The sequence below is a fragment of the Paenibacillus sp. FW126-R14 genome (assembly GCF_058789495.1).
In genome coordinates, this window is the sequence record NZ_JBYTBS010000031.1 from 1 (window position 1) to 57,671 (window position 57,671).

45 protein-coding genes, 1 rRNA gene and 1 pseudogene (1 of these 47 running past the window's edge) are annotated in these 57,671 nt (G+C 48.9%); 3 read left to right on the top strand and 44 right to left on the bottom strand.

The genetic code is table 11. From position 1 onward, the window contains the following. The 42 genes and pseudogenes from AC3WRW_RS19105 to isdC all read right to left on the bottom strand — a co-directional run. Positions 1-71, bottom strand: a 16S ribosomal RNA gene (locus AC3WRW_RS19105); the annotation flags it as partial. A gap of 352 nt (positions 72-423) precedes the next feature. Beyond that, on the bottom strand, positions 424-636 hold the full coding sequence (locus tag AC3WRW_RS19110) for a hypothetical protein (RefSeq protein ID WP_492547896.1): 213 nt from the start codon (positions 634-636) through the stop codon (positions 424-426). 20 nt (positions 637-656) lie between these two features. Next, entirely contained in the window at positions 657-1,409 is a 753-nt protein-coding gene (locus AC3WRW_RS19115; protein ID WP_492547897.1) for a YwmB family TATA-box binding protein, read from the bottom strand. A gap of 87 nt (positions 1,410-1,496) precedes the next feature. Beyond that, complete coding sequence (locus tag AC3WRW_RS19120) at positions 1,497-3,020, bottom strand: amino acid permease (protein ID WP_492547898.1); 1,524 nt, start codon at positions 3,018-3,020, stop codon at positions 1,497-1,499. Positions 3,021-3,065: 45 nt separating this feature from the next. Next, positions 3,066-3,194: a hypothetical protein gene (locus tag AC3WRW_RS19125; RefSeq protein ID WP_281364241.1), complete on the bottom strand. Its 129-nt coding sequence runs from the start codon at positions 3,192-3,194 to the stop codon at positions 3,066-3,068. A 35-nt stretch (positions 3,195-3,229) separates the two neighbouring features. After that, positions 3,230-4,090 (bottom strand): ethanolamine ammonia-lyase subunit EutC, encoded by an 861-nt coding sequence (gene eutC / locus AC3WRW_RS19130; RefSeq protein ID WP_492547899.1) that lies wholly within the window; start codon positions 4,088-4,090, stop codon positions 3,230-3,232. Between the two features lie 13 nt (positions 4,091-4,103). Further along, on the bottom strand, positions 4,104-5,465 hold the full coding sequence (locus tag AC3WRW_RS19135; protein WP_492547900.1) for an ethanolamine ammonia-lyase subunit EutB: 1,362 nt from the start codon (positions 5,463-5,465) through the stop codon (positions 4,104-4,106). Then, positions 5,462-6,946, bottom strand: coding sequence for an ethanolamine ammonia-lyase reactivating factor EutA (locus AC3WRW_RS19140; RefSeq protein WP_492547901.1), 1,485 nt, complete (start codon positions 6,944-6,946; stop codon positions 5,462-5,464). Before AC3WRW_RS19140 ends, AC3WRW_RS19135 begins: the two co-directional genes overlap by 4 nt. A 7-nt stretch (positions 6,947-6,953) precedes the next feature. Then, the gene (locus AC3WRW_RS19145) at positions 6,954-7,547 is read right to left on the bottom strand and encodes an ANTAR domain-containing response regulator (protein WP_492547902.1); all 594 of its coding nucleotides are present in this window, start codon (positions 7,545-7,547) and stop codon (positions 6,954-6,956) included. Then, a complete protein-coding gene (locus AC3WRW_RS19150; RefSeq protein WP_492547903.1) occupies positions 7,544-8,989 on the bottom strand; it encodes a sensor histidine kinase in 1,446 nt (481 codons plus the stop codon). The genes AC3WRW_RS19145 and AC3WRW_RS19150 overlap by 4 nt, the downstream gene beginning before the upstream one ends. Positions 8,990-9,015: 26 nt before the next feature. Continuing rightward, complete coding sequence (locus tag AC3WRW_RS19155) at positions 9,016-9,456, bottom strand: EutP/PduV family microcompartment system protein (RefSeq protein ID WP_492547904.1); 441 nt, start codon at positions 9,454-9,456, stop codon at positions 9,016-9,018. Between the two features lie 4 nt (positions 9,457-9,460). Next, complete coding sequence (locus tag AC3WRW_RS19160) at positions 9,461-9,802, bottom strand: BMC domain-containing protein (protein WP_492547905.1); 342 nt, start codon at positions 9,800-9,802, stop codon at positions 9,461-9,463. Beyond that, a complete protein-coding gene (locus AC3WRW_RS19165) occupies positions 9,778-10,086 on the bottom strand; it encodes a EutN/CcmL family microcompartment protein (RefSeq protein WP_492547906.1) in 309 nt (102 codons plus the stop codon). The genes AC3WRW_RS19160 and AC3WRW_RS19165 overlap by 25 nt, the downstream gene beginning before the upstream one ends. A 6-nt stretch (positions 10,087-10,092) precedes the next feature. Then, positions 10,093-10,905 (bottom strand): hypothetical protein, encoded by an 813-nt coding sequence (locus AC3WRW_RS19170; RefSeq protein ID WP_492547907.1) that lies wholly within the window; start codon positions 10,903-10,905, stop codon positions 10,093-10,095. Beyond that, complete coding sequence (gene pduL, locus AC3WRW_RS19175) at positions 10,906-11,526, bottom strand: phosphate propanoyltransferase (protein WP_492547908.1); 621 nt, start codon at positions 11,524-11,526, stop codon at positions 10,906-10,908. It abuts the gene before it with no gap. Positions 11,527-11,697: 171 nt separating this feature from the next. Continuing rightward, positions 11,698-11,985, bottom strand: coding sequence for a BMC domain-containing protein (locus tag AC3WRW_RS19180; RefSeq protein WP_127455654.1), 288 nt, complete (start codon positions 11,983-11,985; stop codon positions 11,698-11,700). Positions 11,986-12,003: 18 nt separating this feature from the next. Further along, positions 12,004-13,530, bottom strand: a complete 1,527-nt coding sequence (locus tag AC3WRW_RS19185) for an acetaldehyde dehydrogenase (acetylating) (protein ID WP_492547909.1) — start codon at positions 13,528-13,530, stop codon at positions 12,004-12,006. After that, positions 13,527-14,042, bottom strand: a complete 516-nt coding sequence (locus tag AC3WRW_RS19190; RefSeq protein ID WP_492547910.1) for a BMC domain-containing protein — start codon at positions 14,040-14,042, stop codon at positions 13,527-13,529. Before AC3WRW_RS19190 ends, AC3WRW_RS19185 begins: the two co-directional genes overlap by 4 nt. A 17-nt stretch (positions 14,043-14,059) precedes the next feature. After that, entirely contained in the window at positions 14,060-14,743 is a 684-nt protein-coding gene (gene eutL, locus AC3WRW_RS19195; protein WP_492547955.1) for an ethanolamine utilization microcompartment protein EutL, read from the bottom strand. 144 nt (positions 14,744-14,887) lie between these two features. After that, entirely contained in the window at positions 14,888-19,054 is a 4,167-nt protein-coding gene (locus AC3WRW_RS19200; RefSeq protein WP_492547911.1) for an S-layer homology domain-containing protein, read from the bottom strand. 80 nt (positions 19,055-19,134) lie between these two features. After that, positions 19,135-20,256, bottom strand: a complete 1,122-nt coding sequence (locus tag AC3WRW_RS19205) for an O-antigen ligase family protein (protein WP_492547912.1) — start codon at positions 20,254-20,256, stop codon at positions 19,135-19,137. A 418-nt stretch (positions 20,257-20,674) separates the two neighbouring features. Next, the gene (locus AC3WRW_RS19210; RefSeq protein ID WP_492547913.1) at positions 20,675-21,232 is read right to left on the bottom strand and encodes a DUF6155 family protein; all 558 of its coding nucleotides are present in this window, start codon (positions 21,230-21,232) and stop codon (positions 20,675-20,677) included. A gap of 42 nt (positions 21,233-21,274) precedes the next feature. After that, the gene (locus tag AC3WRW_RS19215) at positions 21,275-23,707 is read right to left on the bottom strand and encodes a TOTE conflict system archaeo-eukaryotic primase domain-containing protein (protein WP_492547914.1); all 2,433 of its coding nucleotides are present in this window, start codon (positions 23,705-23,707) and stop codon (positions 21,275-21,277) included. A gap of 119 nt (positions 23,708-23,826) precedes the next feature. Then, positions 23,827-24,021 (bottom strand): type II toxin-antitoxin system VapC family toxin, encoded by a 195-nt coding sequence (locus AC3WRW_RS19220; RefSeq protein ID WP_492547956.1) that lies wholly within the window; start codon positions 24,019-24,021, stop codon positions 23,827-23,829. Positions 24,022-24,134: 113 nt separating this feature from the next. Next, positions 24,135-24,515 carry an iron chaperone gene (locus tag AC3WRW_RS19225; protein WP_492547915.1) on the bottom strand — a complete coding sequence of 127 codons (381 nt, stop codon included), beginning with the start codon at positions 24,513-24,515 and terminating at the stop codon, positions 24,135-24,137. A 53-nt stretch (positions 24,516-24,568) separates the two neighbouring features. Beyond that, positions 24,569-24,772: pseudogene (locus AC3WRW_RS19230) on the bottom strand (cell filamentation protein Fic); the annotation flags it as partial. A 101-nt stretch (positions 24,773-24,873) separates the two neighbouring features. Continuing rightward, positions 24,874-25,743, bottom strand: coding sequence for an NAD-dependent epimerase/dehydratase family protein (locus tag AC3WRW_RS19235; protein ID WP_492547916.1), 870 nt, complete (start codon positions 25,741-25,743; stop codon positions 24,874-24,876). Between the two features lie 135 nt (positions 25,744-25,878). Next, positions 25,879-26,970 carry a Ger(x)C family spore germination protein gene (locus tag AC3WRW_RS19240; protein ID WP_492547917.1) on the bottom strand — a complete coding sequence of 364 codons (1,092 nt, stop codon included), beginning with the start codon at positions 26,968-26,970 and terminating at the stop codon, positions 25,879-25,881. After that, a complete protein-coding gene (locus tag AC3WRW_RS19245) occupies positions 26,967-28,073 on the bottom strand; it encodes a GerAB/ArcD/ProY family transporter (protein WP_492547918.1) in 1,107 nt (368 codons plus the stop codon). The genes AC3WRW_RS19240 and AC3WRW_RS19245 overlap by 4 nt, the downstream gene beginning before the upstream one ends. A 27-nt stretch (positions 28,074-28,100) precedes the next feature. After that, positions 28,101-29,486 (bottom strand): spore germination protein, encoded by a 1,386-nt coding sequence (locus tag AC3WRW_RS19250; RefSeq protein WP_492547919.1) that lies wholly within the window; start codon positions 29,484-29,486, stop codon positions 28,101-28,103. A gap of 176 nt (positions 29,487-29,662) precedes the next feature. Beyond that, positions 29,663-30,013 (bottom strand): DUF805 domain-containing protein, encoded by a 351-nt coding sequence (locus tag AC3WRW_RS19255; protein WP_492547920.1) that lies wholly within the window; start codon positions 30,011-30,013, stop codon positions 29,663-29,665. A gap of 149 nt (positions 30,014-30,162) precedes the next feature. Then, positions 30,163-32,748, bottom strand: a complete 2,586-nt coding sequence (locus tag AC3WRW_RS19260; RefSeq protein ID WP_492547921.1) for a metallophosphoesterase — start codon at positions 32,746-32,748, stop codon at positions 30,163-30,165. A gap of 3 nt (positions 32,749-32,751) precedes the next feature. Further along, positions 32,752-34,017, bottom strand: a complete 1,266-nt coding sequence (locus AC3WRW_RS19265; protein ID WP_492547922.1) for a class I SAM-dependent methyltransferase — start codon at positions 34,015-34,017, stop codon at positions 32,752-32,754. Positions 34,018-34,321: 304 nt separating this feature from the next. After that, positions 34,322-36,409, bottom strand: coding sequence for a TerD family protein (locus AC3WRW_RS19270; RefSeq protein WP_492547923.1), 2,088 nt, complete (start codon positions 36,407-36,409; stop codon positions 34,322-34,324). A gap of 342 nt (positions 36,410-36,751) precedes the next feature. Then, a complete protein-coding gene (locus AC3WRW_RS19275) occupies positions 36,752-37,093 on the bottom strand; it encodes a DUF805 domain-containing protein (RefSeq protein WP_492547924.1) in 342 nt (113 codons plus the stop codon). A gap of 433 nt (positions 37,094-37,526) precedes the next feature. Further along, positions 37,527-43,835 (bottom strand): alpha-amylase family glycosyl hydrolase, encoded by a 6,309-nt coding sequence (locus AC3WRW_RS19280; protein WP_492547925.1) that lies wholly within the window; start codon positions 43,833-43,835, stop codon positions 37,527-37,529. 271 nt (positions 43,836-44,106) lie between these two features. Continuing rightward, positions 44,107-44,910 carry a class B sortase gene (srtB, locus tag AC3WRW_RS19285; protein WP_492547926.1) on the bottom strand — a complete coding sequence of 268 codons (804 nt, stop codon included), beginning with the start codon at positions 44,908-44,910 and terminating at the stop codon, positions 44,107-44,109. After that, positions 44,876-45,646, bottom strand: coding sequence for an ABC transporter ATP-binding protein (locus AC3WRW_RS19290; protein ID WP_492547927.1), 771 nt, complete (start codon positions 45,644-45,646; stop codon positions 44,876-44,878). Before AC3WRW_RS19290 ends, srtB begins: the two co-directional genes overlap by 35 nt. Further along, positions 45,636-46,619: a FecCD family ABC transporter permease gene (locus tag AC3WRW_RS19295; protein WP_492547928.1), complete on the bottom strand. Its 984-nt coding sequence runs from the start codon at positions 46,617-46,619 to the stop codon at positions 45,636-45,638. Before AC3WRW_RS19295 ends, AC3WRW_RS19290 begins: the two co-directional genes overlap by 11 nt. A 28-nt stretch (positions 46,620-46,647) precedes the next feature. Continuing rightward, positions 46,648-47,550, bottom strand: a complete 903-nt coding sequence (gene isdE / locus AC3WRW_RS19300) for a heme ABC transporter substrate-binding protein IsdE (RefSeq protein ID WP_492547929.1) — start codon at positions 47,548-47,550, stop codon at positions 46,648-46,650. 77 nt (positions 47,551-47,627) lie between these two features. Further along, positions 47,628-52,094, bottom strand: a complete 4,467-nt coding sequence (locus tag AC3WRW_RS19305; RefSeq protein WP_492547930.1) for an NEAT domain-containing protein — start codon at positions 52,092-52,094, stop codon at positions 47,628-47,630. Positions 52,095-52,132: 38 nt separating this feature from the next. Continuing rightward, positions 52,133-52,807, bottom strand: coding sequence for a heme uptake protein IsdC (gene isdC / locus AC3WRW_RS19310; protein ID WP_492547931.1), 675 nt, complete (start codon positions 52,805-52,807; stop codon positions 52,133-52,135). Between the two features lie 359 nt (positions 52,808-53,166). Here isdC and AC3WRW_RS19315 point away from each other — a divergent pair, with 359 nt between their 5' ends. From AC3WRW_RS19315 to AC3WRW_RS19325, 3 genes are read left to right on the top strand one after another with little or no spacing between them, the layout of a single operon-like run. Continuing rightward, a complete protein-coding gene (locus AC3WRW_RS19315) occupies positions 53,167-54,120 on the top strand; it encodes an ABC transporter substrate-binding protein (RefSeq protein WP_492547932.1) in 954 nt (317 codons plus the stop codon). Between the two features lie 3 nt (positions 54,121-54,123). Next, positions 54,124-55,119 (top strand): FecCD family ABC transporter permease, encoded by a 996-nt coding sequence (locus AC3WRW_RS19320; RefSeq protein WP_492547933.1) that lies wholly within the window; start codon positions 54,124-54,126, stop codon positions 55,117-55,119. Further along, a complete protein-coding gene (locus tag AC3WRW_RS19325; protein WP_492547934.1) occupies positions 55,119-55,892 on the top strand; it encodes an ABC transporter ATP-binding protein in 774 nt (257 codons plus the stop codon). Before AC3WRW_RS19320 ends, AC3WRW_RS19325 begins: the two co-directional genes overlap by 1 nt. 27 nt (positions 55,893-55,919) lie before the next feature. Here the strand turns inward: AC3WRW_RS19325 and AC3WRW_RS19330 are convergent, their stop codons facing one another. Beyond that, positions 55,920-57,353: a sensor histidine kinase gene (locus AC3WRW_RS19330; RefSeq protein ID WP_492547935.1), complete on the bottom strand. Its 1,434-nt coding sequence runs from the start codon at positions 57,351-57,353 to the stop codon at positions 55,920-55,922. After that, positions 57,344-57,671 carry the end of a response regulator transcription factor gene (locus tag AC3WRW_RS19335; protein ID WP_492547936.1) on the bottom strand. Its footprint extends 374 nt past the window's final position, so 328 of the gene's 702 nt are visible here — the last part of the coding sequence; its start codon lies off the right edge, out of view; the stop codon is at positions 57,344-57,346. The genes AC3WRW_RS19330 and AC3WRW_RS19335 overlap by 10 nt, the downstream gene beginning before the upstream one ends.

Here is a 57,671-nt window from a genome sequence, read left to right on the forward strand (position 1 = left end):
ATCCGCTCGACTTGCATGTATTAGGCACGCCGCCAGCGTTCGTCCTGAGCCAGGATCAAACTCTCCATAAAAGAAAAGCTGACTTGCTCATTTGACTTGCTAGCGAGATTATTCAATCTCTTTTAAAGTCGATTGCTCGACTGTGCTTACTCACTCGTTGTTCAGTTTTCAAAGATCAATTTCTTTCGCTCACTGCCGTGTTACCGGAGCAGCGAAATGTAATATACCATACTACGATTCATTGTGCAACTCTTTTTTTAAATTATTTTTTCGAGCTGCTTTTCACCGTTCGCCGGCTTGTCCTGCGACTGTCTTGCGGCCGGAATGACAATATAACATGTCCCGCAAACAGAATGCAACTGTTTTTTTTCATACACAACAGAAAAAAACACCTGCCGCTTGAGGCAAGTGTTAAGTCATGTTTTATCCATCCTGCACCGTATAGCTGTTGACGATCGCCGCCGCGAACGCAACGCGGTTATTTCGAAAAAAGTGAAATAAAATGCGAGCCTCCGGAGATTCATCATCATACTTAGGAAAGTTAAAGAAATCGTCGTCTGCCCACCCTTCACGTCGCAAGCTTTCAATGGATTCGGCAATAATGCCTGGTATCGCGGGTTTCATGATCGTTGACATGATCTCACTCCTCATCGTTACTAGTACTCCATCGTGATAATCGGTGTGCCTGCTGTCAGCCGCCATTTCCCTGTGGTTGACTCCTGATGCAGAGCAAGTTGGAGATTCACGGTTTGGCTCCCGCTCTTGACGGATGTTTGAAACTCCTCAGATGCCAGAGACAAGCTAATCGTCTTTGGATCGCTGTAGCTTTCTACGGTTTTGCCTTTAAAAGCTTGAGCTATCGCATGTATCAGCTCATCGGCACTATTTTGCCGGGACTGCCCCTGCTCGTTTACATATCCTTGCACCATCACATTCCATTGCCCTTGGATGCCTAGTTTCGTTAGTTGGTTGCCCGCCTGCTCCTGCCAGTTCATCAAATCGGATTGCGCAGCTTGCTCAGAAGCATCCAGTCGCAGAACAACGTAGCATCCGTTTGAGCCTTCTGGACTTGCTACGGCTAAAGTGACAATCGCACCGGGAGCTGCCTCCGTCTTCGCGGTATACACCGAATGAGAATTGGACTCGTTCAATTTATCCTCTTGCGGGATTTCGAAGGCTTGGGAAAGTTTCTTTCCGGCCTCCAATATATGTTGATCGCTGCCAGCGCAGGTTCCGTAGTAGCCCGTATATTTGAAGGTAATTTGCTGCTGACTCAGCATGTACGGTTTAACCGTGTTTAAAAGTTGAAGCGCTTCTTGCCCGTTGCGGGCATCGACATGACGAACCCAACCAAAAATAAGACCGATAAGGGAGAATAACATAATGGCTCGAACCCAATTTTTCTGCATATAAAAAGGCACCTCTTCACTAGAATCTTCAACTCTAGTAAAAAGGATGCCCAAATCTAGCAAATGCTAAACGCTCCAACGACTAAGCTATTCCAACTCTTTTTCCCGGCGCAAAATTTCCTCCATAGACTTATTAAGCGCGGCCTGCGGGCCTGGGAAGTGCTTTTTATAATAGGCCAAATCCATGATGACCAGGAGGATGAGCATCCCCGCTACGGCGTAACCGGCCATTTGGTTCGGAGGAATGACCATGATGATGCAAATGAAGATGATCCAGAGCAGCGCAACAACGGAGATCAGCGTGCTGTACGTTCCGAGATTCCAAGGCCCGAGATGCTTAGTTTGAAATCTTCCCTCGGCTTTTGCCCTTAGCTTCAAGTAAATCGGAATGCCATAAGCGACATATAGGCCAACAACACTGACCGCCGTCAAGAACGCAATGGTCGTATACGCCGCATCCGGGTTCACCATTTTGATGAGATAGTCGATGAAAGCGAGCAGGAAGGACAGGATGATAGCCAGCCAAATAGCTTTGGCCGGGGTGCGGTATTTCTTAGAGATTTGCGCCCATTGCGAGCTGAGCGGCATCCCTTGATCCCTGGAGAAAGCGTACATCATGCGGGAAAAAGAGGTAATGGACGCAAGTCCGCAGAACCACATCGCCGCCGTGACAAGCCACAAAATGACGGAGCCGAACGTGCCGCCCAGCGCCTCACTGATGACATAGATGAACGCATTGCTGGAACCGGCAGCAGCGCCGGCATCTTTGATAGACAAGGTAACAAAGGCAAGCATAATGAAGCCGATGACAAACGAATAAGCGACGGATGTGAAAATCCCCCACGGCGCGCGCACGCGCGGGTTGATCGTTTCCTCAATGGTATGCGCTGAAGCGTCATAGCCTGTAAAGGTCCACTGTGCCTGCAAAAGCCCGATCAGAAAGGCAAACATATAAGGTTTATCGGAAAAGGTTTCGCCTACTTTGAATAAATACGTGACCGGGTTGAGGCTGCCTTTGGTGAAAAAGGCCAGGGACAAGACCAACACCGCCACCACGGCAATGTGGTACCAGGCGGAGAAATCGTTAAGTTTCGAAACGATCCGAATGCCAATGTGATTCAAGATACCGTGTGAAAGCAAAATGACAGTGAAGCAAATCAATACGGTGGTATTGTTGGATTCATAACCGAAGACGCTGGCAATCAGGGGATCGGCGAACAGCGCGACGGAATAATCGATGCCGGCCACAATGCCGATTTGCCCGATAAGATTGATCCAGGCGGTATACCAGCCCCAGCGTTTGTTTTTCAGAATAGCAGCCCAATGGTACAAGGCGCCGGCCGTCGGGATAGCCGAGGCCAGTTCTGCCATGACAGCCGCTACGCACATGACAAAAAACGCAACGATCGGCCACCCGAAGCCCATCATCCCCGATCCGCCATAGGTCAATCCATGGCCGTACAAAGATACGGCGCCAGTCAGAATAGAAATGATGGAGAATGAGATCGCAAAGTTGGAAAACCCGCCCATACTGCGCAGCAGCTCTTGGGCATAGCCGAACTTGTTCAAATCACTTTTGTCTTTGTCGTGATGATTGGAAGATACGCTCATCTTTACTCCTCCTCATCAGATCGTTACCCATGTCCCAAACCCGTCTCATTTGCCCAAGAAGCTTTCATGCTTGCTTTCATCGAATTCGCGAATGCTCCGGTTTGCGATTTTAACGATCCATCCCGCAAACAAACACGTGATCACAATGATTACGATGCCAATCGCCAGCGCCATTCCGTCCCCACCTCCTTCGCCGAATGACTTGCTATTCAGATCTCCAGGTTGACGCCGCTCGTCTTTTGTTCGAGCATTTTGTTCACGATAGTGCCGATATGCGCGCCGCCCTCCAGTGGAGGGGTACCCCCGCGATGAATGTTGGAAATGACCGTGCGGTCGCTCTCTACCGTGCCTTTGCGCGGTTTATAGCAAATGTAGGCACTTAACGATTTGGACGAAACGAGCCCAGGCCGTTCGCCGATCAACAGCACAAGCACCTCGGGCTGCACGATATCGCCGATATGATCCATCACGGCAACCCGGCCGCCACGCACGAAAAACGGAGTACCTGTGGATAACTTATATGTACTTAGCGAGTCTAGAAGCGAAGGATAGACATCGCCTAAATTGGCATCTACCGCATTGGCGCTCAGCCCGTCGGATACGACAATCTGCACCTGCGGATGCATGACGCACCTTTGCTGTATGAGGGCGATTCCCTCTTCAGTGACGATCCGTCCCATGTCGGGGCGTTTTAAGTAGTTTTCCGTATTCTCATAGCGCGTTTCCACCGTAAACAAACCAAATTGGTCCAAAAGCGCTCGACTGGCTTCCCCATAAATGGAATCGACGGCTGCGGCATGATCTCGGCGAAATTTCAGCACTTCTTTAGTCAGCGCCCTGGTCCCTGTACGCCAAACGCCGATTCGCGACGGCGTGCTGGCCAGCAGCTCACTCATTCCTTCCTCCCATTTGGGATCGGGGACATGGGACTGCGGCTCCTCGTCCGCCGACACAGCGAAAGACGGCGGAGGCGGGGATTCCTCCTCTTTTGACACAGAAACGGACAGCTTCTTCTCCAGCTCTGCCATTACCCTATCCACCAGAGCGTCGAGGGGGACAGCTTCGTTCATGCTTACACCTCTTTCACATAAATAGCGTCGGGTCCCCCGCCAGCGGCGTAAGTCGGCCGTTTTCCATGATGCCCATCCTCACCAGCCACTGTTCGAAGGCCGGAGCCGGCCGCAGCCTCATCAGCTCACGCAGGGTCGCGATATCGTGAAAGCTGGTCGACTGGTAATTGAGCATGCAATCATCGGCCATAGCCACACCGATCAAATAATTGACGCCGGCAGCGGAGAGCAGCACCGCCAAATTGTCCATATCGTTCTGATCCGCCTTCATATGGTTGGTATAGCAAACATCCACGCCCATCGGCAGCCCCTGCAGCTTGCCCATGAAATGGTCTTCCAGCCCTGCGCGAATAACCTGCTTGCTGTCATAGAGATACTCGGGCCCGATGAAACCAACCACCGTATTGACGATAAACGGTTTATATTTTCGGGCAAGCCCGTAACAGCGCGACTCCAGCGTGACCTGATCGATGCCGTGATGCGCTTCGGCGGACAGCTCCGAGCCTTGACCCGTTTCAAAATACCACAAATTCGGCCCTGTTCCAGTGCCTTCCCGAGCGATAAGCTCGTCAGCTTCGTTCAGCAGAGCGACATCGATGCCAAAAGCTTTATTGCCGTCCTCCGTTCCGGCCAAGCTCTGGAACACCATATCGGCAGGAGCGCCTTGGCGGATCGCCCGCATCTGGGTTTTGATATGCGCCAAAACGCAATTCTGGGTCGGGATCTGCCATTTGTCCATGACCTCTTTGGTCATCTGCAAAATGTGCTTCACGCTGTCCGCCGAGTCGATCACCGGATTGATGCCGATCACCGCATCGCCGATGCCGTAGCTTAAAGCTTCATAGAGGGCAGCTTTAATGCCCTGTATGTTGTCTGTCGGATGATTGGGCTGAGCCCTGCCGGCAAGCACGCCCCTTTGGCCAATCGTGATGTTGCAATGGGACGTGACTTCCATCTTGGAGGCGGCCTGCACCAAATCGAGATTGCTCATTAATTTGGCGGCGGCAGCAACCATCTCGCTCGTTAGCCCGCGGGAAAGCCGGCGGATTTCCCCATTCCCCGTTTCTTGCCTCAGCAAATACTCTCGCAGCTCAGCCACCGTCCAATTGCTCACTTCGGCGTAGATCTTCTCGTTCACAGCTTCCTCGATGACTCGCGACACCTCATCGGTTTCCGGCGGCAGCAGGGGATTGTTCCGAATATCCGCCAGCGTCAAGTCGGCAAGCACCTCCTTGGCGGCGATCCTTTCTTTCGCATCCCGTGCGGCAATGCCGGCGAGCTGATCGCCTGACTTCTCTTCGTTCGCTTTCGCCATCACTTCCTTCAAATCTTTGAATTGAAAGGTCGTGCCAAGCAGCGTCGTTTTCAAATTCACGGGCGGCTCCCCTCCCCTCTGCTCCTGCCTTGGAAGGCCAACGTTTTGACAACCACTGGAATCATGATGCCGGATATCGGCTCTCCCAGATCGATATAATCTCCGTGCTCGACACGGATCTGATCGATGCAAACGATCTTCGGACGCTGTCCGCAGCGTCTCGAAAGAGATTGGCCGAGCGCCTTGGCGATATCCGTTTCACAGATGACCACCATAGCTTCGCTATGAGGAAAATGATCGCTGAAGCTCGCATACAGCCGGTCGGCGATATACTGAAGCGATGAATAGGTCAGGAGATGCGTCCCTGACAAAGCGAGTCCGAACGGAGTCGCATCATGATCTTGAGCGAACAGGCTTGCGCCGCTTCGCATGAGGGCGTCAAGCTGATCGGCAAGCCCTCCGTTCGGGGCGATCAGCTGAGGCGATAACTCAAGCTTGAGGACAGGCAGATTGCGGATCGGCAGCAGTGTCGCATCCAGATGCACCGTAGCGCCGCTGATCTCCGTGCTCTGCATCCCCGCGCCGATGACGGTCGCTCGGACGGTCTGATCGGCAAGAGTAAGGCGAACGGGATACCCGGCGGCCAGCTCTTGCCAAGCATAAGCGAGTAGCGGCCCGATATCTTGGTGTGCGGCTGCGTCCGCCAAGCTTTGGGGCGGCTTCGCTTCCGCCATGAGCAAACCGATGCCGCCGGATACCATCCATTCTTCTATAGAAGGAATGGATGCTAATGGCGCGCCGAGCATTAAAGCCCGAAGCCCCGCTCCTGCTTCGCGCCCGGTTAAATAGTCCATCATGCAGCGGCACATGGCTGTGCAAATCTCATTCAACTGCAGGAGGCTGACTCTATCACCGGGATTAACGTTATATTCGCTAGTCATCAGCCAGGGACGTATGGACGGCGACACTTCAAGCACCACGCCGGTGGAATCGATCCGAATGAGCCTGCCGCCGACGTGAAAGGTCACCGTGCCAAGCAGCTTGCCCCTAAGGAAAATCGCTGCATTCGCCGTCCCGCCGCCGATGTCGATATTGGCCACCGCGCCTCGCAGCTGCAGAGAGCGCCGCTCTGCGCCGGCTCCTTTGCCGGCGAGCAGCCCTTCAAGGTCGGCGCCGGCTGTCGCGACGACGAAATCCCCTGCGCGTTCGGCGAGCAGATGCAGGATGTGTTTCGCGTTCGTTTTCGTCGCCGTTTCGCCGGTAATGATCACGGCGCCGGATTTGACATCGGCCGGCCCGATGCCGGCCTGTTCGTACTCGCGAGCGACGATGTCCCAAATGCGCTCCGCATGGATCTCGTCGCCGCTGAGGAGCGGAGTGCCGTAAATCGGGCTCGCGTACAGCAGCTCCCGCTCCGTAATCTCAAAACGGGGCAGGCTTAGCGCCCCCGAGGCGCGCACGATTTTCAGCCGGGAAATGACCATCTTCGTCGTGCTTGTGCCGATATCGAGCCCGGCGCTCGTGATCCACTGGTCAGCCATGTATCGCTCACCCGCCTACGGACAACGTCTGGACGCCATCCCGGAGAATGCCCGCTGCCAGCTTGGAGAGCGGGATGCGGGCCGACATGCTCGCATCCCGCATTTTGGCGTAAGCCTCTTCCTCATTCAATGCGTGCGTCTGCATAACGAGGCCTTTCGCTTTTTCGATGAGCTTGCGCTCCTCGATGGATTGCTTCAAGAGCTTAATATCCTGTTTCAGCGAGTCCATCTTCTCCTTCTGACTGAGCGCAATCTCGACCGCCGGCAGCAAATCCTCCTCCGACACCGGCTTGACGAGGAATGCGGCCACTCCCGCCTCGCGCGCCTCCTTCACCAGCTCCTTCTGGCTGTAGGCCGTCAGGAGCAGTACGGAGGTATCCTGCTGTAACTTACGGATTATATGGGAGGCTTTGATGCCGTTCATGACAGGCATTTTGATATCCATAATCGCCAGAGCAGGTTTGACCCGGGCGATAAGTTCCACCGCTTCCTCGCCATTTTTGGCTTCGCCTGCGACGAGGTACCCGCCCTCTTCCAGCATTTCGCGAATATCCATGCGGATGATCGGATCGTCATCTACGACGACGATGGCATTTTTCATGAGGATTCGTCCTCCTTGGGCCGTATTTTGGATATCGGAAAAGTTAACTGAACGAAAGTTCCCCGCTCATCCGTCATGATGTCGAGCACGCCGCCGAGATTTTCTTCAACCAGTGTCTCCGTAATTTTCAAGCCGAGATGGCCTTTCCTGTCGGAATGGTTCGCCGCTTTAAAGCCGATGCCGTTGTCGGATACGCAGACCCGGATGAAGGTGTCATGCTGCTGCAGCGAAACCTCGATATGCCCGGCACGCCTTTCCCCGAAAGCATGCAGCACACTGTTCTGCACAAGCTCATTGACCACAAGCGCAAGCGTCGTGGCAACATCGGATTGCAAAATAAGCTCATCCCCCGAAATGAGCGGGACGATCGTCTGATCCGGTTTGGCCGAAGAGGACACGATGTTTTTGATGATACGGTCTACGACCTCGTTAAAATGGATTGTTTCCAATCCTTCATAAGCAAGCATTTCATGAATGACGGCGATCGAATTGATGCGGTTGATGCTGTCGCGATATACGCGCTCCACTTCTTCGAGCTTCGTTCTTCGCATCTGCAGGCGGAGCAGGCTGGATACGGTTTGCAAATTATTTTTCACGCGATGATGAATTTCTTTGATGACGGCGGATTTAATCACGAGCTGTTTTTCCTTCTCTTTCATATCCGATATGTCACGCAGCAAAATAATACCGCCGACTTCCCGCTGCTCCCGGCAAATGGACATAGCTTTCAGCTCAAAGGTCACATGCCCGATTTGCAGCTCCTGATGGATGAGCCCTGAACGGCCTAGAACGGCCAATTTCCCATATAACAGCTGGTTTATCGATATGCCGTTAGCGGTATCCGTCGAATGGCCGATTTCCTTCAGCATGTCGAGCGCACGCGGATTGGTATAGGTGACCCGCTCCTTGTCGTCAAAAACAATGATGCCTTCGTGCATCAGCGACTGCATACTGCCCTGCGACATCGCTACGGCCAGCAATGTTTCGCTCAGCTGTTCCGTTGTCTCCATCAATCGGGACACATTCTTCTCCTGCTCGAGCTTCTCCGAAATGTCCTTCTCCATGATCAATGCGCCAATGACTTGGCCGCTTCGGGACCGGATCGGAACGACATTCTGCTGGATCGCAATCTGCTCCTGAGAGATGCCCCGCGAGCCGATCACGGATTGGCCGGAAAGAAGGCAGAACATGACGGCAGGCTCATTTTGCGCAAAAGCATACTGCCCAACGACCGATGACTTGTACAAAGAGGAGCCTCCGGCTGGATGAGCCTCAGCAACTACGAGCGCCGATCCTTGATCCGGGAGCGGACAGTCTATGAAGACATCCGATTCTGAAACTTCTGCAATGAGCGGAAGGTGAACCGCCATCTCTTGAATCGTTCGAGCGTCCTCTTCGCTCAAACACGTATACATTTTGCACAATTCCATAATGGATGCCATGGGAAATCCCTCTTCATTTTTTAAGATCAGGATCGTACGATTTGCATAAGCGCTTCTTTCAGCTTCTCCATACCTTCTTTGGACACTGCGGACGTTAAAAAAATACCGCCTTCCGGCAGCGACTGCCTCAGTAGATCGATGGCCCGGTCTATATCTGCCTGGGGGTGATCGATTTTGGTCACCGCCCCTAATGCCGGGATTGCAAAGCCTTGTTCGAACCCGGGAGGAAAATAGCTCCGCTCCCGTGTAGCGTCCTGCACCAGCAGGACGGCTGCGGCCTCGTGCGAGGTCGCCATTAAAGTGCGGTAATACAGCGGATTCTCGCTGTACTCGCCAGGGGTATCGATCACCCAGTCCCGATAGGCGAGACTTTGCGTTTTGGAGGCGGGCTGGGACTCCCCGAATAATGCTTTGATTAACGTTGATTTGCCTGCGCCGACGGCACCGATGATCATCACTTTTTTCATACCGTTACGACCTCGTGATCGGCGCTGTCGAAAATTTCAGCTTTTCCAGTAAAAAAGCGTTCACGGCGGCAATCGCCATCTCCACGGCAGCCACCTCCCCTGTGAGCACAAGCGATCCGGTGAACCGGTCCAAATAGCCGATGCTCACACCCGCCGCTTTGGTCGCCACGTCGGCGGCTATGATCGCCGTTTCGGTCGGCGTCAGCGTGAGAATGCCAATGGCATTACGTTCCTCAAGGCCGAGCTTCGTATACAAAACCGGATCGGGATTGGCAATCACGTGAGCCAGTGTCAGCTGCTTGCCGGGGACATATTCCTGAATCACTCTCTGTTTCTGCTCGTCCATGCTTCCTCCTCGGCTTCCTTCGCGACCTCGAAGCTGTCGACAATGCCGACGATCATCGCGTCGATGGGCACCATTTTATCCGTGAACAATGTTCGGGCCGGACTACCCCTGGATACGATCACACGTTCGCCGACTCCCGCTCCGATGCGGTCTGCGGCAATGACGGGCGTGCCGGCTTCGCTCTCTTTGAAATCCATGGGCTGGATCACGAGCAGCTTCAGATTATCCATGCCCGCTTCTTTTTGCGTCGCCCATACGCTGCCGATGACTTTACCGTAAAACATAGGACCTCACCCTTCGGCCATGTATTCGATCGTGATGCCTCTATCTTTCAGCATGTCTTGCGCCAGCGCGGAAATCATCGTTTTCTTGCCAATCCGCAGCGCGCTGAACGACGGATCGCGTAGCTCCCGTGCGATCCATTCCGCAGAGACCAGTTTTCCCTCGTAGACGCAGACAGAGGATTCAGGAGGCGTTGGCGATGCAGATGCGGTGGCCTCAGTTTTGGAAGCTTCTTTAGTTTCCGCGCGGATTTTGCTGACGGCCTTATCGGCAAGCTGCTTAACGGGAGCGAAGTCGACGCCGTACATCTGAAGCTCCATTTTGTAATAATCCAAAAGATTGCGGTACGGGGCGGGCATCTCCAGCGTTTGCAGCGTCCGGCGATCCGCCCGTTTCAACCCGGAGATGTCCTCGCCTATGAGCACGAATTTATGTTGAACCAAGGCGGAAAAAATGATTTCCGAAACGATCGTCCCTTTCATGCCAAGGGCTGCTCTCGCCGCATTATCGAGATCGATCTCCGGGATCACGATGCCTTCGTACGCAAGCGGTACCTCTATAGGGGCCGGAGCGAACTCGTCAGTGGCAATCGTTTTGCCTCGGCCGCCGCATTCAATTTTGTGCTTCCCCAGCCAGCAGGAGGCTTCGCCGTCCAGGAACATAAGATCATGATCAATGCCGTTAATATTTAAGGTGATAAAATGATCTGTGAAAGCTTCATGCGACGTGCTGTCGTAAAACAAGTAGAGCAGCTTAGGCCTCGCAGCCTGCTGTCCCAAAAGCTCGCGAACGATCGCTTCGACCATTTGCTTGATCTCCACCTATAGCCGCCTCCTTTCGGCAATCGTCATCCTACTATGCTTACGGATCATTTGAACCGTGTCGCCCGTATTTAATTGGGCTGCATTCGCTTCATCCCTGTCGATATGAAAATCCAGCGAAAACTGCGGGCTCACCCTGACCATCACATCGGCAAAAATGACCGGCCGCTCTCCCAAGGCTTGCAGCATAATGCGGTCTCCGTGTTCGAGCTGCAGCTGCCGGGCTTCTTCCGGCGAGGCATGCACGTGATTTTGCGCGATGATCAGCCCTTCGGGCAAGTCGATGGTTCCTCTCGGGCCAATCAAGGTCATCCCGGAAGTGCCTGCGAGATCGCCGGAGAGACGAACCGGGGGATGAAGGCCCAGGTCGAATCCGTCTGTACGCGAGATTTCGGCTTGGGTCACTCCCCGTGCGGGGCCTAGGATACGGACATGGGCAATGCTGCCTTTCGGCCCCGTGAGCGTCACCGTTTCTTGAGCGGCAAACTGCCCCTTCTGAGACAACTCGCGTAGAGGTGTCAGCTTATAGCCGCTGCCGAACAGCGCATCGACATGACCGGGGGCAAGGTGCACATGCCGGTTGGAGACGCCAACGGGAATGTGCGTGGGGGGCTCCTTCAAAAGCGTGGGGGCGGCTAGGCTGCGCTCTATGCGCTGTAAAGGAATCCCCCGCTCCTTCAGAAAATCGGCGGCTGCCGGGGTCAGCTTATCCCCCTCCGCGACCGGAAACGGGTTCGGCAGCCTTTTGATCAGCTGCGCACGCAGTTGCGTTTCCGTAATGAGCGCCATATTTTACCCTTCAAGCTTAGGAAGAATGAACTCAATATCCGAATGCGGGCGGGGGATTACGTGTACCGACACCAGCTCTCCCACCTTCTCCGCAGCCGCAGCTCCTGCATCCGTAGCCGCTTTGACCGCGCCGACATCGCCCCTGACCATAACCGTAACGAGTCCGCCGCCAACATGTACTTTCCCGACCAACCTCACATTCGCCGCCTTCACCATCGCATCTGCCGCTTCAATCGAACCAACCAAGCCCTTCGTTTCCACTAAACCTAATGCGGCCAATTCTCCTGCCATTGCGATCTCCTCCTTGGGTTATTTCAGTTGCAGCTCGGAAAGGACATTCCTGATAATCTGCGCAACTTCCTCGCGCGTAATGCCGAGGGGATTGGTGCTGATATTGGTGCTGATATTGGTGCTGATCAAGCTGTCCGCCACTTTGCCTGCGACTCGGCCAGGATTGGAATCGGTTACAGATTCCTCTTCCCTAGGCATCTCCTTGATGCCAAAAGCAACCCGCTTCATGTTCAGCAAATGCTGAGGCCCGATGTTGTCCGATGTGATGTTATTGCCAAAGGTTCCGCAGCCGAGTGTCATGGAGGGGAATATTCCCGTCGTGGCACCGATGCCGCCGAACGTTGTTCCTGTGTTAACGACAATGCGCGATGCCGGCTTTTCCAGTCCGAACGCTTCAATGACGGTTAGATCTTCGGCATGTATGCCGAGCGTATGGCCGAGTCCCCCGAGTGTCAGCAGCTGGATGCACCTATGGCAGCCCTCCTGCCAGTCGTTCACCGTATACAGGGCAAGCACAGGGCAAAGCTTCTCCATGGAAAAAGGGTGCTCGTGCCCGACCTCCGACTCTTCGGCGATGAGTATTCGAGCCTCTTCCGGTACGTCGATGCCAGCCTTGCTTGCGATAGCCTGCGGAGAGCGGCCGACGACCTGCGGATTCATCCCTTTGCCAGCGATGAGGATGGAAGCGATCTTTTGCTTCTCTTGCCTATTTAGGAAATAGGCGCCCTGCCGTTTTAATTCTTCGATTAGGGCCGGTTTGACCGCTTGATCCACAACAAGCGCTTGCTCGGAAGCGCAGATCGTGCCGTAGTCAAATGTTTTGCTTTGCACAATGCGGCTCACCGCCCGCGGAATATCCGCACTGCGGTGGACGTACACCGGCACATTGCCGGGCCCGACGCCGTAGGCGGGTTTGCCGGAGCTGTAGGCGGCCTTCACCATCGCCGTTCCGCCCGTTGCCAAGATGAGATCCGTCCATTTGTGCCGCATCAGCTCTCCGCTCGCCTCCAAAGACGGATGCGAGAGGCAGTGAATGAGCCCGGGCGGAGCACCCGCTCCCTCTGCCGCCGCCCGCATCACAGCAGCCGACTCCTGCGAGCAGCGCAGCGCCGAAGGATGCGGGGAGATCACGATCGCGTTGCGGGCTTTCAGCGCGATCAGGCATTTGAAAAGGACGGTTGAGGTCGGGTTCGTGGAAGGAATAATCGCCGCGATGGTGCCGACGGGCTGGGCGATTTCCCATACCTGTCTGGCCTCGTCTTTACTGATGATGCCGACCGTCTGCATGTCCTTTATTGCCGTGTAGATGTCTCGTGCGACGAATAAATTTTTCGCCTTCTTGTCGGCAGCCTTCCCGAAGCCCGTCTCTTCCACGGCCATCGCGCCCAGCCGCTCCGCTTCTTGTTCTGCCGCTTGCGCCATCGCAGTGACGATCGCGTCGATTTGCGGCTGGGTCATTTTTTCCAGAAGCCGTTGTGCGGCCTTCGCTTCGTGAAGATAGTTGCGAACCTCCTGGATCGCCAATAAATCACTGTCGAGACTCATGTCGGCGGCTCTCCTCCTTTGGCAGCCAGCTCCGTGAACAGCCTGACCAATTCTGTCTTGCTGACCAACTGGATATCACGGCCGGAAAGCGGGAACTTTGGCGTGCTGTAAGCGAGCTCCCGGAGCTTGGCTACCGTCATTGTGCTCCAGTGCGCTGCCGCCGTTGCAGGAGGAGCTTTCTGTTTCGGCGCTTCCGGTGCAGAATCAGATGCTTGGGGCTGCTCCTTCTGTGCAACACCCTGCAGCATTGTATAAACCGAAGGGTCAGGACGCGGAATCACCTGTGTGCCCAGCAGCTTGCCCACCCTTGCCGCTTGCGCTGCCCCCGCATCCACCGCCGCTTTGACCGCTGCCACATCGCCCCATATATAAACCGTTACGATGCCCGCATCTGCCTTCTCGTACATCGTGACCTTCACATCCGCCGTTTTCGCTGCAGCGTCGGCGGCCGCTATCAATGCCGGCAAACCATAGGTCTCAATCATGCCTAAGGATAACTTTGGTTCCTTCATTACGGGACACCCGCCTCTTAATAGCCTATTCTCTTCGGATCTCCTGCGATGCTTCGAACGGCTTCCGCAAACGCCTCTGCCGCCGCCGTACAAGCCGATTGACTGCCTGTCAGCAATCCTCCCGCAAAATTCGTCTCCGTCGGCGGGCCGTAGAATTTGCACAGGCGCACATCGGCAGCCTTCAGTGCAGCATCCAGTCCGTAAACGGCTTCCAGCGGCGGAGCAATTACATAGGCCAGCGGCTCGCCCTCTTCGATTTCCGCTTCTTTGGAGAGATACGAGCCCGTGCGTGAAATCACATGTGCATAGTACGCATGCGTTGCCTCCGCATTAAGCGCGTAGAAGCAGGAGCCTGTCTCCATCACTTGGATGGCGGCATCCAGCCCGCTTCGCACCTCATCCGGCGAGGCGCCGCCGATGATGCCGATGAACTCGCCGGACAGCGGTCCCGACGCATGCCCCGAGCCCGCATAAAACGAGCGGGCATACACCACCTCCACCGCTGCCTTCTTCGTTGCTTCATCGATTGCCGTGTAACCTACATCGTCGATGGATGAGGTTAGGAGGCCGAGGCTGCGGATGCGGGGCTTCAACTCCAACTGCTGCGCGAGCCCGGCGTCGACGTTCGGGATTATCCGGACGGCGAGCGGGACGGCGCGTATCGGTCTTTCGTTTGGGTGCTCTATGCCCTCTAGGCTCACTAGTCTCACTCCCTTCCCCTCTTCGCCTCGCTGGAAAGCAAAAAGGTGCCCCGGCTCGTAGAACGCTCGACGTTCTTGGACCTGAGGCACCTTTGCCTGTTTTATGCTTTTGTTAATGGATATGCGGGTGATGAGACAAATATGTTAGTTCGCTGGCCAAGCTGCATTTTGAAGCAGTTTATTGATCAACAAGGCGGTTTCTCCGCGAGTTGCAGCGGCATCCTTTTCGAAAGAGAATCCGTTGCTTGCATTTAAAATGTTGCTTTTCAAAGCCAAAGCTGTCGAATCTACTGCCCATTCATCCACTGAAAGGGATAATTCGCTCATGCGCAGTAAATATCGTGCACGCTCCGACTCGTCCAACTTCGTCGACGCATTAATAAATTTCAGTGCATTACTGATCATTGTAATTGCTTCTTGATGCGTAATGCTCTGCGCCGGACGGAATGTTCCATCTTCATAACCACTGAGGAGACCAGAGCTCACTGCCGTATTTACGGTTTGACTAAACCAATCTTCCGCGTTCACATCCGAAAACCCTTTATAGGCGCCGCTAGTTGGCTTCAAGCCCAAGCCTCTGACTAATAGAGTTGCAAACTCCGCACGAGTCACACTCGCATCGGCACGGAAAGAGCCGTCCTCGAAGCCTTGAATGACGTTGCTCGCCGCTAAAGATTCAATATCCGCTTTGGCAAAATAGTCATCTTTCACATCTGCAAACTGTTTTTGCGATTTAAATACGGTATAAATGGAATTTCCTTTTCTCCACAGTGTGGCATATGCCGGTTTACCGTCTTTGTCCAATGTAAGGGTTAGCGGGACGGAAATCAGCGTTTTGGTTTTAGGATCCCATACGGCTCCGTTCAGCTTCTCGCCTGGATTTAATTTGAAATCTTTTGGCAAAAGGATCATGTGCCCTACAAATTCGGAAAATGAATCGATAGTAGCAACGGTTTTATTATTGTCCATAAGAGAGAGCTCATAGGAAAGTGCTTTTCCTACACTTGTTCCCCCGTTCGAAGCAATCGTTCTCTCCAGCTCTTGTTGGTTTGCCGTTGACAGCCCGTTAATACTGACCTTCAGACTCATCTTATCCGTTCCACCGTTTGCTTTCAGTGCCTCTTGCAGCACAGCAAAAGGAATTTTTGCCGTACCTACTGTCGTATTTACAACCAAGATTGCATCGGCCTGCTTGTCTTGCACGGCGTTAATCGAATCGGCATTGAGTTGGAAGTCGTAGCCTTCCGCATTGGTCTTTAAGTCGATCGAAATTTCACGTTTACTTGCTTTGGCTTGCTCTTCCGCCAGCTTCTTCATTTGATCCGGTTCGATGCTGGATATAATGCGGATGGTGCCGTTTTGATTGACGATGTCCCATTTGAATGACGCAGCAGGCCCCATTGGGCCACCTCCGCCTCCGCCTCCGCCTCCTCCGGCAGCAGGCTCTTTGTCGTAGGCTTTCTGTACTTTAAGGCTTGGGATTCCGCCGTTGCGTTGAAGAGCAAAATACAAGCTCCCCGCTTCTGTTCCTAGTTGAGGCACACTGAAGGTAATCGAAGTCGCATTGCTTCCCACTGAACCAACTAAGAAGGCATTCAGCGTATCAGCATCACGGTATACACTTACCGTATCATTGGCCTGGAGTCCCGTAATGGTGATGGTATCTGCCGTATCGGATTTATTGTTTGTGATATTGATCTGGCTAGGCAGCAACGACGGGCTGTAGATTCGATCATTGATATCGATCGTTGACGGCATACTCTCCCCAATTGCTGTAACCCCATAGATAGCAAGCTTGGTTGCACCTTTCGGTACCTTAGTGTTCATAGGAATACTTGTTGAATAGGATCCATAATTATTCTTTGACAAGCTAATGATGGGCTCGAGCTTCTGCAATTGATCATTAGCAAAATAAACATCATAGCGAGTAATCAAGAAATACGATGCATCATAACCAGCGTGGAAATAAAAGTTCCCTCCAATTTCTCCGGCTTTTCCATCTAAATCCGTAAAAATAATCAGTTGTACCTTTGGCAGTTGCTGATCGACAGCTAAAGTACTAACCGCTTCTCCTGAAATATTATCTGAGATACTGTATAGCCCCACCAGCAATTTTTGGCCATCTGCATTTACCGCACTAAGTGCAACAGCCTTGGCATCCGCTGGAATTTGATTACCTTGCATAGATACGCTATATTGCTGCTTTCCTTTTTCAATCTGCGCAAAGCTAGTTCCAATGGGTTCAGATTGTGCTCCAACGAATTGCACCTCATAGCCTTTAATATTCGCTTCATTCAGCATCGGTGTCCAACGCAAGGTACCGTTTATGTGACCAGCGCGATTATCGGCGTCTTCAAAGTAATCATTTCCTAAAGTGCCTGCGATTCGATCCCAGAATCCAAAGTAAACGCCCTTTGTGCTTTCCCCTTGAGCGTTCTTGCCAAAAATGCCGATTCTTTGCGCTCCGGCTGGCATAGTAAGGCCATTTGGAAATGTAATTTCATAACTTGGCAAATCAATAGGCTGATACGGACGTTTATAATTATTTCGAGGTATTTCCGCTATGGGTTTCAACTTTGAATTATTTGCATCCACAAAATATACACTGTAAGACGTGGCCGGAGAAGCGCTCGTCGATGCATCATACCAAGAAATAGACCCACCTAAGCTCCAAAGTCTTGTATCTTGATCTTCAAATTTCATATCCTGGAAAACTGGAGCCGGAATCGCTGAATTGCCTCCTGTATGAACTGGACTATTCGTTGTGTTGTCGAAAATTTGCATACGGTACATCTCTGAACCTGTATGACCTTCTAAATCTTTAGGGTACAAATCAATATATACAGCACCTGCTGGCAATGAACTGCTCGGAATATCGACTTTGTATCCAGTGTCTGTTACTTCCTGCTTCGAAACGTTTCTAGCTTGTCCTATTGTTGTGCCATTAATATCAGAAAAGGTTAGCGTATAGCCGGAATAGTTTGGGTCTAAAGATGTCATCCAAGACACTTTAGGATGAATTTGGCCACGAATTGGATCTTGATCTTCCAGAAGGTACCAGAAGAAACCGGCGCTACCGCCACCACCAGTTATGACAGCCATAACCGTAATCGTACTATTAAAAAGCTCTCCGTTATGTTTTATTCGAAAAGTTGCTGAACCTGGATTAAGGGCTGTAACTCTTTTAGTCGCGCTATCAAAAGTGAGTGCTTTAAGCCCTGGATCTGAGTAAGTTACCGATACAATCTCGTAATCCGTAACTTCCATAGTGGTTCCATCCGCGAGCTGATTAAGTACTCTCAAGTCTTTGGTTTGTCCGACAGACATGATATCAGGACTCATCTTTAACTGTGGAGAATCAGTCCAAATTTGCACATTGTCAAAATAAGATCCGGCATGACCTTCAAAATAGTAGTCAACTCCGCCTTGATCGTTAAATTGCCCCTTTACACTACCAAGTACAATATCAAAAGAATAGGTTCCCTGTTCAGGCAGTTTAATTTCATTACCGTTACTTGATGAAGATAATCTCAACTCATACTTATGATCCTTTAGTAGTGTTTGAGAGGCTTCTAAGGTAATAACACTATTCAAATAACTCATAGGATATTGTGCAAGCTGTTCATATCCTCTCACTCTGTTCAGATTGGTTAAAATCAGATCTGCGCCAGCGGTGACATCCCGCAAAACAAAGTCTGAAACTGCAATCTGTATAAAATTAATTGGTGCTATATTATTAGCACTTGGAAGACGAAGCTGAATGGCATTTGAATCGCTAGCTGCGGGAGTAAAGCTCACAAGAGTACTGTTGGGAGGAATCTTGGTATTAGCTCTAAAAGTTGATATGTATTGTTCACCTGGAAAACGATAATAGCCAAGTCTAGAGTTCCCACCGAAATAACGAACATTCCCGTTAGAATCTATCGCCTTGGCGAACTCTTGCGTAGTTTCACCATCAGAAGCTACAATTTTACTAGGAGCGGTGCTGGAGGTATAGCCCACTTGATAAAAATTCACATTTTTCAACCTTTGATTCATGTCATCATACGGGAAGTACGGGCTGTCTATGTATGACTCTTTTACCTTAACACCATCATAAGTAATGGTTGTTACGGATCCCTTATTCGTTATGCCTACAGATACCTTCGTTGGATCCTTTACATAAACGTAACCTCTTAATTTCCCATCATCCGCTGTGTACATAAAAAAACCTTGGAAAGCATATGAGGCAGTGGGTAAAACGATTTGGAAAATAAATATTACAACTAAAGCTAAACCAATCTTTTGGAAAATATTTTTCCAAGACTTCATACTTTCGAACCACCTCTACCTTTTATGAGATAATTAGACAAAATTATTATATCACAAAAGATATAAGCATCTGTTCCATATTATTCCTTTCGGAAATATCTTTTTATATCCTCAGATAGCGCAAGATACAGCTCTTCGCTGGGTACAAGATGTACAGCATGTTCAATTTGATTCTTTGCATTCAGATAATCATTGCGATCATTCGTTTTATTTCCCAGCAAGACATATCCTTTGGCCATCTCGTAATAAGACGAAGCTGCCCAAGGTGTCATTTTTTGCACCATGGAAAAATCTTTCATTGCCGTTTGCAGTTCCCCGATAGCAACGTTGTTTTGACCTCTCACCTGAATGAACTTCCCTACCATCACCCAGCTTGTGAAAGCTAACATTGCTGCCAAAGAAATGGATACGATTGATTTTGTTAATATGCCGGGTTGGAACACGATCACAACTCTGCCTGGACTCTCCCCTATAACGTACTCAATAAGAATCAATAGAATAGCGAACAGTAACAGGAAACTAAAATCAAAGTCAAAACCTGCATGCAGCAGCAGCACAGTGCCCACAAGCAAAATGCCCTTTATCCATAAGAGAGATGAGTTTGCCTCAGTTGCTTTCAAAGACTTAATAAGAATAAAACTTTTATAATAAAAATACAGAACAGTGAAGATAAACAGCAAGCATCCGAATACACCGATATCCAATGCTAATTGAAGATAATGATTGTGGACAAAACGAACAAAATACGCCTCGGATTGATACTTGGATTGCAGCACACTCCACCCGCCACCGCCGGTTCCTAACCACCAATTGTCGGCAATCATAGACAGACTGTCTTTCCAATAAACAAGTCTCATTCGAAACTCAGAGGTTTCTGGCTGAATCGTTTTAAGCCTTGACCAAAAAAAGAGAATGTCTTTCTTTAATAGAGCTGTCACGATAAAACTAATAAGATGAACCCACACGATTTGCAGCCAAATGCCCCGTTTGCGAAACTCTTGAAACATAACTAATGCAATCAGAGACAATAACCATAGTACCCAAACCGCTCTGGAATAAGTAAGCATGAGTCCTGTCGCTTGAATAATCATAAGGGTAAAATCACTTTTACTAGCTTTCCTTACATAAAACAAGAGCGTTATTAGTAAAGAAATCAACAAAAAAATAGCTAGTGCATTCGCATAGCCTATGGTCGATTCCAACCGGTCTTGCCTGTTCATTTGAAAAACAATGCCAACGACGGCGAGGAATCCCCCCATATAGGGAAGCCATCGGAATACTTTCATCATCTGCTCTTTAGCGAGGGTAGAAAATAGAATAGAAAATGGAAGCAAGGCGGTTATTTTGATGGCCTCTAAAATGGCTTTTTCCGTATCTACCGCGATAAACACACTTGACCAGTAACCTAGAATGATTAGAAACAAAAATAGATGTACTAGGTGCAAGCGCACTTGTTTTAGCGTAAGGCTGCAGATCAGAAATGAAACGCCAAGAAAAATATTGGCGAATAAATAATTCAACTCGTATAGATATCCTTGTTTGAGGATGCCAATTCCAAAAAAGAGGATAATGATGATATAGGTAAATTTGTGAATAGTGTTGACCTCCGTTTAATTCTTGTTATTCATTTTCATCCTCATAATCAGCAGCAAATCCATAATATATATCACATAGCTGATCATGAAACCCCCAGCCCATTCCATCTGTACCCTTAACAATTCCTAGTAATCTGTCTCGAAATCTGAAATACAATCCGTTGTCGTCATTTGCTCTAATTTTTTGAAGTGCATTGGCGTAAGTGGATTCCATGCTATAATAAAATGATTCATACATATCACCATATTCGTTCGCTAATTCAACACCTAATTCCACATAGTAGATCATCAATTCAATTGTTTTGACTTCGTTATTACATAGTTTATCAAATTCTGCAATCGCCTTCTTCGCTTCTGCTAATTTCAATTTTGCTTCCCCTCGCTCAGGATAGAACTGGTGCAAAATCTTCTTTTTTGCTTCATCGAACAATTGATTCTCCGTACTTTCCGGATCCAGCAGCATATGAATGTACTTTTTGACATCCGGATTGGATTTATAATTATCAACAATAATCGAGATTAAGGTATCCGCTCCATAAGATTTTAGTTCTTTCTTAAGCTGAGGTATTGTTAGCTTGGTCATGAACAATCACTATCCCTTCATTTGTTTGGAAATCTGATACTTCTACAACTCCATGCCGCTATATCCCATAGCCCGATACCCTTTTACCCTCTTCCTGTACATGCCCATAAGAAGCGGCACCTGGATATCAACATAGTCGTATATCTGCACGTCTTGTTTGTTCGCATGCGATCGGTGCAATCTTCCGGCGTACTGCTGCAAGCTCCCTTTCCACGAGATCGGATGAACTAGAAATAACGTATCCAGCCTTGCATCATCGAATCCTTCTCCAATTAATTTCCCCGTAGCGATAAAGACTCGCTCTTCCGAATCAGGAATGCTAGCTATCCGTTGACGAAGCTCCTCGCGCTGTTTTTTGCCCATTCCGCCGCGTAGTACGATTACGTTTTTCGCGAACTTTTCCAGTTTTTTCTCAAAGTACGCAACATGTGCAGTTCGCTCTGCGAGAAGGATTGGCGACCTTCCTTGATCCAAACAGTGTAAAAGATCGTCAAATATTAATTCATTTCTCTTCTCATCCTCAACCAACAATTGGTAGATAGTCTGAATCGATGGGACTGCTTGCAAAGAGGGTAGCTGAAAAGATGTGTACCTTGGTATTACTTTGTGTTCAAACCCCCGTACGAAAGCTTGAGACTTCGCATCAATTCTAGTCCGAATAGGACCGCAATGCATAAGTACAATTGGCTGTTGTCCATCTTGCCGAGTTGGCGTTGCCGTTAGGCCTACAACATACTTTGCATTTGCTTTTTTCAAAACCTGCTCAAAGCTGAAAGCTGATACATGATGACATTCATCAACGATTACCTGTCCATACTCTGTTAAATAATCCTTAATCTGGCCCTTATGATTCAAACTTTGAATAACGGCAATATCAATAACACCCGTACGTTTCTCCTTACCGCCACCGATAACACCGATCTCTTTTGCATCCAAATTTAGAAAAGTACTTAATCGTTCCTTCCATTGATCCATCAATTCACGGCGATGCACCAGCACTAGTGTGTTTACTTTTCTAGAGGCGATAATGGAAGCTGCCACCACCGTTTTTCCGAATGCGGTCGTCGCTGATAAAATTCCTGTATCATGGGCTAAAATCGATCTAGCCGCTGCATCCTGCAAAATAGAAAGCTTCCCGGTAAAGTTAACGTCAACCTCCACTCCCTTGTTTCTCTCATCTAAAATGGTTAATTCCGCACCATACTTTTCAAATAAATTGGAAAGCAGATTCAGACAACCTCTAGGGAGTGCGACATACTTACCAAAATCCTCTGCACAACCTATGACGCGAGGCTTCCCGTACGTAGATAAACGCATCGCTTGAGTTTTATAGAAATCAGGATTTGGAAAGGAGGCAAGCCGAATTATTTGGTTGATCATCTGTGCGGACAAGCCTTTTTTCTCGATATAAATCATATTAGACAGAGTAATATGCACCTTCGATGGTACTAACCTATCAACTTTAACTTCATCAAAAACAATTTGCTGTTTATCCCATGGTCTATCCTCGTCTATTTCCTCGTCCCAAATCCCGACATTCAGAACATTTGAAGTCCTTGTTATTTCATGAACTTTGCTTTCAACCTGTGACAACGTCATTTTTCTTAACCCTGACAAAAAACTCCACTGATCCTCATATGGAATTAAATTCTCGTCTACGAAAACGCTGTTCCCCTCTTTACGAGGAGCTCCTTGTAAGGGAAGGGCGATTAGATTTCCAAAACCTCCTTTTGGAAGCGTATCTTGATTAGGAAATAAACGATCGTAAGAATCCAGTCCAAGCTCATTTCTACTCTCCATCGTTCTGGTTAAAAGAGCACACCCTAATTTCCGAGCCAAGCTAGCCTCAATAGGCTGATCAAAAAATATCCATACATGCCCTCCGTCTCCTGAACGAGATCGCTCCAATGCAGCAGGTACTTGCAGCTTCATGCATGTCTCCATGACATCAGCCGCATCCTGTTTCCAGTTTCGTTTATCAAAATCGATGGCCACAAACCAACAAGTCTCGTCTTGGAGCATGGGATAGATCCCGATCGTATGGTTAATCTTTGCATCAAGATGATCAGATATGATTTCATTCGTAATCGGAATAAATTCTCTATGCGAGCAATCTGTGCATTTAATTTGAGGCTTTTTACATACAAAAGACCATTCGTTTTTACACGCCGGCGAATATCCCGACTTCCCTGCTTTACTTTGCCATCTGTTCGGGTACACATCTTCACGACCACGAAATAAGCTGCGAAATACATCAATCTTATCCTTTGGAGAAGAGTAATTGTGGATAGATCCTTTTTCGGCTTCAAACTTGATGACAGCCTCATTGATCACTTCCACAGGAGGAGAGACAAAAGCTAGTGTAGAATTTTCTTTTGTCATATCAAATAGTCTTTGTCTTAACTGAAGATTCTCTTGTTTTAACTGCTCTATCTCTTTCAGGGCAAGATCGAGTTTTCTTTCCAGACTCGTCATACTTCCTCCATTTAGAACGTTTGTAAGTCTAGTTTATCATAAAGAATTCATTAAAAATTACGACAACAACAAAAAACCGTTCAATTCACAGTAGAGTGAATAGACGGTATTTGTAGAAGCTATATTTTTATCAGAGGGATTCTCAGTTCATTATGGACAAAGTTCATATCAGCATCTCTTGATATTAGAGTTAGTTCGTTAGCCATAGCGGTTGCAATAATTATAGCGTCCGGGGTCTTGAGCTTTCTTCCTTTGTTCTTTTGATCCCTACGTAAAGTTCCAGCTAGCTTGGCATTCTCAGAAGTAACCTCAATACATCTCTCTTGAGGCTTGTTGGATACTCATTAATCCCATTCCTCACGCGATCTGTTTACCTCTTCCAATAGTTCCCTTCCTCTCTCAGGGGAAAGCGTCCCGGCTGCTTCAATCACTTCTTCCCCCCGCGCTTCGCCTTCTCCAAATTCCGACCAACCCTATACTTCACAATCCTGCTGATTAATTCATAAGGCATCGGTTTTCCCAAAGGAAATTGTAAAGTGCCTTTCGACGAATGATACTCTGCCACTTCATCTTGGAATTCATGAATCCCGTCCGGTGCAGGATAAAATCCGATATGATTCTTGAAAGCCGCAAAGTGCACCAGATTCCCATGAAGTTCAAAAGTAGGCATCGCATAACTGATCTTTTCCTTAGCATCCGGCGCGGACTCTTTGATTACGGCTCTTAGCGTTTGGAGTATTTCCTGAACCTCCGGCGAACATGCTGAGATGTACTCATCGATGGATGTGTATGTGATTTTTTCTTTCATGGATTCTCCTCCCGCGGATACGTTACTTGACCACACTAATGTATCTGTGCAAACTGCAGCTTTTTACCACCGATGGCTAATCCTTCTTCAAGAACAAGCTTTGTTTCCAAGAGAGTAAGTGTATTACCCTCAATTGCATTGGAGTTATACGTCCACTCGATTCGGTAAACATCATCCAAATTTTTCGAAGCAGCCGCGGGTAGAGGTCTGAGTTCATCTAATTCTTTTTTCAATCGATCTATGTTATCGAAGTTCATATAGCCCCTCCCTCATCACTATTATTACCATTATATCACAGCTCCCCCTCCCCATAACCGAAAAAAGCAGCCAACCCCCTAAAGGATTAGCCGCTTTTCTATTACTGCTCCATCAGCTTATATTGAGGCTCCCAGCCTAATAATCTCTTCGCTTTCGCGTTGGAAATCAGCGACGTTCTTCCCTCGAGCGGGGAGCGAATATCTTTAACGCCGGGGAGGTATTTCTCCACCAAATCCCGGGTTAACCGATTCGACGAGCTGTCATCCGCAGCGATGATCAACGCCTCCGCGCCAAGCCCGTCCGCTTCAATGGCTTTGAGGCAAGCCGAAGCAACGTCCCTTGCATCGATATAAGACCACAGAATGCGCAAACGGGCATCCGTATCATCGAAGTTGGCTTTCAGCTGCGCATAGCTCTCGGGAACAAGGATATTGCCTAAGCGGAAGCTAACCACCTGCATCCCCGTACGCCGGTTGAACGCCTGCGCGGTTACTTCGTTCACGACCTTGGACAAGCCATAGCTGTCTTCCGGCAGCTGCGGGTGCTCTTCGTCGATCGGAATATACTGAGGCTCGAAGAACTCGCTGGCAAAACAAATGCCATAAGACGACTCGCTCGAAGCAATCACGACTTTCCCGATGCCCAAGTTCGCAGCCGCTTCCAAAATATTGTAAGTACTCATCACATTATTGCGGAAGCACACATCATTCGTGTGCGTATACGCCTGAGGAATTGCGGCAAAATGCACAATACCGGCCACTTCGCGCCGATTCCCGGTGCTAAACGGCGACAAGGCATTATGCACCTGCCCCAAGTCATTGAGATCCGTAATGATCGTCCGGCAAATCGGCTCCTCCGGAGCTTTCACGTCCAAATTAATGACATCATAATTATTTTCGACAAAATGTTTTAAAATCCACTGTCCCGCTTTGCCGCTGCCGCCAGTTACAATGATTCGTTTTTTCTCCATCAAACTTAAATCCTCCTTATTGGCACATACCGCTGTTTGTACTCCCTGCTTATTATACAGGGAATGCAGAAGCCGCATAAGAACTGAAAAAGTTGTCAGTTAGTAACGTTGGCGTAAGTAGGGCTAGGCCACCCTTCAGTCGAGAAACTCCAAGCCTGTGTTTCTCATTTCAATATGGAAGTTATAACTAATTTCCGCAGTCTTGAACATTTCACTCCAATGTTCGTATTCCGAAGGCTGCAGACGATTCCGAAAGCGATTTCCGAAGCCGAAGACGTCAGCTCCTACCCGCTGGGTCTTCTCGAACATCGATTTGGCATGATCGTTCAAGTTGGCCTCCAGCTCGGCAATAATGTCTGATACATTCTGTTTCCGCTGACGGGAACTATCGATTAAGACCGTAACTAGCGAACAATCGATTTTGATGATTGGCTTCCCACTTTCAAGCGAGGTAGCTACCCGGGTATGATTATGTACAATCCTTACATCCGATTTGCTCATCAACTCGACCTCAGAATCATGAAACCGGTGCGTGAAAATTTCGTACATAAGCGACTCATCCTTGTCTATTTCCCCAACCATCTTACCGTTGACAATAATCGCATTGCCGCTAAAGCCGAATGAGTTTTTCTCTCCTTCGACTAGTACAGGGATCAGATTGGCATGAAGCGGATTATATAATTTAGCGTAGACTTCCCACAGTTTCGTTTTGTTTTTTCTAGGGATGCCTCCGGCATAAGGCTCGAAAAACAGCTTGGTATAAATGCCAGAAAGTTCCCCCGTCGGGTTGGGACTGCTGAAAATCCGTTCCATATTGCCCCTGACCACGGCAACAACGGCATCTAGGGGAACGGAGCGCTCCCTGATTGCGAATTCCAAATAAGGAATAAGCCCCGATTTGGTCAACGATTCATCCAGCAGCAGCGCACGAGTAGAAGAAGTTTCCAGGGCTTTGGGAAGCTTGTATCTTAACTTGTTCATCGCATCGGGAACGGTAAACCCTTTCTGACTCATCGTAAAGAAATCTTCCTTCGACGTTTCCTTCGATGCCTTGGGAAGAGGAAATCGGAACCATACACGAAGGGCAGACTCCGGCGCTTTCTCCAGCCCTATCACGCCGACCATAAGGCGATTATCAATGTCTTTGGAATCCCAGCATCCGGATCCCATTGTCATCGTTAGGAAGCACACGACGGTTAACTTCCATATACGGTGTGTTCTCCTCATATCCCCTTCCCCTTTCCACCCCGGCGTTGAGCAAAAACCAAGACAGCCATACCGAGCAAAGGAAAAAGGAACATCATATACAGACGGATGCCAACCGTAAATAATACAATTTGTTCAACCGCTCTCCAAGAAGGCAGGTATGTGGCCACTGCATAAACGACGATGAAGATAATAACGTAAATCAGGCCAGTGTTCGCTCGCGGCATTAGAGATTTGATCGTTTCTCCCAGGGCATGCAGCTGCAGAGCCATAATGAGCAGGACATAGAGCATGGTCACGGAGACAAAAATAGCGGTCATATTCTCAAATACGACCCAATAATGGTAGATGGAATCCATTTTAGAAACGAAAGGAAAGGTCAAACGCTGGCTTAATTCCCTGCCAAAAGTCATAATCGGCAAATAAACATAGCCTGCAATCATGGGAAGTGCACAAAAGAGCGCAATCACGTAGCTTTTCCAAGCGCGCTTTGCTGACTGCCTCTTATAAGAACCGATCAATGACGTAATCGCAAACCCCATCCACACAAACGATCCGGCATAAAAGTGCTTGTCGAGGAGAAAATCCCCGTTCGTTCGAAGCCATGGTGTTCCTAAAGTCCAGTTAATATCACTAAAACCGAGAGTCAACAGCGCCAATGTGCACGTTATCGCTAACAGGAAGAAAACTCTCGCTGCCCGCACAATAGGCATCATTCCGGCCAAAGCGAGCGCGGCAGGAGCAAGGAGCATTCCGTTCAGAAACGATATCGGCGTGGTGGGCAGCATCGTCATCGTAATAATTTCCGAATAAGCCCTCAACATCACGATGAGCGCTCCGAACAGAAAAAATAATGCGGGCAGACAAAGAACGCTCGCCCAAATGGTGCCTAGCGACGATCGTATGACAGCGATCAGCTTGTTATCTTCCAGCCTGGCCAGCATTCTGCTGTAAAGCCAAGAGCTGAGCAGAGCGCCTGCGATCCATACGGCGATCGGGATCCAGTAGGCCCCGGCCGTACTGCGAATCAGGAAAGTCGGATTGATGAAGCCGGCCGCGGCGCCTGAGAATAGCATTTGAATCACAAACATTTCATAGCCATTAATGGCGGAAGCATTTTTCATGAAAAGGCTCCTTTCTCGAAATTATGGCTAGGACGGCCCCAACCTTCTCTTCTTGGGCCACAACGATGTGAGGTATGGAGCGCCGAACGATTCGAGACAGCTGAGATAGATAACCAGGCACGCGAAGCAGAATACGATACCCAGGAGTCCGGCTATAGTAGCTCCAATCACGACGAAGTACTTTAGAATTCTCTGTACGAGTCCCATCTGGTAATCAACAACGATAAAGTTGGTGATGGCCGTAGCCGCCACAACAATGACAAGCAGATGGCTGACAATATTGGCTTGGATGATCGCTTGCCCTAGGACAACACCGCCGACCATCGTAACGGTCGAACTAATGGTCTTAGGCAGCCTTACGCCAGCCTCTGTTATGAAATCGATCGTAATTAGCATTAGAAGCGTCTCTACATAAACTGGATAAGGGACACCCTCACGGCTCGCCGCAGCGGCAAGACTAATCTCCAGGCGGTTCACATCGACATTGACCGAGGTGAGCGCCACATACATAGCCGGAAGAAACAAATTAATGAGCATAGCCAGAAAGCGCAGCGTAAGGAGAAAGTAGGTAACGTACGGATTCACGTAGTTATCCTCGGGAGAATGCCAAAAATCTGTGTATACGGTAGGTACAATCAAAGCGAACGGAGAGCCGTCTATCATAATGATGACTTTGCCTCTCAGAAGAGCTGCCGATACACGATCGGGTCGCTCCGTGGAGACGGCCATTGGGAACAGCAGCATTTTTTTCCTGGACATTAGCAGTCGCAGCAATTGTGCGCTGTCCTGAATGCCATCCGTTTGGATCTTCTCCAGCCTTTCTTTAAGCTGCGACAACAGATTGGGATCCACGGTATCCGAATAAGAATACACCGCAACTCGGGTGAGGCTGGCCGTGCCGATGATCGTTTCCCAAAGTTTTAATTGCGAAGAACGAATTTGCTGCCTAATTAGCGCCGTATTGACGTCGAGGCTTTCGTTGAATGCGTTCATCGGGCCTTGCAGGACATTTTCAGTGATCGGCGACTCGACCGATCGATGCTGACTTGCCGACAAATTCAGAATGAGTCCGGAAGCTGACCTTCCTTTGCATATAACGGCTGAACCGTGGCAGATCGCTTGCTCGCATTTTCTGAACGTACCATCGCCAAAGCCAGTCCCACTGTAACGCTCAAGCCGCGCAGACAAATCTCCGTCGACATTAGTCCCGAGCAGAAATTCCAACTTTTGCGGGGAGCATAAAGACGAAATAAAACATAAATGCAATTCGGCAGCATGCTCCGTTCCGATCAACATCGTCGTATAATCGGTCGAATCTGCAAAAGCCTCATTTAAACGTTCAAATAAAGGCAGAGTATCTTCTTGTTGTTCATTTAAACCATAGACGGAAGTAAGAATATCAGACGTGGTCATGACCTCCCAGTAAACCTAAATATGGTAGTCCAGTATTATTTTGTCCAAGTCCTGCAATATCATGTCATGAACAACACCTTATCTTTCTGGATAAGCGAATGCCAAACAAACCCCACCTGGTTTAGGATGGGGTTTGTTATTTGCTGCTGTGATGTCAGACCAAATGCTTCGTCTGCTTATTCGAATTGCTTGGGATTTGGACCATATTGGTTGTCGCCAGGCTCACTGTCCAAGCAGTCAAATACGAGAAGAACAATACTGCCGACCACTGGGATTAAACCAATCAAAATCCACCAGGCACTTCTTCCCGTATCATGGAGTCTCCGAAATGAAACAGCTAGCGATGGCAACAAGACAACCAAAGAATAGATGCCGGTTAAAACGGATCTCAACCCTAGCATGTACTCCAAAATCGCAAGTATGATTGCAACTATCGCATTGAAGAGCACAAACATCCAATACTCCTTGCGCCGTGCTCTTCCTGAAAATCCTACGTAATCTTTCAACACCTTTAAATACCAACCCATTTGCTAGTCCTCCTTCATCATTCACAAAAACCTATGCAAAACTCTTGTCGTCTTCATTTTACAGAATCTTGGTTGAATGTCGATAAAAAATCGCATAAGTCTCTACAAAGATTTGATAAAGTTCGACATTTATCCAGCTGCAGCTCAACCTACAACCGAGGATCCATCTCCCTTTCCCCGGCAACCTCAAACAACAGATTGGCAACAACTTCCTTATACTTGTCATTGTCCGGTGTGATCTCGTCAAACCTGATCGAAAGCATCCGGTTCCCCAGACGATATTCATTCATTGAGGTTCGAAGCTTAGGATTTATATTCTTTTGTTTCATCAGCTTCTTGTATTTGTGCGGGAAACGGTAGTCATAGCCGTAGATGATCGACAAATAATCCTTATTTCGAACCTTCATATAGGGTACCGCATTGGCTTGGAGGACTTCAGGCTTGATCACGACGCCTTCCATATGGTTATCCACAGTTAGTCTGGCAAAGTAACGCTCAGCCTTGTCATAGCAATCTGAATCGGCAAGGTCTAGCAGTAGAAACTCATCCTCCGACAAAAAGCTGTACACCTCCGAAGTCTTCCAATCCGGGATGGATTCCTTGCCATTTTCATAAACGATTTTCAACAAAGCAAAAGACTTGTAGGCAAGCTCCCCGTCTTCCGCATAGATTTCAAGTTGTTTTTTGTAAGTTTTGTACGCTTGAACATGCTGCTCCACTGGAACATACGAACTCAGAATGTCATGGATATTCTTATAGTTTTGATAGATGTGCGCTCCATATTTGTCGCTTAGCGCTGTCTTGGGCATGTTGTACTGGTCCTTTTCAAACCCGCTTGCCCGATAATCGGCAGTTAACTTGCCCAATGCTTGCTCAAAGCCATTTTGCTGCAGAAAAGCCAGCTCATTCTCCAAAGCTTTCTCGATCGGCTTAAACTGCCTCTGAATCAGTCCGTCACCGATCGCTTTCCACGGCAGCAGCTCACCGTCCAGAACGAGCATCGCGATCAGATTCTCTTCCATGTAACCACCAAACTTATGCTGCAGCTTCTCATAGATTGCCGTCAAATCGACCTGGTTGATGCGATAACCATTACGACTGACCGCAAAGCACTGATCTATCTCCTTATTCAAGTAAATATTGCAGCGTGAACCCATATACTTCGGCTGCAGAACAACCTTTGAAACGCCCCGCTCCACAAAATAATCCAAGCCGCGACGCAAAGACTCCAAGTCCTGCGCAGCCTCATCCTTATCAGCCGGAGACATCGTCCCTGAGATGAAGTTAACCTTATTCCGGGACACGTAATGCAGTCTGCGAATCTCATCCTCGTCCAGATCTTGCAGCGACACTTTTCTCTCTTCGTGGAACAAAATCTGCAGCTCATCCGTTATCACGGCCTGCTCGGACTTCTGTGATTTCATGAATGGCTTATATAAAATACTAACGGAAGTCAACATATGACCATGCGCGCTGCCTGTGTCGATATGGATCTTATTCTTGATTCGGAATGCATTCTTAGCCGCAACGTGGCCAAAAATGTGATACGGATGATTTTTCACCGCTTCATTCCGAAGAAAAGCAAGCTGCTCTTCCAATGGCGCACTCCGATCGATGCGGAAATTCCGCTGATGACGAACCGAGTTCGCATCCAGTTTGCCGATGTATTTATTTTTGCACGGAGCATGTGTCACGTAAAAGGAAGGACTATTCAAGCCATTTAATCGATAAAACGGCTTAGCGAGCGCTACCAGCTCATTAAACTTCTCAAGAAGCTCCGCATCCTGCGAAAGTACTTGTGTTGAATCGAAATAGGTATGAAGCAGTTCTTGATCGACCCCGCTGATATCTCCCCGCATGAACTTATAAACAAAATTCTCGTGATTCCCCATGACGAACAAGAAATGCTCCTGATTATCGTGCAGAAACTCAACGATTTCTTTCGTTTTCTTCCCCTTATCTATCCAGTCTCCTGCAGAGATGACTTTCGTATTCCGCACTTTATCTGTAGCGACTAGCTTGTTGCCCTCGATTTTATAACCATGGCCCATAAGAAGTGCTTTAAGTTCATCCACACACTCATGGATATCGCCAATGACAATATACTTCATGTTTTGCGGAAGAATCGTCGAAAGGTACTCCTCTTGATCCTCAATAACCACTTGGTAGGCAGGGTTCGCCCCACCCTCAGTCGCCGAGTAAAAATCCTTATAACGGATTTTATGAATCTGGGAGTACCCCTCCCGGGAGAGCGAACCCAGCACTTCTTTTCTCAATCGATTAATATGGTTAGTAATCAGCTTTTTCGAGCGGTCCGAGGCGTAGTAATCTTCGCGCTTGCGGTAATCAAACAGAATAACTTCCAAGTTGTAGTTGTTGGCTTGCGCAATCTCACGAACCTTGGCTCGGAATTCCTCGGCCAGTCCTGTCGTATCCACAACCACGAATTCCGCATTGATAGGGAACGATGTCGCCATCTTCAGCTTCTCAAACAACAGATGAAACGCCTGCTCGCTCGCCTCCAGCATCACTTGATCATACTTATCGTAGTCATAGCCCAGAACCTCTTGGCGGAGGCTGTCGGAAGATAAATACTGCACGTTTGCTTTTACATTCTTAGACTCATCTGTGAACTTCAATCCAGGAATCAGCACTTCCTTAGCAAAAGTCGTTTTCCCGCACTCGGTCGACCCGATCAACATGAAAATCGTATGAACTTTCGTTTGAATCTCCATCTCCTACGCCCCCCTTTTCTTAAGAATAACGCCTTGCGTTGTCTGAATGTGATTGACCCCGTCCCCGATGGACACGAATTCATAGTCAAGGTTAGTTTCACGAATGACATCCATCAACCACTGTTGGAACGCTGATTGCCCCATCTCCCATTTATGATCCTCATGCCGGAATCCTGGCAGTTCATAGAACACATTAAAATCAGAGTTAGGCGTCGTAATAATAAAATTGTCAAAATCAACCTGCTCACAGATGTGCCGAATCAGCTCCTTGGCCTCATCCTCGCTCATATGTTCAATAACTTCCGTCAAAATAATATCGACCTGCTCACCGTTATAGGCCTCCAAGAAACGATCAATGGAGCTGAACGGGACAATGTTGTCGATCTCTTTGGATTTGGCTTTCCGGGCAACCGTTTCGAGCAGTTCCTCATTAATATCAATCGCATAATAGCTGTCTTCAATCTTCGCCGAGAAAGGAATCGCATAGAACCCTTCCCCACAACCAACGTCTAGGATGGACTTGTTAAAAGGGAGCGCGCGCGCAATATAGTTCCTCCGCTGCAGCCCCGTCCCCCCATAGTCAAAACGAATATCGTACCGGCTCGAATTCTCCAGCTTATTTTTATAATTTTTGAAGCGATCTTTCGAAGATAGAAAATGACGGACAAACAAGCTGCGAATATAAAACGGCGCGTCGATCACATTGATACTCTTGATATATTTATCCAAAATGCTATCCGAAATATCGATGTATTCATTGCCGAACATGGCTAAAAACAAGCACAGCACACTCACGGCATGCATCAGGTGATAGAAGCTTCGCCTCGTTGTAATCGTAAGCGAGTAGCTTTTGTGAGCTTGGTGCACGATTTCAAACGTAAAGTCTTTTAAGTACTTTTGGAAAAATTCCACATACCGCACCATTTCAATATGAATCATATTGATATAAAACGTATGCTCATACCCTTCTGCATCCCGTTCGTCCTGTGCCTTAAGCGGTGCCGAGAAAAACTCGTTAATCGCATTTAACGGAAATAAAGGCGTGTTATAGCGAGACACATTAAGATATTCAAAAGTCTCTTGCTCGTTCTGTTTGTAAGAGATTTCATTATCCGCATCCTTGAAATACACATTGAATGTGGAGGCGTCCGTGTACCAGCCATATGCCATTCCCTTCCGAATGGATCGGAGCAGTGCGCCGGATTCCGGATTCTTTTTGATGATAAAAGAAAGCTGCGGGTTGGTCGATCTTACTTGGACAATAGCCATCATTATCTTCCCCTTGGATATCAAAGTATAAAAAAAGGCCATGGACCCAAGAGTCCATGACCAGGCAAATACAGCTTACACAGAGAAACTAGCCGAAATGACTAGTTCAATCCGAGCGCGCAAATACCAGATGAGCCGATGAGAGATGATTGATATATACAGTTATCCACACTGAAATTACTCTGTTCACTATGCTTTGAATCGAATAACTGGAATAAATTCATCTTCACCGTGCTCCTTTCGTTTTCATATTAGATATTGAAATATTAACTGCAACCCCATATATTGTCAACGAGAAAATCCCTTAAGCAATAAATTCAGCCATAATCCTACTAATATCAAAAGGAGTAATCCCCTCACTCACTGCAAACACCGTCTGCGCACGATCGGCGTCTTCCACGATTTGACCTCTAGCCACAGCGTGAAGCATAAATAAATCATACAAATTGGGCTTGATTAAGGAGGTCATCGCTTTCCCCATTAAGACCATTCCTTTTTGATTTCCCTCTACATTATTGTAAAAGTGAGGATGCTTTTGCAGCGCTAAGTCACACCAAATGATCTCCCGTTCCACCAGGTCCAAAATAACCGGAATCGCGATTCTTGTATCTGCAGCAATATCAATGCGATCCATCACCGTTAAAGGTTCAAAAATCTCTCCGGAATTAGGATACTTACGCATCATCCAGCCGGCAAAACATTCTGGCAAATCACAGTAAGGCTGCTCCGTAAAAGAGTTTAGTGAGGCAACAACATAACGTCCGCCATATTTAACGATAGAGGGAATATCCAAATCTATAAACTCGCATGCCCCAAAAGGTGCCGATGTAATATCCCCGCTATGCGCGGCGTCATATTTATTCGAGCGCAGATTCGTGTAGGAGATATGATCGACATACTGCCAATGCTCATCATACATCACAGCAGAAAGGTCAATATCGACCCTTCCTGTATGTTTTCCGTTAACATTCCCTTCTTTCCACCACAAGAAAAAGCGGATCGTATTGCCTTCAGCCATCTCAAGCCGGCTGCCACGAACAATCGTACGAAGCGCCTTACTTGCGGATCTTTGCGAAAATGGCATAACATACTGCTGCAATCTTGCATCGACATACACATCCCCAAGTGAAGGAAGCTTGGCAAATCGACTGATTAACGTGTTTTTGCATGTTTGCACAATCGTTTCGCATGCTGATTCTTCAATGTCAGGAAGGGTATTCGGGATAGCAACTGCTTTGGCAACATTCCCTTTCGGAAAGAACGTCCGCATGTCATGCCGTTCCTGCCTATGGCTGAAATGTGCCATAACTTGCAGCAGCACTGGCGTCGAGACATTCATGGCAATTGAAGCAAACTTTTCAACAACTGGGGAGAAATCCTTATTGATTCTTAGCAAATGATCCAGCCGCCTAGCGAACTCTCCCGCACGATTTGTCAATAGGTCCACAGCCAGACTTGTGTCTTGCATACGGAGCGCATGTTCAACCCTGCCGCCAAATGTTTCAAAAGGTTTATTATTTCGAAGAATGTCGAAAGCTTCCTTACAGCCGTTATATTTGCTTTTATATTCAGCAGGGTGCAGAATTTCTCCGAGACGGATCCAGCGATTTTTATAGCGCAGCATATCCTCAACCCGGTTTCCGCATTGCTCAAGCAGTTCCAGCAGCAACCGCCTTTCAGAACGCTTAAACTTCCGAAACTTCGTGTTCGTTGCAAGACTTACATCACCATCAGACAGAGCAACAACTAACCGCAGTACATCGGTTGCCGTTTTCATATATTTGGCGATGTATGTGATGTTGGCCTTTTCATATTTGAGCAGCGCCGCTACGACAAACCCCACATTTTCTTTCATCGGGATTTCATCCGGCAGTACCGTACTAAGATCGTCAAATGTTGAAATTATCCATTCAATATCTTCCCTGTCCGATTGGGAGATCGAGCCCTTCGCCTCAATGAGATTACGAATAACTCGATCAAAATCTTCCGAGCTTCCTAGATCGATAACTTTCAAATCAACTTGATCCAATAGCGGAAATCTATCCAAGGCTACATGCTCGGGCAACTGAAACGTTAAATAGTGACACATAGCGTTAATGTAAAGCTCTGCCGTGCTGGCCAGCATCACTTGTTTTGGGAAGTTAGGGTACATAGGCTTGAAAATAATATTTGCCCCTAGGAATGATTTCAAATCGTTTGCAAGCTGATGATATAGCTCAGTAAACCTTTCAATAGATAAAGTCTGAAGTACTTCCATAAGCTCTTTAGAAAAAGTAAATCCTAAGTACTCAATATTTTTCATTGCTGTTGCAAGGTATGTTAGAGGAAGGCGGCTATGACCGGGATGTACAATGAGCTTCCTATTCCTTCTTAGATATACGCTATTTCTCATTGCGGCATAACGCCTCCTCTTGGGATTTTAATAAAATCAGGTAACTTGTATCTCTATATCGACCAATGATTTAGAAGGAAGAGATACAATAGCCTGATTATCTCTTCAGGAAAGCTGCCGCCCTAGATACCTGGGAAGTTGTAGAAGGAAGGGCGGCAATAGCCTGATGTGAGGTTATCATCCCATATTTTGGAGGGGGTGAACATGGCGAAAGTATTACGACGTTGTTATTTTGATTAACACTTCCAATAAGTGAATGCTAAATAACCCCCACCTGTCTTAGCATGGGGATTATTTCTGTACACATTAAATCAGGGCAGCAGCTTCGCTTCCTTACGCGAGTTACTTGGGATTCGGACCATACTCGTTCTCATTAGGCTCACTATCTTGACAATAAAAAACAATAAGAATAATGGCGCCGATCAGTGGGATTAAACCAAGTAATATCCACCAACCGCTTTTCCCCGTATCATGGAGTCTCCGGAATGTAACCGCCAAAGATGGCAATAGGACGGCCAACGAGTAGATGCCGGTTAAAACGGATTTCAGCCCGAGTAACGATTCTAAGATGGCAAGGATGATAGAGGCGATCACATTGAAGAGAACAAACATCCAGTACTCCGTGCGCCTTGCTCTTCCTGAAAACCCCACGTAATTGCTCAAAACCTTCAAATACCATCCCATGTTAAGTCCTCCTTTTTTCCGCCGGGAATTCCGCCTTGCCCTTATATGTATTTAGATGGGGGTTGTCTTGATGATTAAAAAATAGGACCGTCGGGGAATTTTCACCCTGACGGCCCTATTTTATATCGGGAATCTTGTATTCATGACCGCTTCCAGATGTTCCGCTCTTCGGCAACTTGAGATCCGCCTGATTGAGGGAACTCTATTCCCTTATTTCGGCGAAAAGCTGAATGTCGGGCGCGCAGAGGTAACTACAGGGTCTTATTTCGCCTCAATGCATTAACGATCTGCTCGGAATGGTGAAATAGCGGACCCTAGTTCTCCTCCCATTGCCGAAAAGGCAGTTTCTAGCCAAATAGATCCCTGTAGTTCCCCCGTCTTCCAGCGAGCATGGAGAATGAAGACTGGAAACTATCGTTCAGCAGTCCAGTCATCATTTCCCAGCATGCAGCAAGTTCAGCAGCACCTGAGCACTCTCGGCCCGGGTAGTGATGCCGAGCGGAGCGAACTCACGCTCGCTGCGTCCGTGCATCAGCTTCAGCTCGAGAGCTGACTGCACGAAGCTTCCAGCCCAAGGTGCAATGCCGGCTGCGTCGTCAAATCCGGCAGGGCTGCCGGCTGCCGTAACGTTTGTGCCCTTGTGGACGCCATAGGCGCGTACGACCATCGCCGCCATTTCCTGACGGGTAATCGGAGCGTCAGGTGCGAATGTCGAACTGTCGCGACCGCCGACGATGCCGTTGCTGTAAGCGGCTGCTACCGCTGCCGAGTACCAAGCGCTGCTTGGCACATCGGAGAACGGTAGCGATGCTTCTCCTTTGGCGGACAGCTTCAACGCACGTACGAGCATAGCTGAGAACTCAGCTCGCGTCACTTCACGCTCAGGTGCAAACGCTGCAGGGGTGACACCTTCCACGACATGCATGGCGGCAAGTTCCTTCACAGCATTAGCTGCCCAGTGTGAGGCAGGCAGATCATTGAATGATTTGTTGTATTCCAGTACGGCATATTTGCTGAAGTGCGATACTTTTGCTTTCAAAACGCCATTATCCCAAGTACCGCCAATATACGTCAGCTCTCCTGCATCGCTCACATAGTACACGCCGCTAAGTGGAAAGTTGGCTCCATCCTGAACGCGGAATAGCAGCGTGACCGGTTGGTCAAATGTCGGCAGCTTAAATGTTTTGCCGTCTTTCGTTAGAGCTGACAGAGTGAAATCGTACACGGCGCTAACAGGTTTAATGCTTGCTCCTGCTCTCTCGGCTCCCTGTTTAATCAGCTTTTGAGCGGCTTCGGCTTCTACGGTGTTCATCGACAGTGAAAGCCCCGCGCCGTCTGAGCTTCCGTCCGGAATCAGTTTAGCCAGCGCTTGGAGCAAGCTGGACGGTACTTCGAGCGAGATGCCGCCCTGTTTAATCTCCAATAGCTTGGAGCCTAACAGTTCAGCCGTATTGACCGGGAGCTTCACCTCACGTTCGCCTGAGCTCAGCTCGATGCTTACTTTGCCGTCCTTGCCGTTCTTTAAAGCAGCTTCGTCAATCTGTTTCACCGCTGCGGGCTTATCAGCAGGTGTTGTTACCGGCGTATAACCACCGCCACCGCCACCGCCACCGCCACCGCCATCGCCATCGCCATCTCCGCCGCTTCCACCATTAGATGGAGCCGAAGATATGCTCAGTAGGAGTTCAACCGACTTCCCTCCAAAAGCAGCTGTAATCTTTGCTTTTCCTTGCGCTTTCGCTGTAACTAGTCCTTCGTTCGTAACGTCTGCAATAGTCTTATCGCTGGAAGTGAATTCAACACCTGTAAGAGTCTTCTTGGAATTATCCGAATATAAGCCTATCACCTGAAGTTGGCGCGTATCGCCAACCGTGAGAGCCGTGTTCACTTCATTCCACTGCAATTCATTCAATACCGGCTCCTGAGCGCTTCCACCCGATGTCCGCGTAATGTCCAGCGTAAGTGTCTTCGTAGCCTGACCTGCGCGTCCTTTATCTTCATACCAGGGAAGAGCCAGCGTTTCCGGTGTAGGTTCTATGTGCAGTACAAAATGGTTCGGTCCCGGCGAGAGCGGAATAGCATCCAACTCGACATTGCCTGCGGCATCCATGCTGTTCGGAGGAATCGGCTGCCCGTTAATGGAGAAGCTGACGCCGTAAGGCACGACTCCTTTCAACTTGAAGCTGCTTTCTTCCGTCGAATACGCAACGTTGCTGCCGTAAGTAATCCGCGGCATCGTCAGAATCATCGGCATGTCGACCCAGCGCAGCACGTAATCGTTCACGACCATCTGATTGCCGCCTTCATTTTTAACCGTCAGCTTCATATTCGTAATGGTCGAACTGTAAGCCCAGTTGCCGTAATCGGCCGTATCGCCCGGCGTCCGCGTGTGCGACGTGAAAGCTTCCGTCTCCCAAGTCCCGCGGGTATACTTGTATTCGATGGATTTGCCGGCCATCATTTTGAAACTGTACTCCACCACGCCGCGATCGGTTGCACCGCTAGGTACATGTAGTTTCGTCGAGCTGGCATTCCAGCCGTTAAAGCTGCCGGCAATGTTGATATCGTCACTCGTCGGCGTGTAATCCGGCAAGTGCAAGCGCATCAGCACATCCACCATCACAAGCTTCGGCGTGACGGACTGCTTTTCCGAGAATGCGCGGTTATACGATTGATCGAATGCCGCCACCTGGTATGTGTACAGCACATCGTTGCTCACGGCATAATCCGTGTAGTCGGTGGCCGTAGCGGCAAGCGTTGCGATTTTCTGATAAGTCGCATCCGTAACCGATTGACGGTAAACGTCGAAGCCCGCAATACTGTTGTCGGCTGCCGTCCATTTCAAATACGCACGGTTCGATTCGACCGCGATAGGATAAAGGATAGGTGCGGCAGGTGCCGTTGTATCGTTCGGGTCGCCATATACTTCAAGAGCAACCGTGGCAGATTGAGTATAGTGTTCTCCGTTGTCCGTCGAAACTTTGGCAAAATAATTGTAAACGCCGGCTTCTGTCGGCTCAAAAGATCCCCAGTAGATCTTACTGCCCGACTGGTCGCTGTCATAGCGCAATTTCGTATCCTGAGCGGCAGCCGGGTCGGTACCCTCTCTATAGAAGCCAAGTCTCGCCAGCAAATTCGGCGCTTCCTTGCCGGCTAAAGCGGCATCGTCCGTCAGACCCGGAATATTCACGTTCACCGTGATTCGCCCTGTCGTTTTGCCTACGCCTAAATAAACATTATCCGTTACTGTGCTTGGCGTTCCCAGAGATGCAATCCGGAATGCCGGGGTTGCAGCGACCATGTCGCTGAGGAAACTTTCGCCTGAACCAATGCGCGCCGTCACTGCATAGTAGTATTTCGTTCCGTTTATCACATTGACATCAAGATAGTTGAGGTCAGCGGTAGATCCGACAAGCTGCACGGCTCCGCCTTCAATGGCAGCACGGTAAATCTGGTAAGACTCCGCTCCGCTCACACGGTTCCAGAAAAGATTCACTTTCCCCATATCGGCTTGCGCCTGAACACCGGTTACCTGCGGTACAGCCTGAAGTTCATAATCCGAAACCATCATGTAACCGGTTAGTGCCGGGACAGTCAAAGAGACTTTACCCGAAGCGACAACCGCCTTGGCACTTCCACCAAGTTGGTCGGTCAGAGCGAGCCCATCCGGCAGGAATCCGGCCACATCCGCTTCGATCGACTGAGAAGTCGCTCCCCGGTTCACGATGAGCAGAGCTCCGCGGGAATCGTTCTTACGCGCATAAGCGATAACGTTTCCTTGCGAATAGACGGCTTTAAGATCGCCGGTCCGGAACACGGCATTGTCACCGCGGACTTTAGCCGCTTTTTGGTAAACGCTCAAAAGATTCTGATAGTCGCCTGTTCCGCTGAACGTACCGTCCGCATTCGCCGCAACCCGTTCCCACGGGAAAAAGCGCCGGGAATCCGGATCTTTCGTACCGGTGAGGCCCACTTCATCCCCATAGTAAATCGTAGGAGCACCAGGGTAGCCCATTTGGAAAATAGCCGTCAATTCCTGGAGCTTTCTCGCATTCGCGCTTGCTTCAGGGGCGATGACAAGATGCTCTTCCTCCCACTCCGGATGGTCGTATTTGGTAATGGAACGCGTCGTATCATGAGAATCCACGAGGTTCATCAGCGCTTCCCAAGCTTCTTTCGGATAATCTTCACGGATCGATTCCAGCGCCTGATTGAACGCATCGGCATTGCCGCCCAGAAGGAAGCTTTGCAGAGCCCCGCGGAACCGGTAGTTCATAACGGAGTCAAACTGATCGCCAAGCAGAAACCTCGTAGCAACGCCCCACTCTTCGCCGATAATAACCGGCTCATCTATCGCTGTGCCGTTTACATTCGTGCGGCCTGCGGCCGATTTCACAGCTTCGCGAAACTTGCCCCAAGTGCCCGCCGACACATCCGGCGCCACGTCCAGCCGCCAGCCGCTCGTTCCCATCCACAACCAGCGTTGGGAGTTCGCAAATTGCATGGCTTTTTGCGCTTCAGCCTCGGTTAATCCAGTCAGGCTATGTCCAATGACATTGTCCCGGTAATGGATATTGTTCCACTCATGCTGCCCGGGAAGGGACAAGGTATCTGCCGGCAAATACTCCGTAGGCGCCGTTTGCGGGTCTTTGGCATCCATCACCGGCAGCGAATCATAGCCCCACCAAGCATCATATTTGTAATGCAGATTATCGTCGTCGCGGTCCTTCACTTTTTCATTCGTCACGGTAAACCAGGAGACATACCTGAAATCGTCCGGCCACTTGTAATTCTGGCCCGTCATCGGGTTGATCTGGCTCGTAAACGAGGCGCGAACAGCCGTTTCTGCCTGCTCTTGCGTCATGGAAGACGCGTTCATCTTATCGTAAACCGCTGCCCAATATTCGTAAGCGCCTATCTCCGGATATTTGCCATACCGGTCAAAATAAATCGAATCGTCACCGACGTGATTAAACACGCCGTCGTTAATCACTTTGATGCCAGCCGTACGGGCCGCTTTCGTGAAGTTCTCGAATACTTGGTCCGAGGCTTCCCGGGTTTTAACGTAATCCAAACCGGAAGTGGGATCACCCGGCGTATTGTAAACCGGCTGTCCGAACATTGGATCCAAATGCTTGTAGTCCGTTGCATCATATTTGTGATTGGACGCCGCCCATGAGACGGGGTTCAAGTAAACAGCCGTAATGCCCAGCGATTTCAAATAGCCTAGCTTCTGTTCAATCCCTTGAATGTCGCCGCCGTAAAATTCATTCGTCCAAGCCCCATCCGTTTTCGCATCCGGGTAATACGGCTTGTTCTCCGGCTTGGACCGGTCTGGATTCTCCGGCACAACGGAAGTCCCGCCCCAAACCTGAGCCGGTGTGGGATCGTTCGGCACGCCGCCGTCAAAATACTGGAGCTGCTGGCCATTCTTGCTCGTGCCATATTTGGGATCAAGGACACCGCGCGCGCCATCTACCGTCTTAGCCCGGTTGTTATCCTTCGATCCATCAAAAAATCTGTCCGGGAATATTTGATACACAACCGCATTTTTCATCCAATCAGGTGTTTGGTAATCCGGTGCGTAAACCGTCAGATCATAAGGAACGGCGCCTTCATCGACAACCGAGCCTGAGCCGCCCCGAAGACTGTCGTCGCCGTACTCCGCTTTTGACGAACCGTCGACAACAATAAATTTATAGCCCCAAATCCCAACCTTGCCTGCAAAATCAGCCCCCGGCACCGTAACTTCCCAGTAATCCTTGTCGGCTACGGTAGTGACTTTCTTCATTAAATAGGCTTTGGACAAGCCATCGGGAGCGCTCAGTTCCGCCTTTGCCGTCTGCAAGTCGCCCTTGGCCGCTGCGATACGGAGTGTGAGGTCCTGTCCGCCCGCTGGAATGGCGCCGAACGGCTTTTTGTACGTTACCGAACGACTGTCAAAAAAGAGGCTTTCCTTCTTGATTTGACCGTCGAAAGCGCCATCTTGCGGCACATAATCATGAGTAAGCGCTTTCGTTTGCGCGGCATTATCAAAGGTAAAAGTGACATCAGCCTCGTCTACCGTTGCAAGCTTCACATTGGCTCCCGCTGCCGTTCCGTAATTCGGGGCATCCCAATTGGAACCGAACACGATTTTAGCTTCATAGCTGCCGACCGGAATATGGCGCTGCAGCTTATATACCGTATTATTAAAAAGATAATCGACGAACATCTGGTTCGCTCCGCCCGGTGACCATTCCCCTTCTCCGAACAAAGATTGAATGCTGCCTACAAGGCGTGGCTGCTCGTTCGGACCGAGCGCCGGGATGTACGGCTGGATCCCCGCCACTCCGGGAAGTGAAATCCGCGCCTCGCCTATCTCATCGTTCACATAAAAACGAACCTCCGTCGTTTCTCCCAAGCTGAAGGCAAAATTATTGCCGTTGTTGGCGTATCCGTCCCAGGAGCCGCTTTTGACGATCTTAAATTCATAAGATCCGGCAGGAAGCTCTTTGGAAAAAGCATAAAATTCGCCCGTCAAGTGCTTCATGCGGGTATCCGTCGAGGCGTTGTCCCAGCCTTGAAAGCTGCCTGCAATGACCCATTTGCTTTTTCCGCCAGGCTGCTCCGTGAATGGATCCGCTGCCGCAAGCACACGCGTCGAGCCCGCGAACAGTCCGGTAAGCAGCTGCAAAGTCAGCAGAAGTGCGGATAGCGCAGACAAAAACCGCGTACCACGTTTTCGATACCATAAACCCATCGTTATGTATCCTCCTTGTATTTGGTAAAAAAAGCGCTTTCTTCAAAATATCATAGCATGCCCCTCTATCTACGTGAGTGTATAATATTGACAACCTGCCCGTATCTATGTGACTTGTTTATTTGAAGGAAACAGACTTCAGAGGCACTCGAGGTATAAGAAAAACCGCCAGGGTCACCCTGACGGTTGTCGTATTATTCAAGTTTGTCCCCAGCAATTGACTCCCGCCTGTCATAACTGTGAGACCGGAGGCTATGGGCACGGAGCAGCATCATTCCGACAACGGTATGAGCTTTCCGTGTATGACTAATCTTCCTTCTGTGGAGTCAAGCGTGTAATCGCAGGTTGACAGGGTAAGAATGACATCGCTTGGGGTTAACTCTCCGTCAGTCTCGTATAGCGAACGGTTCTGAATCGTATGCAGAAACGATGCATATTCAGCGTCATCGGTAAAATCGGTTTGAATATAATTGAAGTCAGTCGTCGTATAGTAAACTGCAAAAATGTCCACCCGATAGGATTGGTGCAAGCTTTCATAAAAGAACGTCCGGTGTGATTGAAAAAACGCCGGGTCCAAATATTTCTTTAAATTCCCGAACATGGAGCCATCCTTCATCCGGTGGCCATAAATAATCGTATTGCGTTCGTGTCCGCTTGCGCGATTTCGGAAATCCATGAACAGGCTACCGGCAGCCACGGGCTCCCTCTCAAAGTTTCTGCCCAAATAGTACTCATTGTCGGAAGCCTGGACGACAGGATAATCAATTTGGGTATCGCCGATTCGCAGCCATCCAACCGTATCCGGATTCCGCTCAAGCAAACGATCGAACTTGGAGGGCTCCCGGTTCTGTCCTGACGCCAGCGCAAGCTGAGCCATAGGCCAGCTTCCGGCCTTATACAGTTCCTGCGCCTCCTTCATAACTCTGCTGTTCTCGGAGCTGGCCCACACATAGCCAATTAGTCTGCAGGCGCAGCCAATAAACACGGCCAAGCAGAGAAGCACCACAAGGTTGGACGGCAGACTATTTTTTCTCAGCTTCCTAAATCCCGATAGGCACCATGTATAAACCCGCATCTTGATCATGTTTTACGATGACGTCAACTCCATAAACCGATTTGATCATAGGCTCCGTCATGATTTCATGTGGAGCGCCTTCCATAAACAGTTGGCCGTTTTTCATGACGATAAGCCGGTCGCTGTAGCGAATCGCCTGATTCATATCGTGCAGCACCATGACGATCGTCAATCCGTGTTCGACATTCAACTTTTTGATTAATTCCAAGATTTCGATCTGATAATACATATCCAAAAACGTCGTCGGCTCATCCAGAAATAAAATGGAAGTTCGCTGAGCAATCGCCATAGCGATCCAGACACGCTGTCTTTCACCGCCAGACAACTGCTGCAGGGTCTTCGTGCGTTTGTCTTGAAGATTCGTACAAGTCAGCGCCCACTCAATTGCCTCCTCGTCTTCCTCTCTCTCTTGCGTGAATAAAGTCCTATGAGGCAGCCGCCCAAAGCTTGTTAGCTTTTCAACCGTTAAATCGGAAGGAGCCTCATTGCTCTGGTGGACAACGGCCAGCTTTTTCGCCAGCTCTTTTGTTTTATACATATTTAGCTCTTTGCCGTCCAGAACGACCCGACCGGTATGCGGCGCATAATTGTTCGACATTACCCCCAGAAGCGTTGACTTCCCGCAGCCATTGGGGCCGATGATTGTCGTAATTTTGCCCATAGCAATCTCACTCGTTACGGATTTCAACTGATCGTTCTTCTTATCGTAGGAAAAAGAGATATTCTTAATTTCCATGAATCTTATCACTCTTTCTCAACATGAATATTAAAAACGGCCCCCCAATAACGGCCATAATAATGGAAGCAGGAATTTCGGAAGGTGCGAGCACCGTACGTCCCAGCGTATCGGCGGATAAAACTAATAGCGCCCCGCCCAAAGCCGAGAAAGGAATCAAAATCTTATGATCCGATCCTACTAATAGACGAGCAATATGAGGAACAAGCAAGCCGACGAAAGCAATCATCCCGCCAATTGCGGTCGCTACTGCAGCGAGTAAAACCGCTACTACAGAAATAATTAGACGTGCTCGCGTGACTCTAAGTCCCAAATTTTGCGCCGATTTATCCTGCAGCGAAAGCATATTGCACCAAGCGTATAAAAAGAAGGATACCACTAAACCGATTGTTCCGTAGAGGAGCATCACATGTACGTCATTCCATGTCTTCATCGTAAAGATCGAAGTGACGGCCTGATTAATGCTGGTGACCGCATAGCTTCCGCGATAATTAAACGACTGACCCAATCCCGTGAAGGTGGCGTTAATAGCAAGACCTACTAAGATAATGCGGATCGGACTCAGACCGGATTTCCAGGAAAAGGAATAGACCAAGAAGCAGGCCAACGCCCCTCCGAAAAAAGCAAACACCGGCAGCCAGTAAAACAACTGCGGAAACAGCGTAACAAACAGCAGCGAAACGACGCCCGCTCCAGAGGATATGCCGATCACCCCGGCGTCAGCGAGCGGGTTTCTCATCACAGCCTGCAGCAGAACGCCGGAAACGGCTAGTGTTGCTCCAACGAAAAGAGCCACAATAATTCGCGGCAAGCGCAAATCCTTAATAATCTCTACTTTCTTGTTTGTCCCCGTAAAAAGGCCTTGAATAAATTCAAGACCCCCGACTTTGATGCTTCCTGAGGTTACGGACACTAACGTTACGATGAGAAGCAGGAGGACAACGACTACCAAGCTCCATCCGATTTTATTCATGTATTCTCGTCCTTTGCTCATCCCTATTTTATGGATACAGCATCTTCATAAGCTCATCCAGGGCTTCCACAGCAGCAAGATTGCCCGTTGTTCCGAACAAATCCTCCTGCAAATCATACACCCGGTTATGCTGAACCGCCTCGAAATGCTTCCATATATCATTTTTCTGGAATTCCTTGTCGAACATTTTGATGACTTCATCCGGCAGCCCGTGAGCCGCTCGCAAAATAATGTCCGGGTTCGCCTGCTGCAAATATTCGGTGTTCGATGCCAAATATTCAACTTTCTGCCCTTGCACCACATTAATGCCGCCTGCCCGCTTAACCAGATCTCCGATATAGGAGTTCTCCGTCGCTACCAGATAGCTTCCCGGCACTCCAAGCAAAATGAGCACGCTGGGCTGCTTCTTGCCGGCGATCCTCTGATCGATTTCCTTTTGCTTGTCATTGTACTTCGCGACGATCGCCTGAGCCTGCTTCTGACGATTGTATTTATCGCCGAGCACGATAATTTCCTTGTTCATTTTGTCCAGACTTGTGAGATTAAGAAAAGTCGCTTGTACAGCGGCATTTTTGAATACCGGGGCCAAGTCATATTCCAATGTCGTCACCGACAGCACTTCTGTCGGGTCCAATGATTTCACAACCTCCATATTCGGACTCATCGGATTCCCGACTTTGGGTACCCCGTCGTAACGCTTGGGAAGCTCCTTCGAGCTGGTAGGCACGCCGGCCAAGTCCATCTCCAAAGCGTCCATTATTTGTGCAGCCGCAACCGTAGTCGCAACTACGCGCTTATCGCTCTGCACCTCGGCAGTTGGAACTGCTGTCTGAGAGACAGCAGCGTTGCTGTCCGAAGCCGTTCCCGCCGAGCAGCCCGCTGTCATGACCAACATAGCGGCAAGCAGCATCGCTCCCATTCTTTTATTCATGCCCGTTTCCACGTCCTTCCCCTTAAAAATTACAGAGGACACCAGTGACCTGGTATCCCCTTTCTGTCTATTTCTAACTACTTGGATTCAGCTTGCTTCAGCATCGCTAGAACCAAAGTAACGGCTTCCGCCCGGCTGGCGCTCAGGTTCGGAGCAAACGTATTGTTCTCACGACCGCTAATCAATCCGAGACGGTAGGCTTCCGCTACAGAGGACTGCGCCCACTGCGGGATTTCATCTGCATCCGCAAATGTTAACGGAGCATTGCCATCTGTCGACAAACCTAATGCACGAACAATCATAACAACCAATTCGGAACGGTTAATGCTTCGATCAGCTCGGAACGAACCGTCTTCATAGCCATTGATGATCTTAAGTCCGGCTACTGCCGCCAAGCTAGGCTTCGCCCAATCAGGAATGCTCTCAAGGTCGCTAAATGTCAATGCGCTGTCCGCAGCTTTCAACTTCAACGCGTTGCTGAGCATCACGGCAAACTCGGCGCGCGTCACTTGACCGTTCGGACGGAACTCGCCGTTCTCATAGCCACTGACAATGCCTAGCTCGATCGCTTTCTCAATTGCGGCTTTAGCCCAGTGGCCTTGAATATCCGCCCATTTCTTCGGCTTATCGCCTTTGACTTCATCATCTTTGTCGACGTAAGGTTTAATGTCGTTGCCATTAAAGATTAACTGCACATCGTAATCCCCTGTATAGTGACCGGCCCAATCCATTTTGATCAGAGCATAAATTTTTGTTTCCGGAGCAAAATCCTTCACAGCAAATCGAATGATTCTGCTGTTCTCTGCTCCATTCGTGCTAACGATCTCTGCATCTGCAAGCGTTCCATCCTCTTGCTGGATTTTGAAGCCCGGCATCTCTTTGCTTTTCGTTAAAGTAAGATACACGTAGCTTTTGCCGTCAATAACGGTCAGCTTAGCAGGATGCTTCACGAAATCATTTGTAATGGACTTCTGATCACGTCCGCGCAGCGTCATATTGAAGTCAACCGCATAGTCGCCAGGCTGGTAGGCTTCACTTAACGCTTTTACAACTACCGGCTTGATTTCGCCAGGCGATTGTACGCGTACAATACTGCTTTTATCAAATGTAAGATCAACATCGTAAGAATGATTATAACCAAGTTCCGGCCAATTCACTTTCACCCAACCGGCTGTTTTGACCGTTAAATCAGCGATAGGGAATTGAATAACGCGCGTATTTTTAGCTTCATCTGTGCTTACAACGTCTGTATCGCTTAAGCTGCCATCGTATGCTACTTGGAAAGCCGTCGTTTCTTTGCTTTGTTTAAGCGTAAATGATACGCGCATGTAGCCGTTAGTCACGGTTAACGTACCAGGCGTTACGACGTAGTCCTGCATAACCGATCTTTCCGTAGTACCGTGTTTAAGAATTTGATAATTAATACTGTAGGTGCCGTCTGCAATCCCATGGATATTTGCAGGTACCGAAGGTATGCTCGGTCCTGATGGGTTGCCTGTCCCTGGTCCCGGAGGCGTTCCAGGATTAACAGGATCCGTAGGATCCGTAGGGTTCGTAGGATCCGTAGGGTTCGTAGGGCCAACAGGGTCGGAGCCTGCGGACGTAGCATCTTTAAAGCTGATTTGATAGCTTGGATTCACAGTCTGACCGTTCTCTGTCACGGACAGATACATGTTATATGCTGCTGTTAAATCCGGCAGCTCATATTTGACTTCTTGGGAAGCGGCCAATACAGTAACAAGGTCCGATCGTTTCATTGCAATCGCAGGCAATATGTCCACTGTAGATTGATCCGGAAGAACCCGTTGCAGCTTCGTTATCGTTGTTCCGCTTTTCAGCTTAAAGTAGACGATATTCTTGCCGCTCTGTACGCTTAATCTGCTCGTGTCTTCCAGATAGGAACTTACCGGCGTTTGAACACCGCCCAGCGCACTGCCGTTCAGACTTACATTGTAATTGCCTTCTGAAAGCGGCTGATCGAGAGGGAAGATACGTGTCACGCTGCCTGCATCGAAAGCAATTTGCAGAGGTTGATCTTCATGAACAACGCCTGGAACATCAACGACAACTCTTGCATTCAGCTTTGCCGATACATCGTTAACTTCGAATTGAACGGTCCTCGTATCTTCGGCTTGATTGGCATTCAGAATCGTTGTTTCCACTAAAGTCCCGTTCCGTTCCGTCTTGAAGGACGTAATCCAAGAACTTTTCTTCAAAGTAAGGGAAACCGTCTTTTTCCCATTCTGAATCGTTAAGCGTCCGCTCGTTAAATCGGTATAGCTCTCCATCAACGACGATTCATTCGTTCCGTCTTTGAGCAGGTTAAATTTGATTTTGTATGACCCGTCTTCAGGCTGTCCGGGCTGTCCCGGCTGCGTTGGCTTTGGATTGTTCGCAATCACGGAAGCATCGAAAGCCGCAACTGCGGTTTGCAGTTCGGTTAAAGCGTCATCGACTTGCTTTTGCGTGGCATCAGCATGGTTAGCCGTACTCTGCGCAGTCGTAATTGCAGTTTGTAGGGCACTAATCGCGCTAGCCGGGAATTGGCCTGTGTAAATGCCTTCCTCCGCTTTGTCATGCTTATCTTGGGCGCTTGCAAGCGCTTGGTTCAGCTTCGTTTTATCCGCTGGAACAATTTTGATGGAATACAAGACATCATTAACTTTTAACTTGTTGCCCTCGCCGTTCACAAGCCAGATATTCGTCAGCGCCACCGGCGTAGAGGTCGATTGGGTAACCGACTTGGCTATGAATTCAAGCATCAGATACTGATTGTTGGCATTGAAGCTTTTCCCGCTTGCGCCAGTTAAAGTCAGCTTGAGCTGCCCCGGAGCTTGATCGGAATAAGCTAGAGAGAAATTGTCAACCAAAGACTTGGACTTGGACTTGTCGAGCTCAAGCAGGTTCGCATCGAACGTCAGCGTCATTTCCTGACCATACACCTGTTGATATACACTTTGACTTACACCTGTAATTCTGAAATTCAGATCCAGTACTTGCTTCGGCTCCACAGTCGATTCGCCGATTAACTCTGCTTTCTGCGGTACGATCCCGTTAGGATCAAATTTAAATAAGAAATTATTACCGGCGTATTGCGGTGGCGCTATCGTGTTATGTACGTAAGCAAGGATATTGGACGAAAGGTCCCTCACTTCAAACTCGATTACCCTCGTATTCGCTGCTGCATTTTGGCTTGTAACCACGGCATCAACCATCTGCCCATTCAGTTGTGTCTGAATGACATCCGTATCCGTGCTCTTAAGCACCGTCATAATCACTTTTCTTTTTCCCTGCTGAACGGATAAAGTTGCAGGATTGATAAAATAACTTTTCATGCTGGATTCTTTGCTTGGGTTCGTTGCGTTCAGCGTTTGATAAGGAATGCTGTACAGGCCGTCTTCGATAAACGGCACGATGCTGCTTGCATCGAATTTAAACTGGAAGTCGTTGGTAGCGTATTGAGGCGGCGCTATGGTGTTATGCACCCTCGCAGCAACATTTTGAGTCAAATCGGCTATCTCAAACTCAACTTCCCTTGTGTTAGCTGCCTTGTTGGTGCTGACAACATTCATTTCCACGAACTGCCCGTTCGAGTCCTTCGTCTTCAGCGAGTCCGTGTCCGAGCTTTTCAGCACAATAAACCGGATCGTCTTTTTCCCGTTCTCGTCCACCGTCAATTTAGCCGGTTTCACAAAATAAGATTCCATCGAGGACGTTTTCGTCGGATCCGTTGCATTTAATGCCGAAAAATAAATGTGATACACGCCGGCGCTCACTTCACCCGGCTTCGGATTGTTGGTGATCACGGAGGCGTCAAATGCCGCAACTGCTGTTTGCAGCTTGCTCAAAGCATCATTCACCTGCGCCTGCGTAGCATTCGCATTCTCAGCCGTTGTCTTCGCAGCAGTGATCGCAGCTAGCAGCGCGCTTACGGCATCGGCCGGATATTGGCCGTTATAGATGCCTGTTTTCGCTGCGCCATGTTTCGCTTGCGCACTAGCAATCAATTGATTGAGCCCTGTTTTATCAACCGGAGCTTGCTCTGGAGGCGTAATGCCTGTTGTATCAAATCCGATTTGCAAAGGCTGGTCTTCATGAATACCAAACTCGGTGATGTCAACTTTTACTTTGGCGTTTAATCTGGCCGATAAGTCGCTGACTCCAAATTGGACCGTTCTCTTGTCTTCCGCCTGATTAATGTTGAGTGTCGTTGTCTCAACCAAGGTACCGTTGAGCGCAGTCATAAACGATGTAATCCATGAGCTGTGAATTAATGTGAAGGAAGCCTTCACTTCCCCGTCTTTCACAGTTAAACGTCCGCTGTTTAGATCGGCGTAGCTCTGCATCATCGATAGTTCGTTCGTACCATCTTTGTATAGATTAAATTTGACAGGGTAGTCCCCGTCTGGAAGCGCTTGATTACCGGCGTTCGCACTACTAGCCGCATGAGCTACTGAATCTTGACTCAGCGGGAAATGTACGGTGCTTAACAGCACAAAAAACATAAGAAAGATCGTTCCGACTTTCCTTAGTCGATTCTTCAAAATGATTACTCTCCTTCGTTCCTGAAATCCTTGTTGAATTAACGCTTTGCGAATTTGCGAATTAAAATAAATGATGAGATCAATAGCAGAGCAACAAGCACAGTAACCGGAGTCGTGTCTCCGGTTTGCGGATTCACGGCCACAGGCTTCTTCTGATCCGCTTTGACAGCAGGAGCTGCTGCGGGAGTCGAGCCGTCACTCTTCGTTTTCGGTGTTACGTTTGCTGCCGTGTCGGCCTTCGATTCAGCCGTGCTGAGCGCTTTCATACTCTTCGCGTCAAATGCAAACCGAATCGTATAATCATGATCGTAATCGACCGTTTTCACCGTCACATGGATCTTGGCCACGAGCGGATTCGATACATCCTTCACTTTGAACTGAACCACGCGCGTATCCTCTGAACTATCGCTGTTTACCACTTGCGTGTCCGCGAAACCTCCGCCATTGTCCACTTTAAAAGCTGTGACCCATGAACTATGATTCAGCTTCATTTGCATGGTCATTTCGCCATTTTTCACCGTAATGGTCGCTGGCTTCTCCCAATAATCGTTAGCCATGGAAGCAGAGTCATTATCCCCTTGAATAACCGTATAGCCAATGGAATACGTCCCGTCTGCGAGAGCAGCAGCAGCTTTCGATGCAGGCACGTACAGAATCACGGCGAAAATCAGCATCAAGAGCATGGAAACCGGGATGGATAAGTACTTTTTCATGTTCTTTTTCACTCCTTTCATCGATACAAATGAAAATAAAGATAATGATAATCATTATCATCATAAAATCAAAAAAAAATAATAGAACCTCTATTCTATTACTTTACACACCTCCGTTTCCTAGTTGCATCCTAAAGATAGCGCAGACAGGGCGACTACAGAGAATGAGAATCATTATTATTTAATGTGTGCGGTTTTATCTTAACTTAGCTTTATGAAAATTGTCAATACATACTAGAGCCCTCGTTTTATTCTGAAAAAGTTTGCATTGACATACGATAATGATTTTCATTATCATTTAGTGGCTGGTGTCCTATTCTATCCATTGACATTTATTAAAATTCTCGGAGGTTTCCTTTATGAAAAATATTCATTGTGTTTTAGTAAGCACACTGCTGATCGGGCTGCTGTCAGGATGTGCCGCTTCTCCCCCGCAAAGCCCGGATAACAGCCAACAAGCAAGCAGCGGCTCTCTTTCAGTAACAGATTTTGCCGGCCGCCAAGTTACTTTCTCCAAGGTTCCGACCAAAGTTGCTGCTCTTAGCAATGGTGAAATGGATATTGTCTACGCGCTCGGCGGCGAATTGGTGGGCAGACCTACATCCACTGCTCCTCTTTCCATCAAAGAAGCGGCAAAAATCGAACAAGTCGGAACGCCTCACGGCATGGACTTGGAGAAAGTAGCGCTCGTCCACCCGGATGTCATACTCGGCAATAATCCTTTGAACCTGAAAGACGTGCCAGCTATCGAGTCGCTCGGCTCCAAAATGATTTTAACTGACGCGAACAGCGTTGCAGAGATCCAAAAACAAATCAGGCTGTTCGGCGATGTGCTGGGTAAAAAGCCGCGCGCCGACGAGCAAATTCTCGCTATTGATAAGAAGATTGGCGAATTGCAAAAAAATCCGCCTGGGCAAAAGATACGCGCATTGCTTGTTTACGGCGCTCCGGGCACCTATATGGCTGCGCTTGGCAACTCGCTGAGCGGTGATATCCTCTCGATCGCAGGCGGGGAGAACATTGCGGCAGACTATCCAAGCCTGGATAAATACCCGCAGTATGCGCAGCTCAATACAGAGAAAATTATGAAATCGAACCCGCAGATCATTTTCTTTATGGGACATGGAGATACAGACAAAGTGAAGGAGGGCTTCTTGAAGGAGATGCAGCAGAACGCGGCATGGAACAGTTTGGACGCCGTTAAAAACAATCGGATTGAAGTGCTGCCGTCAGATTTGTTCGGCTCCAATCCGGGAACCCGTGTGATTGAATCCCTTGAGCTGATGCATAAGCTTCTCCTTTCTGCTAAATAACCTATGAACATACAACAGCGTAATACTAGAAGAAAAATTAGCTTTATTGTCGCTCCCATCCTCGTCGTTCTCGTGTCCTTATACGGATTAACTTACGGCTCCGTACAAATTTCGCTCAGCGAAATCTGGGCCGTCTTCACAGCGGAGGGATCGCCTCTGCACGAGAAAATCATTATGAATCTCAGGTTACCCAGAGTGCTGATTGGCTTGCTCGTCGGCGCATGCTTGGCTGCATCCGGAGCCTTGCTTCAAGGTGCGATGAAAAATCCGCTATCCGATCCAGGCGTAATCGGCGTCTCTGCCGGCGGAGGCCTTGCCGCCGTTGTCACCATGATTATTTTTCCGCAATACAGCTATTTGCTGCCTATTGCCGCTTTTCTCGGAGCGTTCGTCACCTCCGTTTTTATTTATTTGCTAGCTTGGGATAAGGGCTCTTCACCGCTCAAAATTATTTTGGCGGGCGTCGCCATCAACGCTCTTCTAGGGGCTGCGACAAGCGGGGTCATGGTTGTGTTCAGCGACCGTGTTCAGGCCATTTTGCCTTGGCTCGCGGGAGGATTAAGCGGGCGCAGCTGGCACCACTTGGCATTCATGGCTCCCTATGCGCTGCTTGGTCTCGGTTTATCCGCTTTGATGATCAAGCCTTCCAACCTGCTGCAATTAGGGGACCATACGGCGCAGCTGTTAGGCCAGAAAGTCGAACTTCAGCGGCTGCTTATCATTTTATTATCTTCCTTATTGGCGGGGGCGGCTGTCAGTGTGGCAGGCTTGGTGGGTTTCGTCGGTTTGATTGTTCCTCATGCTATTCGCCTGCTGATTGGGGATGATTATCGTTTTCTGCTTCCGTTATCCATTTTTGGCGGAGCGGCTCTCGTCGTTCTTGCCGATACGGTGGCGCGATCGTGGTTTGATCCGATTGAGCTTCCTGTCGGAATTTTGCTTGCGGGGCTGGGTGCGCCGTTCTTTTTATACTTGTTGAAGAAACGGAGAATTATGTAATGTCTGCCATTGAAACGAGTCAGGTCCACCTCCATATCGGCGGTTTTCAGCTTCAAAATGTGACTCTTTCTATCCCTTCTGAAAAAATCACAGCCATCGTAGGGCCCAACGGCTCCGGCAAATCGACTTTACTGCAAACGATGACCCGCCTACTGATCCCTGACCAGGGAGAAGTTCTCGTGCAGGATAAGCCTCTGCCTCACTATAAAACCATGGAGTTTGCCAAAACAGTCGCGCTCATGACGCAATCCAAGCACACCATTCCGAATCTAACCGTGGGCGAGCTTGTCGCGTATGGCCGTTCGCCATACAAACGGATATTTGACCATTTGAATCAAGAAGACAGGGATATTGTTCAATGGGCCATGGAGGAGACACATACGCTGCGGCATGAGAACCGCATGTTTCACACCCTATCGGGGGGCGAACAGCAGAAAGCGCGGCTCGCTATGGCATTAGCGCAAAAAACGAATATTATTTTACTCGATGAGCCGACTACTTTCCTTGATATTGCCCATCAGCTGGATGTCATGGAAATGCTCGTGAAGATCAATCAGGCTTACCGCATGACCATTGTTATGGTGCTTCATGATCTCCAGCAAGCTGCGAATTACTGCCATTACCTCGTCGCTATGAAGAGGGGCGAAATTCGAAAAACAGGAAACCCCAAAGAGGTCATAACGGCCGAATTTCTAAAAGAGATTTATCAGATCGAGGCCAAGGTGAGGTTCGAAGAAGACTACGTCAACATTATGCCTCTTCGAAAATTGTAAAAAAGACCGTCTGTCACAGCATCCACGCTAGCTATAGAGCGGAATCCTCACTTCAAAGGCGCTTCCTTTCCCCATCTCGCTTCGAACGCGGATGCTTCCGTTGTGGAGCTCGACAAGCTCCCTGACGATGGCAAGACCCAAGCCGGATGAGCCTTTATGCTTCACCGGCCGGCCTCGTTCCACTTTAAAGAAACGTTCCCAGATGAGCCCTTGATCCTCCGGCGATATCCCGATTCCGGTATCGGTTACCGTGATCAGAACGCACTTCTCGGACGGAATCGCAATCGTCTTCAGCTCTATCGTTCCGTTCTCGGTGAACTTGACCGCATTTTTGATCAAATTGTTCAAAATTTGTTCCAGCCGGTCCGGATCGGCGTAAGCCTGCGGTGAATCTTCTTCCATGACGCAGTCGATGACCGTTCCCCGGGCTTCGGCTTCCGGATGGAATTTGAAGGCCAGCTTGGACAGCATCGCCTGAACGTCGACCGCCATCCATACGAGATCGATTTCTTTATTTTCCAGCTTCATCAAGTCGGTAATATCATCAACCAACCGGTTCATATGCAGGGTTTCGTTATACATGATTTCGTAGTATTTCTCTCGCGCTACCTCTTCGATCAAACCATCCTGCAGAGCCTCCAAAAAACCCTGCATCGCCGTTAGTGGAGTACGCAGCTCATGCGAAACATTCGCCAAGAAATCATGCCGCATCTGGTTCAACTTCCGCTTCTCCAGGTCGACGCGTTCAAGCTGCTCCATCATGTCGTTGATCGTCGTCGCCAGCTCCCCGATCTCATCCTTGGAGTCTATTCGAATTCTCTCGCTGTAATCTCCAATAGCAATCTTGGCTGCCGCCTTGTCAATCTGTTGGATGGGCCGGGTAATCGACCAGGATAAATAGAAGGATACGCCAAATGAAAAGAAAATACCAAGCAGCGTAACCCAAAGGATGGTTTCTCTAAGCTGAGCGATCGTCTCATTCATGCCTTTAAGAGGCGAATGCAGAACGATGCCGCCGTATACGTCGTTGTCTTTACCCCACGGGACGGCAACCGAAAGCATGCCTTCCTTGAGTCCCTCGAATTGATTCCATTTCGCTGGTTCGCCGTTGATAACTTTATTGACCATATCCGTACTGACGACCTTGCCTGCGTTCACCTCATCCTTGGAGGAGGTAATGACAATGTTGCCGTTCCTGTCGAAAATCCAAATGCGCGTGTCAAAGACTTGATCAAAAAAATGCAGCAGCTCCTTAAAGCTGTTATTCGGATTCACCTGATTTTGGATAGCGAGATTGACCTGCTTGGCCTGGCGGATCATCTCATTGCCTTTGGAGTTGATTATGTATTCTTTAGCAAACAATGAAATCACGAGCCCCACCGCGCAAAGCCCCAGGAGCACCGTAACGATGGAGCTGGTCAGCATTTTGCCGAGAATGCTTTTATTCGGTTTCAGGTGCATGCTTCAACCTCAAATTTGTAGCCCACTCCCCATACCGTATGAATACACACATTGCGACAGTGGCTTAACTTTTCACGCAGTTTTTTGATATGAACGTCCACCGTTCTCATATCGCCTAAAAATTCATAGCCCCAAACCTGCTCCAGGAGCTGTTCTCTCTTAAACACATTGCCCGGTGATTTTGCAAAAAAGGCGAGCAGCTCAAACTCCTTGGGGCGCAAGTCGATTTTCGTGCTGTTTGCGATGACTTCCCGGCGGGTCACATGAATGACCAAATCATCAAACTCATAGTGGGATGGCGCGTCAACCTCTGTGGAC

What these genes read in the sequence shown, in the direction of transcription:
- AC3WRW_RS19110 (WP_492547896.1), bottom strand. Translation starts at nt 636, where the DNA reads ATGTCAACGATCATGAAACCCGCGATACCAGGCATTATTGCCGAATCC.
- AC3WRW_RS19115 (WP_492547897.1), bottom strand. Translation starts at nt 1,409, where the DNA reads ATGCAGAAAAATTGGGTTCGAGCCATTATGTTATTCTCCCTTATCGGT.
- AC3WRW_RS19120 (WP_492547898.1), bottom strand. Translation starts at nt 3,020, where the DNA reads ATGAGCGTATCTTCCAATCATCACGACAAAGACAAAAGTGATTTGAAC.
- AC3WRW_RS19125 (WP_281364241.1), bottom strand. Translation starts at nt 3,194, where the DNA reads ATGGCGCTGGCGATTGGCATCGTAATCATTGTGATCACGTGTTTGTTT.
- eutC (WP_492547899.1), bottom strand. Translation starts at nt 4,090, where the DNA reads ATGAACGAAGCTGTCCCCCTCGACGCTCTGGTGGATAGGGTAATGGCA.
- AC3WRW_RS19140 (WP_492547901.1), bottom strand. Translation starts at nt 6,946, where the DNA reads ATGGCTGACCAGTGGATCACGAGCGCCGGGCTCGATATCGGCACAAGC.
- AC3WRW_RS19145 (WP_492547902.1), bottom strand. Translation starts at nt 7,547, where the DNA reads ATGAAAAATGCCATCGTCGTCGTAGATGACGATCCGATCATCCGCATG.
- AC3WRW_RS19150 (WP_492547903.1), bottom strand. Translation starts at nt 8,989, where the DNA reads ATGGCATCCATTATGGAATTGTGCAAAATGTATACGTGTTTGAGCGAA.
- AC3WRW_RS19155 (WP_492547904.1), bottom strand. Translation starts at nt 9,456, where the DNA reads ATGAAAAAAGTGATGATCATCGGTGCCGTCGGCGCAGGCAAATCAACG.
- AC3WRW_RS19160 (WP_492547905.1), bottom strand. Translation starts at nt 9,802, where the DNA reads ATGGACGAGCAGAAACAGAGAGTGATTCAGGAATATGTCCCCGGCAAG.
- AC3WRW_RS19165 (WP_492547906.1), bottom strand. Translation starts at nt 10,086, where the DNA reads ATGTTTTACGGTAAAGTCATCGGCAGCGTATGGGCGACGCAAAAAGAA.
- AC3WRW_RS19180 (WP_127455654.1), bottom strand. Translation starts at nt 11,985, where the DNA reads ATGGCAGGAGAATTGGCCGCATTAGGTTTAGTGGAAACGAAGGGCTTG.
- AC3WRW_RS19185 (WP_492547909.1), bottom strand. Translation starts at nt 13,530, where the DNA reads ATGAGTCTCGACAGTGATTTATTGGCGATCCAGGAGGTTCGCAACTAT.
- AC3WRW_RS19190 (WP_492547910.1), bottom strand. Translation starts at nt 14,042, where the DNA reads ATGAAGGAACCAAAGTTATCCTTAGGCATGATTGAGACCTATGGTTTG.
- AC3WRW_RS19200 (WP_492547911.1), bottom strand. Translation starts at nt 19,054, where the DNA reads ATGAAGTCTTGGAAAAATATTTTCCAAAAGATTGGTTTAGCTTTAGTT.
- AC3WRW_RS19210 (WP_492547913.1), bottom strand. Translation starts at nt 21,232, where the DNA reads ATGACCAAGCTAACAATACCTCAGCTTAAGAAAGAACTAAAATCTTAT.
- AC3WRW_RS19215 (WP_492547914.1), bottom strand. Translation starts at nt 23,707, where the DNA reads ATGACGAGTCTGGAAAGAAAACTCGATCTTGCCCTGAAAGAGATAGAG.
- AC3WRW_RS19225 (WP_492547915.1), bottom strand. Translation starts at nt 24,515, where the DNA reads ATGAAAGAAAAAATCACATACACATCCATCGATGAGTACATCTCAGCA.
- AC3WRW_RS19235 (WP_492547916.1), bottom strand. Translation starts at nt 25,743, where the DNA reads ATGGAGAAAAAACGAATCATTGTAACTGGCGGCAGCGGCAAAGCGGGA.
- AC3WRW_RS19240 (WP_492547917.1), bottom strand. Translation starts at nt 26,970, where the DNA reads ATGAGGAGAACACACCGTATATGGAAGTTAACCGTCGTGTGCTTCCTA.
- AC3WRW_RS19245 (WP_492547918.1), bottom strand. Translation starts at nt 28,073, where the DNA reads ATGAAAAATGCTTCCGCCATTAATGGCTATGAAATGTTTGTGATTCAA.
- AC3WRW_RS19250 (WP_492547919.1), bottom strand. Translation starts at nt 29,486, where the DNA reads ATGACCACGTCTGATATTCTTACTTCCGTCTATGGTTTAAATGAACAA.
- AC3WRW_RS19255 (WP_492547920.1), bottom strand. Translation starts at nt 30,013, where the DNA reads ATGGGTTGGTATTTAAAGGTGTTGAAAGATTACGTAGGATTTTCAGGA.
- AC3WRW_RS19260 (WP_492547921.1), bottom strand. Translation starts at nt 32,748, where the DNA reads ATGGAGATTCAAACGAAAGTTCATACGATTTTCATGTTGATCGGGTCG.
- AC3WRW_RS19265 (WP_492547922.1), bottom strand. Translation starts at nt 34,017, where the DNA reads ATGGCTATTGTCCAAGTAAGATCGACCAACCCGCAGCTTTCTTTTATC.
- AC3WRW_RS19270 (WP_492547923.1), bottom strand. Translation starts at nt 36,409, where the DNA reads ATGAGAAATAGCGTATATCTAAGAAGGAATAGGAAGCTCATTGTACAT.
- AC3WRW_RS19275 (WP_492547924.1), bottom strand. Translation starts at nt 37,093, where the DNA reads ATGGGATGGTATTTGAAGGTTTTGAGCAATTACGTGGGGTTTTCAGGA.
- AC3WRW_RS19280 (WP_492547925.1), bottom strand. Translation starts at nt 43,835, where the DNA reads ATGGGTTTATGGTATCGAAAACGTGGTACGCGGTTTTTGTCTGCGCTA.
- srtB (WP_492547926.1), bottom strand. Translation starts at nt 44,910, where the DNA reads ATGCGGGTTTATACATGGTGCCTATCGGGATTTAGGAAGCTGAGAAAA.
- AC3WRW_RS19290 (WP_492547927.1), bottom strand. Translation starts at nt 45,646, where the DNA reads ATGGAAATTAAGAATATCTCTTTTTCCTACGATAAGAAGAACGATCAG.
- AC3WRW_RS19295 (WP_492547928.1), bottom strand. Translation starts at nt 46,619, where the DNA reads ATGAATAAAATCGGATGGAGCTTGGTAGTCGTTGTCCTCCTGCTTCTC.
- isdE (WP_492547929.1), bottom strand. Translation starts at nt 47,550, where the DNA reads ATGAATAAAAGAATGGGAGCGATGCTGCTTGCCGCTATGTTGGTCATG.
- isdC (WP_492547931.1), bottom strand. Translation starts at nt 52,807, where the DNA reads ATGAAAAAGTACTTATCCATCCCGGTTTCCATGCTCTTGATGCTGATT.
- AC3WRW_RS19315 (WP_492547932.1), top strand. Translation starts at nt 53,167, where the DNA reads ATGAAAAATATTCATTGTGTTTTAGTAAGCACACTGCTGATCGGGCTG.
- AC3WRW_RS19320 (WP_492547933.1), top strand. Translation starts at nt 54,124, where the DNA reads ATGAACATACAACAGCGTAATACTAGAAGAAAAATTAGCTTTATTGTC.
- AC3WRW_RS19325 (WP_492547934.1), top strand. Translation starts at nt 55,119, where the DNA reads ATGTCTGCCATTGAAACGAGTCAGGTCCACCTCCATATCGGCGGTTTT.
- AC3WRW_RS19330 (WP_492547935.1), bottom strand. Translation starts at nt 57,353, where the DNA reads ATGCACCTGAAACCGAATAAAAGCATTCTCGGCAAAATGCTGACCAGC.